This is a genomic window from uncultured Sphaerochaeta sp., from assembly GCF_963676625.2.
Classification (GTDB): domain Bacteria; phylum Spirochaetota; class Spirochaetia; order Sphaerochaetales; family Sphaerochaetaceae; genus Sphaerochaeta.
Genome location: NZ_CAXXYB010000005.1, coordinates 115,344 through 173,014, shown reverse-complemented (window position 1 = coordinate 173,014; position 57,671 = coordinate 115,344). Strand labels below are relative to the sequence as shown.

The 57,671-nt window shown below is 40.9% G+C and carries 41 protein-coding genes, 1 tRNA gene and 3 pseudogenes (2 of these 45 cut by a window edge); 29 read left to right on the top strand and 16 right to left on the bottom strand.

The window, feature by feature from the left end; translation table 11 throughout:
- From ACHZBG_RS10400 to ACHZBG_RS10390, 3 genes are all read left to right on the top strand, one after another.
- Positions 1-726 carry the 3' portion of a DeoR/GlpR family DNA-binding transcription regulator gene (locus ACHZBG_RS10400; protein ID WP_320129386.1) on the top strand. The gene continues 24 nt to the left of window position 1, outside the view, so the window shows 726 of its 750 coding nt (coding positions 25-750); the start codon falls outside the window, past its left edge; the stop codon is at positions 724-726.
- A 28-nt stretch (positions 727-754) separates the two neighbouring features.
- Complete coding sequence (gene mtnA, locus ACHZBG_RS10395; protein WP_320129385.1) at positions 755-1,816, top strand: S-methyl-5-thioribose-1-phosphate isomerase; 1,062 nt, start codon at positions 755-757, stop codon at positions 1,814-1,816.
- 251 nt (positions 1,817-2,067) lie between these two features.
- A complete protein-coding gene (locus ACHZBG_RS10390; RefSeq protein WP_320129384.1) occupies positions 2,068-2,544 on the top strand; it encodes a hypothetical protein in 477 nt (158 codons plus the stop codon).
- A gap of 132 nt (positions 2,545-2,676) precedes the next feature.
- Here the strand turns inward: ACHZBG_RS10390 and ACHZBG_RS10385 are convergent, their stop codons facing one another.
- Positions 2,677-11,334, bottom strand: coding sequence for a GH36-type glycosyl hydrolase domain-containing protein (locus tag ACHZBG_RS10385; RefSeq protein WP_320129383.1), 8,658 nt, complete (start codon positions 11,332-11,334; stop codon positions 2,677-2,679).
- A gap of 760 nt (positions 11,335-12,094) precedes the next feature.
- Here ACHZBG_RS10385 and ACHZBG_RS10380 point away from each other — a divergent pair.
- From ACHZBG_RS10380 to ACHZBG_RS10350, 7 genes are read left to right on the top strand one after another with little or no spacing between them, the layout of a single operon-like run.
- Positions 12,095-12,982, top strand: a complete 888-nt coding sequence (locus tag ACHZBG_RS10380) for a DUF6282 family protein (RefSeq protein ID WP_320129382.1) — start codon at positions 12,095-12,097, stop codon at positions 12,980-12,982.
- Between the two features lie 15 nt (positions 12,983-12,997).
- Complete coding sequence (locus ACHZBG_RS10375; RefSeq protein ID WP_320129381.1) at positions 12,998-14,011, top strand: TAXI family TRAP transporter solute-binding subunit; 1,014 nt, start codon at positions 12,998-13,000, stop codon at positions 14,009-14,011.
- A gap of 53 nt (positions 14,012-14,064) precedes the next feature.
- Positions 14,065-15,942, top strand: a complete 1,878-nt coding sequence (locus ACHZBG_RS10370; RefSeq protein WP_320129380.1) for a TRAP transporter fused permease subunit — start codon at positions 14,065-14,067, stop codon at positions 15,940-15,942.
- Between the two features lie 16 nt (positions 15,943-15,958).
- Entirely contained in the window at positions 15,959-16,696 is a 738-nt protein-coding gene (locus tag ACHZBG_RS10365) for a PIG-L deacetylase family protein (protein ID WP_320129379.1), read from the top strand.
- Positions 16,697-16,748: 52 nt separating this feature from the next.
- Positions 16,749-17,390, top strand: a complete 642-nt coding sequence (locus ACHZBG_RS10360) for a GntR family transcriptional regulator (protein ID WP_320129378.1) — start codon at positions 16,749-16,751, stop codon at positions 17,388-17,390.
- An 8-nt stretch (positions 17,391-17,398) separates the two neighbouring features.
- Positions 17,399-18,097: a hypothetical protein gene (locus tag ACHZBG_RS10355; RefSeq protein ID WP_320129377.1), complete on the top strand. Its 699-nt coding sequence runs from the start codon at positions 17,399-17,401 to the stop codon at positions 18,095-18,097.
- A 45-nt stretch (positions 18,098-18,142) separates the two neighbouring features.
- Positions 18,143-18,868, top strand: a complete 726-nt coding sequence (locus ACHZBG_RS10350) for a sulfite exporter TauE/SafE family protein (protein WP_320129376.1) — start codon at positions 18,143-18,145, stop codon at positions 18,866-18,868.
- 137 nt (positions 18,869-19,005) lie between these two features.
- Here ACHZBG_RS10350 and ACHZBG_RS10345 read toward each other — a convergent pair whose 3' ends face one another.
- A complete protein-coding gene (locus ACHZBG_RS10345; protein ID WP_320129375.1) occupies positions 19,006-20,607 on the bottom strand; it encodes an HD domain-containing phosphohydrolase in 1,602 nt (533 codons plus the stop codon).
- Positions 20,580-20,948 carry a PAS domain S-box protein gene (locus ACHZBG_RS10340; RefSeq protein ID WP_320129374.1) on the bottom strand — a complete coding sequence of 123 codons (369 nt, stop codon included), beginning with the start codon at positions 20,946-20,948 and terminating at the stop codon, positions 20,580-20,582. The genes ACHZBG_RS10345 and ACHZBG_RS10340 overlap by 28 nt, the downstream gene beginning before the upstream one ends.
- A gap of 640 nt (positions 20,949-21,588) precedes the next feature.
- Here ACHZBG_RS10340 and ACHZBG_RS10335 point away from each other — a divergent pair.
- The 6 genes from ACHZBG_RS10335 (at position 21,589) to ACHZBG_RS10310 (ending at position 30,453) form a co-directional block, all read left to right on the top strand.
- Entirely contained in the window at positions 21,589-23,025 is a 1,437-nt protein-coding gene (locus tag ACHZBG_RS10335) for a response regulator (RefSeq protein ID WP_320129373.1), read from the top strand.
- A 3-nt stretch (positions 23,026-23,028) separates the two neighbouring features.
- Positions 23,029-24,873 (top strand): histidine kinase, encoded by a 1,845-nt coding sequence (locus tag ACHZBG_RS10330; protein ID WP_320129372.1) that lies wholly within the window; start codon positions 23,029-23,031, stop codon positions 24,871-24,873.
- A gap of 119 nt (positions 24,874-24,992) precedes the next feature.
- Positions 24,993-26,300: a sugar ABC transporter substrate-binding protein gene (locus ACHZBG_RS10325; protein WP_320129371.1), complete on the top strand. Its 1,308-nt coding sequence runs from the start codon at positions 24,993-24,995 to the stop codon at positions 26,298-26,300.
- 73 nt (positions 26,301-26,373) lie between these two features.
- Complete coding sequence (locus ACHZBG_RS10320) at positions 26,374-27,279, top strand: sugar ABC transporter permease (RefSeq protein ID WP_320129370.1); 906 nt, start codon at positions 26,374-26,376, stop codon at positions 27,277-27,279.
- Between the two features lie 16 nt (positions 27,280-27,295).
- Positions 27,296-28,129 carry a carbohydrate ABC transporter permease gene (locus ACHZBG_RS10315; protein WP_320129369.1) on the top strand — a complete coding sequence of 278 codons (834 nt, stop codon included), beginning with the start codon at positions 27,296-27,298 and terminating at the stop codon, positions 28,127-28,129.
- Between the two features lie 5 nt (positions 28,130-28,134).
- Positions 28,135-30,453: a glycoside hydrolase family 3 C-terminal domain-containing protein gene (locus ACHZBG_RS10310; protein WP_320129368.1), complete on the top strand. Its 2,319-nt coding sequence runs from the start codon at positions 28,135-28,137 to the stop codon at positions 30,451-30,453.
- 230 nt (positions 30,454-30,683) lie between these two features.
- On the opposite strand, the gene ACHZBG_RS10305 is transcribed toward ACHZBG_RS10310, so the two are convergent.
- The 6 genes from ACHZBG_RS10305 to ACHZBG_RS10280 form a co-directional block, all read right to left on the bottom strand.
- Positions 30,684-30,953, bottom strand: a complete 270-nt coding sequence (locus tag ACHZBG_RS10305; protein WP_320129367.1) for a VF530 family protein — start codon at positions 30,951-30,953, stop codon at positions 30,684-30,686.
- Between the two features lie 347 nt (positions 30,954-31,300).
- Positions 31,301-32,239 carry an SAM-dependent methyltransferase gene (locus ACHZBG_RS10300; protein ID WP_320129366.1) on the bottom strand — a complete coding sequence of 313 codons (939 nt, stop codon included), beginning with the start codon at positions 32,237-32,239 and terminating at the stop codon, positions 31,301-31,303.
- Between the two features lie 89 nt (positions 32,240-32,328).
- On the bottom strand, positions 32,329-33,474 hold the full coding sequence (locus ACHZBG_RS10295; protein WP_320129365.1) for a DEAD/DEAH box helicase: 1,146 nt from the start codon (positions 33,472-33,474) through the stop codon (positions 32,329-32,331).
- 907 nt (positions 33,475-34,381) lie between these two features.
- The gene (locus ACHZBG_RS10290; protein WP_320129404.1) at positions 34,382-35,593 is read right to left on the bottom strand and encodes an IS256 family transposase; all 1,212 of its coding nucleotides are present in this window, start codon (positions 35,591-35,593) and stop codon (positions 34,382-34,384) included.
- A 242-nt stretch (positions 35,594-35,835) separates the two neighbouring features.
- On the bottom strand, positions 35,836-36,765 hold the full coding sequence (locus tag ACHZBG_RS10285) for a hypothetical protein (RefSeq protein WP_320129364.1): 930 nt from the start codon (positions 36,763-36,765) through the stop codon (positions 35,836-35,838).
- A complete protein-coding gene (locus ACHZBG_RS10280; protein WP_320129363.1) occupies positions 36,762-37,205 on the bottom strand; it encodes a DUF6932 family protein in 444 nt (147 codons plus the stop codon). Before ACHZBG_RS10280 ends, ACHZBG_RS10285 begins: the two co-directional genes overlap by 4 nt.
- Positions 37,206-37,817: 612 nt before the next feature.
- On the opposite strand from ACHZBG_RS10280, the gene ACHZBG_RS10275 reads away from it, so the two are divergent.
- From ACHZBG_RS10275 to ACHZBG_RS10255, 5 genes are all read left to right on the top strand, one after another.
- Positions 37,818-39,374, top strand: coding sequence for a class I SAM-dependent DNA methyltransferase (locus ACHZBG_RS10275; protein WP_320129362.1), 1,557 nt, complete (start codon positions 37,818-37,820; stop codon positions 39,372-39,374).
- The gene (locus ACHZBG_RS10270; protein WP_320129361.1) at positions 39,364-40,704 is read left to right on the top strand and encodes a restriction endonuclease subunit S; all 1,341 of its coding nucleotides are present in this window, start codon (positions 39,364-39,366) and stop codon (positions 40,702-40,704) included. The genes ACHZBG_RS10275 and ACHZBG_RS10270 overlap by 11 nt, the downstream gene beginning before the upstream one ends.
- A complete protein-coding gene (locus ACHZBG_RS10265; protein WP_320129360.1) occupies positions 40,701-43,832 on the top strand; it encodes a type I restriction endonuclease subunit R in 3,132 nt (1,043 codons plus the stop codon). The genes ACHZBG_RS10270 and ACHZBG_RS10265 overlap by 4 nt, the downstream gene beginning before the upstream one ends.
- A 250-nt stretch (positions 43,833-44,082) precedes the next feature.
- Positions 44,083-45,711, top strand: coding sequence for an RNA-binding domain-containing protein (locus tag ACHZBG_RS10260; protein ID WP_320129359.1), 1,629 nt, complete (start codon positions 44,083-44,085; stop codon positions 45,709-45,711).
- Between the two features lie 43 nt (positions 45,712-45,754).
- Positions 45,755-46,993 carry a DUF262 domain-containing protein gene (locus ACHZBG_RS10255; protein ID WP_320129358.1) on the top strand — a complete coding sequence of 413 codons (1,239 nt, stop codon included), beginning with the start codon at positions 45,755-45,757 and terminating at the stop codon, positions 46,991-46,993.
- Positions 46,994-47,516: 523 nt separating this feature from the next.
- On the opposite strand, the gene ACHZBG_RS10250 is transcribed toward ACHZBG_RS10255, so the two are convergent.
- On the bottom strand, positions 47,517-47,888 hold the full coding sequence (locus ACHZBG_RS10250) for an ATP-binding protein (RefSeq protein ID WP_320129403.1): 372 nt from the start codon (positions 47,886-47,888) through the stop codon (positions 47,517-47,519).
- Between ACHZBG_RS10250 and ACHZBG_RS10245 the strand changes: the two are divergent.
- Together ACHZBG_RS10245 and ACHZBG_RS10240 are read left to right on the top strand one after the other, a co-directional pair.
- Positions 47,797-48,327, top strand: a pseudogene (locus ACHZBG_RS10245) (ATP-binding protein). The gene ACHZBG_RS10250 and the pseudogene ACHZBG_RS10245 sit on opposite strands and share 92 nt — an antisense overlap.
- 51 nt (positions 48,328-48,378) lie before the next feature.
- Positions 48,379-48,930: pseudogene (locus ACHZBG_RS10240) on the top strand (IS3 family transposase); the annotation flags it as partial.
- Between the two features lie 161 nt (positions 48,931-49,091).
- Here the strand turns inward: ACHZBG_RS10240 and ACHZBG_RS10235 are convergent.
- The gene (locus ACHZBG_RS10235) at positions 49,092-49,325 is read right to left on the bottom strand and encodes a hypothetical protein (protein ID WP_320128382.1); all 234 of its coding nucleotides are present in this window, start codon (positions 49,323-49,325) and stop codon (positions 49,092-49,094) included.
- Between ACHZBG_RS10235 and ACHZBG_RS10230 the strand changes: the two genes are divergently transcribed.
- The 5 genes and pseudogenes from ACHZBG_RS10230 to ACHZBG_RS10210 form a co-directional block, all read left to right on the top strand.
- Entirely contained in the window at positions 49,230-49,649 is a 420-nt protein-coding gene (locus tag ACHZBG_RS10230) for a hypothetical protein (protein WP_394699377.1), read from the top strand. The two genes, ACHZBG_RS10235 and ACHZBG_RS10230, sit on opposite strands and share 96 nt — an antisense overlap.
- 34 nt (positions 49,650-49,683) lie before the next feature.
- Complete coding sequence (locus tag ACHZBG_RS10225) at positions 49,684-50,916, top strand: DDE-type integrase/transposase/recombinase (protein WP_320128380.1); 1,233 nt, start codon at positions 49,684-49,686, stop codon at positions 50,914-50,916.
- Positions 50,913-51,725 carry an AAA family ATPase gene (locus tag ACHZBG_RS10220; protein WP_320128379.1) on the top strand — a complete coding sequence of 271 codons (813 nt, stop codon included), beginning with the start codon at positions 50,913-50,915 and terminating at the stop codon, positions 51,723-51,725. Before ACHZBG_RS10225 ends, ACHZBG_RS10220 begins: the two co-directional genes overlap by 4 nt.
- A gap of 20 nt (positions 51,726-51,745) precedes the next feature.
- Positions 51,746-51,997: a hypothetical protein gene (locus ACHZBG_RS10215; protein WP_320128378.1), complete on the top strand. Its 252-nt coding sequence runs from the start codon at positions 51,746-51,748 to the stop codon at positions 51,995-51,997.
- A 128-nt stretch (positions 51,998-52,125) separates the two neighbouring features.
- Positions 52,126-53,142: pseudogene (locus ACHZBG_RS10210) on the top strand (IS3 family transposase); the annotation flags it as partial.
- Between the two features lie 20 nt (positions 53,143-53,162).
- On the opposite strand, the gene ACHZBG_RS10205 reads toward ACHZBG_RS10210, so the two are convergent.
- The 3 genes from ACHZBG_RS10205 to ACHZBG_RS10195 all read right to left on the bottom strand — a co-directional run bounded on the left by ACHZBG_RS10205 (position 53,163) and on the right by ACHZBG_RS10195 (position 54,406).
- Complete coding sequence (locus tag ACHZBG_RS10205; protein WP_320129357.1) at positions 53,163-53,357, bottom strand: hypothetical protein; 195 nt, start codon at positions 53,355-53,357, stop codon at positions 53,163-53,165.
- A gap of 324 nt (positions 53,358-53,681) precedes the next feature.
- Positions 53,682-54,137 (bottom strand): IS200/IS605 family transposase, encoded by a 456-nt coding sequence (gene tnpA, locus ACHZBG_RS10200; protein WP_320129356.1) that lies wholly within the window; start codon positions 54,135-54,137, stop codon positions 53,682-53,684.
- Positions 54,138-54,334: 197 nt separating this feature from the next.
- Positions 54,335-54,406, bottom strand: a tRNA-Val gene (locus ACHZBG_RS10195).
- 289 nt (positions 54,407-54,695) lie between these two features.
- On the opposite strand from ACHZBG_RS10195, the gene ACHZBG_RS10190 reads away from it, so the two are divergent.
- A complete protein-coding gene (locus ACHZBG_RS10190) occupies positions 54,696-56,480 on the top strand; it encodes a 5'-nucleotidase C-terminal domain-containing protein (protein ID WP_320129355.1) in 1,785 nt (594 codons plus the stop codon).
- Between the two features lie 87 nt (positions 56,481-56,567).
- Here ACHZBG_RS10190 and ACHZBG_RS10185 read toward each other — a convergent pair whose 3' ends face one another.
- The gene (locus ACHZBG_RS10185; RefSeq protein ID WP_320129354.1) at positions 56,568-56,762 is read right to left on the bottom strand and encodes an Arc family DNA-binding protein; all 195 of its coding nucleotides are present in this window, start codon (positions 56,760-56,762) and stop codon (positions 56,568-56,570) included.
- Positions 56,763-56,785: 23 nt separating this feature from the next.
- A protein-coding gene (locus tag ACHZBG_RS10180) for an SPFH domain-containing protein (RefSeq protein ID WP_320129353.1) crosses the window boundary here: on the bottom strand, positions 56,786-57,671 show its 3' portion. Its footprint extends 143 nt past the window's final position; 886 of the gene's 1,029 nt are visible here — the last part of the coding sequence; its start codon lies off the right edge, out of view; the stop codon is at positions 56,786-56,788.

Sequence of the window (57,671 nt, the reverse complement as noted above, 5' to 3'; positions counted from 1 at the left end):
AAAATGTATGATTTTATCAAGATTAGAAATATTGTATATCTCGATGAATTGGTAGAATTTACCAAGGTTTCAATGCCCACTGTCCGCCGTGATTTGAAAATTCTCCAGGATGAAGGAAAGATAATCTTACTCAATGGAGGGGGAGTAAAAGTCAGTGAGGTCGTGGACCATTCCGTTGTTGGCCGCTTAGAGGTGAATTCTGAAGAGAAATATATAATTTGTGCCAAAGCTGCACAATATGTAGAAAATAATGACTTTATTTATCTGGGACCAGGAACAACCGAGAATTACCTCATCAGCTTTCTTGCCGGAAAAAATATCACTGTTGTTACCAATGGAGTCTTCCATGTGAATAAACTTATAGAATATAACATCAAGACAATCCTTATCGGCGGCCAGATGGATAATAATCTGGGAATAACCTATGGCCCCGAAGTCTATGATAAAATCAATAAGATGAATTTCACGGTCTGTTTCATTGGGGCAAGCGCAGTTTCAGAAAAAAGCGTTTCTTCTTTTGATAACTATACTGCCTTGATAAATGAAAAGGTCATGGAGCAAGCAAAGAAGCGGATACTGATGGTTGACTCTACAAAAATAAACAATGTTTCACCGTATGTATTTGGAAAAATTCAAGATTTTGATTATATCATTACGAGCGACAAGGCAGATCTCGATTTCGAGAATACCGATAATTTTGTCATAGCTGATAAATTTGATATCTGACAGCCTGTATAAATCATTAGGAAAAAAAATGAACACAATTTTACCTGTTACTTTGAATGACGATGCATCGAAACTCATTTTGTTGGACCAAACTGAACTACCGGCAATTGAAAAATTTTTAGAAATAGATACCAGGGAAGACCTCTATGAGGCAATAAAGAAACTACGTGTACGAGGAGCCCCTGCCATTGGAGTAGCCGCTGCCTATGGACTCCTCGTTTGTATGAAAAAAGAGACGTATGCTTCCATTGCAGAAATGCAGAAGGATTTTTCAGCTTTGAAAAGCTATTTGGCTAGTTCGCGTCCTACCGCAGTGAATTTATTCTGGGCTTTGAATCGCATGGAAGTTCGATTTGTCTCGGAGTGTGAAAAAAAAGCTTCTTCACCTGAATCGATATTAAAAGGATTGTTGGAGGAAAGCCTCTCTATATTCACAGAGGACCAGGCGATGTCCATGGCGATCGGGAAACACGGTCTTGCACTCTTCGAAAAACATATGGGAATCATGACCCATTGCAACGCAGGTGGTCTTGCAACCACAGGATACGGAACGGCCTTGGCTCCCATCTATCTCGGATATGAACTAGGGTATGACTTCAAGGTATATTCCAACGAATCACGACCACTGCTGCAAGGTTCACGGTTGACTGCCTACGAACTGAATAAAGCGGGAATCGACGTTACGATATTGTGCGACAGCATGGCTTCTTTGGTCATGAAACAAGGAAAAATCGATGCGGTTATCGTTGGAGCTGACAGGATTGCTGCAAATGGAGACACAGCCAACAAGATTGGAACCTCAGGCGTAGCCATATTGGCAAAAGAATATGGTATTCCTTTCTATGTGGCGGCACCTACCTCGACCTTTGATCTAAAGACAGCTATTGGTGATGATATTGAAATCGAGGTACGTGATGGCGAGGAAGTGATAAATGGATTCGGGAGAAGAACTGGTCCTGAAGGCGTGAAGGTGTATAATCCGGCATTCGATGTGACCGCGAGCAAATATATTACCGCTATCATTACCGAACGAGGAATCATTTTCCATCCTGACAGAGAGTCAGTGTCAAACCATCTGAAAAACAAATAATTCTGCAAAAATGAATTGAAGTCAAGAAATTAAAATTTTCGGAAATGCGGGGTATGTGCTGTCTGACTGACTATAGTTCCTTTGTCGCAATGAGGAGGAACTGCAGTTACTGAGGCAGTCGTTCGGTATGTCTAAAATGTCTTTTCCTGAATTTTTTTACCTAAAGACCAAAGATACAATAAATACCTGAAAAGATGTTTTCAAATATGACCTGGTTGCATACTATAGGGTATCGAAAAACTGTATTTTTCATGAGGTTCTATATGGAATGGCTGAATGTACATGGAATGCTTATCATGATACTGCTTATGGTTCCGAATATACTCTATGCTCTTGATAAAAAGCATTCTGCTGAAGGGAATTATCATAATAAGGCTGTCGAAGTCATAGAGCAGATAGGGAGAATTGGATCCATGTTGCTGATGATTGTCAATCTGCCTCTTTTTACCTATGGTTATTGGTTTAACCATGATGAGATTAGCTATAAAGTATCGACAGGAATTTTGACGCTGCTTTATTGGGTGGTTTGGTTTTTTTACTTCAAGAAGCCCAGTTTTGGCAAAGCAATGGCCTTGGCTCTTATTCCAACCTTCCTTTTCTTGCTTAGCGGTATTTTGCTAGCAAATATACCCTTGGTTTTAATGGCTTTGACCTTTTGTGTCGGTCATTGCATGATTACCTACCATAACAATATCCAGAAAGGTTTCTCTGTGGCCTTGAGACGTTAAAAAGCCTATTATTTTTGCGTTTGTATTCCTTGGTTTTAAGGATAATGAAAAGAAATTTATCAAGACAAAGAGTTTTTGAAGCACTTGAATTGACTTTGCAGTCTTCAAATGCTTCACGAAACCCTTTTGTCTTTACTCTATTTTTTCTTCTTTCCTCGGATTTTGCCATTCAATGGTATGATCCTTATGGTCATCAAGAAGAATGACGGCATCCTCTTGTTGTCTTGTCCCATCTACAATCACCTGCTTGGTTTCCCCAACAGCTGTTTGTACTACCGTGATATGGTACATAGTCTCATGAAAACGGTAGTGTATCTTGAAATCCTTCCAATCAGATGGAAGCAGGGGAGTCAGATGCAAAGTATCTTTTACAAGGTTGAACCCGAGAAGAGACTCCAATATGAATCGATACATCCAACTTGCCGAACCAGTGTACCACGTCCAACCACCTCGGCCTGCATGTGGCTCGCATGAATAAATATCGGCAGCCATGACATAGGGATCTACCTGATAGGTATCTATCAATTCAGGTGAAGAAGCATGTTCGATCGGATTGATCATCTTGCATAGTTCCCAGGCTCTCTTTGTATCGCCCAAGCGGGCAAAGGCCATTGCTGTCCAAATTGCTGCATGGGTGTATTGCCCTCCATTTTCCCTGACACCAGGTACATACCCCTTGATATAGCCAGGCTCCATCGTGGAGGAATCGAAAGGCGGGTCAAGAAGCTTGATCAATCCATGCTCACGATCCACCAAGAATTCAGATACAGAATCCATTGCCTGAAGAGACCGATTCATTTCACCTGCTCCTGAAAGGACAGACCAACTCTGTGCCAGTGAATCAATCTTGCATTCGGTATTCTGTGAGGAACCAAGAGGCCAGCCATCGTCAAACCAAGCTCTATTATACCAGGAACCATCCCAGGCATTTTCCTTCAAATGTTGCTGCAGTTTATAGGCTTCCTTGCCACATAAAGCGGCGAACTTATGATCATCGCGCATTGTTGCCAACTCGCTGAATTGCATAAGTACGGTATAGAGGAAAAACCCGAGCCAGACGCTTTCTCCTTTTCCTTCTATCCCGACCAGATTCATTCCATCGTTCCAATCTCCACCACCCATAAGTGGCAAACCATGCACACCTCGGTGGGAACTATGCAAAAGAGAGCGAACGCAATGGTCATACAGACTGACAACTTCCTTGCTTTGATGTGGCTTGTCATACGAAGACTCTTCCTCTATCTTGAGCAAGGGCTCTTCGATAAAGTAAACCATTTCATCAAGAATACTTGTATCGCCAGTTATGGAGATGTATCGGCAGGTAGCGAGCGGAAGCCAAAGATAATCATCACAAATATGCGTTCTTACTCCTCTTCCCATAGGTGGATGCCACCAATGCTGAACATCGCCTTCCACAAATTGTTGTCCGGCACAAAGCAATATTTGTGCACGAGCAAGCGTAGGTTCGGCATACACAAGAGCCATGACATCCTGCAATTGATCGCGAAAGCCAAAAGCTCCCCCGGATTGATAGAAGCCACTGCGACCCCATAATCTGCTGGAAAGCATTTGATACACGAGCCAGCCATTGGACAAGGTATTGAGAGCAACATCCGGCGTCTCTATTTGTATGACCGATACCGTTCGCTGCCAATAGGAACAGACCTCTTTTAAAGCATCTTGCACCGAATCCAAGGTTTTGAAACGATTGATCAATACTTTGGCTTCCTCTCTGTTGCTTGCCGCACCCAACTTGAAAACGACCACAACTTCCTTTCCCTTTTCAAGGAGGAAAGGGACCTGAATTGCGGCACAGGGATCATAGGCAGGACCTGTGGAACCGGAAAGACGCTCTTTTGTCATTGCCTCAGGATTGGCAAGCGTTCCATTTCGCCCGATGAATTCAGTACGGTCACCTGTTATGGTGTGGTTGCTTCCCGTTGCATCAAGAAACACGGTAGTACCTGCAAAATCAGTGTTATACCAGTTTTGTGCGAATATTGCCCCGGTTTCACCTTGGAATTCAGTAACCACATGCATAGCCGATTTTTCTCGTAGACTGCCTAATACCAGTTCTGTATAGTTGGTTGCCGAAAGTTTACGGTTTCGATCAGAATCATTGCGTAGGGCGAGCATCATGAACTTGACAGAAGCATCATGGGCAACAAATACCGTAAGGTTTGAGTGAATACCGAACTCTGAATGCTCAAAGGTACTATATCCGAAGCCATGCTTACATATATACGGTTCATTACCTTGACTGGGAAGGGAGGTGGGAGACCAAAATTGACCGCTCTCTTCGTCCCTGATATAGAGTGCTTCTCCGCTTGTATCGCTTACCGGATCGTTATACCAAGGGGTCAACCGGAACTCATGTGCATTTCCCATCCAGGTATAGGAGGTTCCTGACTCAGTGAGGATTGTGCCGAAATTTGGATTCGCCAGCACATTGGCCCAAGGCGCCGGTGTTGTCCGATCTTTTTTGACAGTGATATCATATTCTTTTCCGTCACTGGAAAATCCTCCCAATCCGTTAAAGAATTGCAGCTTCTGGGGAGGATCCTGGATACTGGGCTTGTAGGTTTTTACGATACCACGCAAAGTTCTCAACTTTTGTATCGGTTTTTTCTTGCTACGCTGTCCTATAATCTGATTTTCAAGCGAACCTCGGCTGTCATCCAGGACAATCCTGGAAACGGCCTCGAGCAGGTGATGATCTTCAATTGATAGTTGTTCTAATGCCCGTATGAAGATACCTCCCGGTTGATCAACTATATTCTTCTCGCCAACGGTAGTGACCATGGTGAGGATTTGCTCCTGTAGCTCATGTCTATAGCCTTCGAAATCTTCATGCAGGATTACAAAATCAACTTCCAGTCCTTTTTGATGCCAGTAAGAATGAGCCTGCACCAATTGCTTTACCATGCCGATATTGCCAGAGTCGCGTATTGTAAATAACACAATAGGCAGGTCCCCTGATATGGAGTACCCCCACAACCCTGATTGTCCACGATGGTTTGCTATGATGGAAGAAGATTCAGAACGAAGAAAAGTATTGGCATAGAGGATTGAGCCAGCAATCTGATCATAGAAAAGCGCAGCTTTCGGTGTGCTGTTTATTTGCTTGAGAGCTAATTGGCAGTGCGTTTGAGATAATTCAAAGACACGGTTGGTAAACCACTTTCCCTGATATTTTTCGGCAAGTTGCAATGCTGCTTCCTTTGTTTCGCCTATGCCTGTGACTATGTCTATGGTTACGGATGTCTCACTTTCTATCTCTATTTGTTGTCGTATGGCCACGATAGGGTCCAATACTGAGCCTTGGGTCCCTGAAAGAGGTCCAAGGATTTGCATTGCATTCGGTGAGACTATTGTCTTGCCTCGACCGATAAACTTCATTCGGTCTGTCTCATAGGAAATGGCGGGGACTTTTGCCTCATGTACCATCATGAGATGAAACATGCAAGGATAGTGTTCTTCTGGCGAGCGGGGACGACGTGAGCAAAGGATTGTCTGCAACTTCTCTACTATTTCAGTCTGGATAAATAAGTTGCTGAAGCTTGGATGAGCAGCATCGGTATCAGCTTTGGTAAGTACTACCTCTGCATAACTTGTAACATCGATAATTTGTTTATCTGAGGACCGGTTGGTTATGGTAAGTCTACGTAATTCAATTGGATCCTCAGGTGAAACAGCTATTTCCGTATTTGTATCGAAATCATTGTCCCGTCTTTTATATTCTGCACGACCTTCGGAAAAAGTAACTTCATATTTTTCAGGGTTCTTTAACGTAGGTTGAAAAGTATTTGACCAATACTCTTTGGTCTTTTCGTTGCGTATATAGACAAAGGTTCCCCAGTTATCACGCGTAGCATCTTCATGCCAGCGAGTAAGGGCAAGTTTTTTCCAATGGCTGTAACCGCCTCCTGCATTTGTGACCATAACATGGTAGGTATCACTTGAAATCAAATGCACTTCTGGTATTGGTGTCTGGTAGGTACTGAAAAGGCGGGACTGTATCGTTGATGTTTTTTGGATGATCCGTTTCTCAGGAATGTTGATTGCCTGGGAATACAAGAACGTAGGTCTCGGACTTTTTTCCTCAAGCAACAAGTTTGTCGCTCGAATCATAGGGATCGATTCAAATCTCTTTTGCATCGGACTATCCAACAACTGTGATACAAATGAAAGGAAACTCATTCCTTGGTGGTGAGCCATGAAGGATTGTACGAGGACATACCTTTGTCCCTCCAGCAAACGAGACTTTGTATAATCAATTGCTTCATACATGCCATATGCACCTTCAAAACCGCTATTCGAAAGACGAAGAAGATTCTGACAGGCTTTTTTCGGTGCGACCAGCAGGGAAAGTGCCGTTGCATAAGGAGCAATGACAATGTCGTTATGCAGCTCGCGTTTCAGGCCTAACCCAGGAACACCAAATGCATGGTACCGATAATTATGGGAGGCATCATAAGCGCTGTAACCCGACTCCGAGATACCCCAGGGAATATCGAGCAGGTATCCATATTCAATCTGCCTACGTACTGCGGCATCACAAGTCTGGCCAAGAAGCGTTCTCTTGTAGGAGGGCATTATCAAAAGAGGCATAAGGTACTCAAACATTGAACCGCTCCAGGAAAAGAGCATCGTTTCACTACCTGACTTGGCAATCAAACGACCAAGGGAGAACCAATTTTCCTTGGGAACTTGCTCCTGTGCAATTGCAACGAAACTGGTGAGTCTTGCTTCTGAGGCAAGCAGATCGTAGTATCCGGAATCTTTGCGATGACTATCGACGGAATATCCTATAGCAAAAAGGTTGCGATGTTTATTATACAGAAACGTAAAATCCATATGGGTGAAATTCTCGATCTGGAGAGCGGTCTTGTTGATCAGCAGGAAACGCTTTTCAGCATGATCGTGTCCTTCAGTAAGTAGTTCAAAAAATTGGGGCAATCTTTTGCCAAGAGTCTTCAATAGCTCACTTTCAAGAACATACAGTTCGCGTTGACTTGAAAACTCACATACTTTCTGGAACTCAGGTTCATGCTCAAAAAGAGGGGCCTGCGGTAGCCAGGGTAACATAAATTCAAGTTCGTCCAGGAAATCGTGGCATTGTTGCAGAAGCATGTTGGACCACCATTTCACCATGGGATCTTTCCTTTCTTTGAGAGCCCTGCATATATTTTCAGCCGTTGCATGGAGATTTTGAAGTTCTTTCCATACGTCAGATAGATTTTCCGGTAAATTTTTCAGTACCGAAGCTAGCCCGTTCTGGAATGTAAGGACAACTGAGGGAACATCTTTTTCAAGAACACTTAGGAGATTCATGTTCGTGTCTTCAAGTCCTTTCCATATTCTTGTTTTTGAAAATTTTTCGTCGGAAAGGGTCAACAAACCTGAATGCAAGGTAAGAAGATGTCCGACAAGATTACCGCTATCAACAGTAGATACATACCGAGGTGAAAGAGGTTGCAAAGTAATCGTGTCATACCAGTTGTAAAAATGTTTTCTGTAGGTTTCCAAGGATTCCATCGATTGGATTGCAAGATTAGCCCGTTCGAGCAACAAACCATCGGAAATATAACCAAGATCACGAGCTCCCAAGTTCGAGAGAAGAGCGAGGCCCATGTTTGTAGGAGAGGTTCGATGGGCAATTTTTGCAACAGGAATTTCTTGAAAATTATCGGGAGGTAGCCAATTTTCTTCTGCAGTTACAAAGGTTTCGAAAAATGCCCAGGTCTTGCGGGATAGTCTATGAAGAAACGCATTTTGATCCTCTGTCAATATATCTTCCTGGCTTGAGGTTGGTTTGCTGATTTTCCAGGCGATCACTGGAGAACAAGCCCAGAGCAAGAGAAGGGGAGAGGCTACAAGCAAAGTAGTCGATTTTAAAAACAATAGTAAAAGAAAGGTGATCACGGATAAGGTTGGAGCTATCCACATGAAGCGAATGGAGGAAAAGAGAGTTTGATAGGTATCGTGTTTATTGTTTTCTGACGGATTCCATTGCAGAAGATGCCGATGGGAGAAAAGCATTCTCCAACAGGTTCTCACAATTGCACGAACACTAAAATAGGCATCATGTGGCAAACATGCCAAGTTCAAGAAGACTGAGGACAATTGCATGGATAGCGAGTGTATCGTAGATACAAGGTGGGAACCCAAGGGCATGTCATAGGGTTTTTGGAAGAAAGCAAAAAAAGAGATAAAAATTGGTGGAAATACAATTAATCCGGAAATCAATAGAGTCCATACCATAGGTTTTGTCAGTGTAATCCAACCGATGACAAGAAGAGTCATCAGAATTAGGGAAGTGATGCTTCTCCTAAGGTTATCCAGAATTTTCCATTTTGATAGAGAAGATAAGACGTTTTTTTGCATTTTTTTTTGTTTGGTCGGTACGAAAGGTAAAAGCCATCGAAAGGATTGCCAATCGCCTCGAATCCATCGTTGGTGACGGTCTACATCTGCACGATAGGTTATGGGGACATCCTCGAACAATTGGATGTCACTGACCAATCCCGAACGTGCATAACAGCCTTCCAGCAAATCATGGCTGAGGATGGAATTCTCGGGGAATCTTCCTTTCAGTACGGTTTCAAAGGCTTCTACATTGTAGATTCCCTTTCCTATGAAAGATCCTTGTGAAAAGAGATCCTGATATACATCTGAGACAGCGCAGGTATACGGATCAAGACCGGGATTGTTTCCAATGAGTCGTGAATAAGCAGATCGCGATACCCCTGAAAGGCTTGCTGTCACCCGTGGTTGCAAAAGAGCATGACCTGCAATGATACGATTTCGTTTCAAATTATATTGCGGACGATTGAGTGGATGGTCCATAGTCCCTGCTAGTTTCTTGGCCGAGTCTCTTGGTAGCGTGGTGTCTGTGTCCAGGGTAATGATATATTTTACGGATTTGAGTTGGGATAAGGAACCGATTATAAGCGTGAATGGTTCTTTTTTTCCTTCACGAATCAAGGCATTCAAGTCTGCCAATTTACCACGTTTCCTTTCATATCCAATCCATTTTTTTTCAGAGGCATTCCACTTTCGTCCTCTATGGAAAAGAAAGAAGGGATCTCTTTCGGGGATTCTGTACAAATCGTTGAGTTCTTGAATTTTCTGTTGGGCATAGGCGATAAGTTCGGTATCTGATATCAGAGTTTCCTCATTGGCATCCAAGAAATCAGTCAACAATCCAAAAAATAGGTTTTTATCATGATTTGCCAAGAAACGTACTTCCAAGGCTTCGACAAGAAGGTCAATGGTACGTTTGCTTGTGAGCATCGCAGGAACAACGACCAGTGTACGCGACCTGGATGGTATTCCATCGGAATAATCCATACGTGGTAAAGGATTGCTGGGAATGATCAACGTAACTATCCAGTTCACGAATATCGAGGAAAAGCTTCCTGCCCCGATGAAGGCCAAAATGGAGATGAGTATCAATTCCCAACCTGACAATCCACCTCTTTGTGCCATAATCAGAAATAACCATGCAATGCAAGCCGAAAGAATACCTATGGATCCCACATACATTATAAACTTGGCACGGTATCCGATAGTAAAGGATATTCCATATGCCTTGGATTCTTTATGTATTGTTTTTTTCAGTAATGGTAAGCCTTTGTCCAATAGGTAATACCCCACATGAGATAATCGTCTGTCATTTCCGATATCCTGCTTGTGTTCCTGGGCCAATTGAACGGCAAGAAGCGCAATATGTTGTTCTTCAAGACCGCTATGCTTCGCAAGTTTCTCAACTGCATGCCTATACGTATCACGGGTTGAAAAGTCCATCTTTGCATAATGGGTAGAAGGATCCTTGCGTAATACTTCTTCTACATAGCTGGTGCTCTCAACAAATTCTTTCCAGTCAATGGCATCGAGGGAACGCAGGCTGCCGATTGTGTTACTTATGGAGACCTGGTCAGCTGCCTGTTGTTGCATTTCTGATTGAACGAGAGATTCTATATTCAAACCTTTCTCTGCGAGTTGTTGTTCAATCCAAGTCAAGGGCAATGCAAATAATGCACCTTTTCCATAGAGCTTTTGGGATAGTTCCGCAACATAGGAACTATTGAGAACTGGTTTTGATCGAGCCATGTCTGCAACCAGGATAAACAGACTTTTGGGGTCTGTTTTTGCCAAGGTGACTATTCGTTCTGCCCAGGTGGTTGCCTGATTCTTTGCATACGTTGCTTTTGAAATCCTTATTGCAATTCTACGTAGATTTTCAATCAAGGCTAAGCGCAGCATGATGGGAACTGCCCAGAGTTCTCCTAGTTTCAACCTCGAAACTGACTGATACGCATTGATGAACTCTGGAAGAGTTTCGGCATCGACATGCCCATCTCCATGGGAAATTCGTTCAATGGCAATGGCATATACGCGGGGTAGGCCTACTGGGGTGCTACTCTGCAATCGGGGGAGTTCCCTGCTGTAGTTAACTGGGAGATCACGTCTGGTCGTACAAATGATATTTTCTATCAGATAGAAATTATCGAGCAACCAATCTCCTGCCGGCACTATTCTTCTGTCTTTGGTTACTGTCTCAGTCAGTAAATTCCTGACATCTTCCAGTACTGCTTCATTTTCTTCCAGTCGTTTTAAAAGTCTATCCTTATGCAACCAAGAATTACTTACTATATGTTCTTGGGCTAGAATTTTTCCATAGTTCTGCATCTGTTCCGGGCTGAACAATTCTGAATGCAAGGGATCTTCAGTTTCATATCTTTGGCGGAAAAAACGAAGTTTTCGTGTCTTGAATAATGGAAGCATTCCATTTAACAATCTATACGTTACTTTACTTTGCAATTATTACCTCAATTAATAGTTCAGAACAGTATCTATAGAACCTACAGCCAGCTCATTGCTTTCATTGACCGTAGACTAAAATATTGATAATTACAGTTTCTCAATCAAATGGAGAACTGAAAGAATTCATGGTAAAAAAGATAGTCCGAAAAAAACCGAATTTGACTTCAAATATAAATCATGCTCTATATATGGTTCCTGCTTGTTTTGCATACCATCGGGAAAATTCTACAATGGAACACTATTATTAAAAGCTGCCTAATTGTATTTGCCTGTCAGAATGAAAAGGATAGGGTGTCCTTGGTGCGTTCCAAAGTCATATAAAGACCTTGCAAAATGGATGCATCGGACCTGTTGCATGAAGAAAAGGAGTTGATTGTTCCTTTGGGTTTCAAATCTTTAATTTCTTCATACAAAAAGAATTTATCTTACCTTTATAATACTCGACTCCCCTAGTTACTGTCTATACGTTTAGTGGCTATGGCAGGAAATAGACATATGAAAGGGGAAGAACCTATCTTGATATCGTAAAGAGAAACTGTTTTTCTAAAAGGAACAATTTATAGTATAAACAAATTGTTGTTTTATATCAGAAACATAAATTGTAGTAAAAAAGATCAAGGCAATAATTTTCTAAAATAAATAAAAAAAAGTTTGACAGATGAAGAAACATATAGTACAACAATATTGTTCAACAATAATGTTGTACTATCAGGAGATTGTTATGAATAAGTTACTAGAAGGTTCCTATGATTTACATGTACATTCAGCACCTGACGTGCTTCCTCGTTTGATGGATGATATTGAAATGGGAAAACGCATCCCTGAAGCGGGAATGGCAGGATATGCTATAAAGTCTCATTATTTTTGTACGGCAGAAAGAGCGGAGCTCATCAGAAAACTATTTCCGAAATGCGAAGCTATCGGTACGATTACTTTAAACAGTGCGGTAGGCGGTTATAATCCTTCGGCAGTTGAGATGGCCGGTAGGGCAGGTGCTAAACTAGTTTGGTTTCCTACCTGTGACAATTCCCATGAACGTGCCTATGTATTCAATGGTGATCCGAACAAGAAGCTTCCCTATTGGGCCCAAATTCTCATCCAAATGGATAAAGAAGGAATATCGGCCCCAACTGTCGATGCTCTTGATGAACAAGGAAACCTGAAGAATGAAGTCATCACAGTTTTGGAAATCATAGCCAAGCATAATATGATTCTTGCAACCAGTCATATTTCCCATGAGGAATGCTTTGCTGTAGTAAAAGAAGCTCATGCACGTGGTGTGAAGAATATCGTCATTACGCATGTCGATTTTCCGACGACTTTTTATACTATTGAAGAACAGAAGGAACTTGCGAAGTACGGGGCTGTCATGGAACATTGCTACACGACATGGGCAACGAATAAAATTGATTTCTCGGTATCTCTTGAGCAGATTAAGGCACTTGGACCTAATAACGTGATCATCTCCACTGATCTTGGTCAGAAAACATCGATTTATCCAGATCAAGGAATGGAAAAATATGTTGAAAAGCTTTTGGAAGCAGGAATTTCTGAAGATGATGTGAGAAAAATGGTAGTAAGCAATCAGAGAAGATTGCTTGGAAAATAAAAAGGAGAATAGAGTATGAAAAAGACTGTGAAGGTTGCTTCCTTGGTATTGATTTCCGTATTTGTCCTAGTGAGTTTAATGGGATGTTCAAAAAAAGAGAATGCTTCGGTTTCAACAGAGACTACAACAAAAACTGCAAAGCCGACAAAAAAATATGATCTTATCATGGGGACAGCTGGTACGTCAGGGACGTATTATGTAGTTGGGGCAGCAATGGGAGCTTCTGTAAATAAAAATTCAGATAAGGTCAATGTCATTGTTCAACCGACCAAAGGTTCTATTGAAAATCTTAATCTAGCAAATACGGATGATATACAACTTGGATTTTCAAACTCAGATGGTGTGTATTGGGCTGCGACAGGCACCGGAAACTATGCTAAAACAGGTAAATTAAAGATTCAGGCTGTGATGAATCTATATCGCTCACAAGGACAGATGGTTGCCTTGAAGAACTCAGGAATCAAGACCTTTGGAGATCTCAAGGGAAAGAAAGTAAATCTGGGACCATCAGGGCAGACTGTCGTGGAAATTTCCAAGACTGTTTTAAGGGCTTACGGAATAGATCCAGAAAAAGATATCACTCCATTGTATCTTGCTGTTGATGAAGGTCTGAGCAAACTTAAGGATGGAGAGATTGATGCTTCTTTCTTTAGTGCTGCATATCCTGCTGCAGGTGTCGTAAATATTGCAAGCACTACTGATATCCGTCTTGTTGATATCGATGATGAGATCCTAAAAAAAATCTGCGCAGATAACCCATTCTATAGTTATGGCATAATTCCTGCCAATACTTATAATGGCCAAATAGAAGATTGCCGTGTAGTTGAGATGATCACAGAACTTTTTGCTTCTTCTGCAGCTCCTGAGGATGCAATCTATGAATTTGTGAAACAGGCTTTGGAAACTCAGCCCCAGTATGTGACGGCACACGTGAGTATCAAGGAGATCACTCCGCAATTTGCAAGTCAGTGTGTCACAGAACTTCATCCGGGTGCTCTTAAGTACTATAAGGAAAAAGGGCTTCGTTAAAAATATTCTTCGGGAGGCAGGGAAACCTGTCTTCCTTATAGGGGTTGTGCAACATGGGTGTTCCTAATTTCACCGGATCGAAAAAAAGAGGTTCGGCAGTAAAAAATTTACTATTATTGCTAATTTTTATTGCTATGCCACTTTTTCATATGTGGACAGCATCGTTTGGAGTGTATCCCTCGTATAAGATGAGTGCGGTGCATTGGGCTTTTGTCGGAAGTTTTATTTTACTGGTAAAACCCTCAAAATTTAAAGGTGGGTTTGTTCTTGACGCAGTATTGATGATCTTGAATATTTTTATCTGTGTATACGAGGTAAAGCTGCAGGATAGTTTTGTTAATAACGCAGGAGTTTATTCTCAAACTGATGTTTATATTTCTATGCTGGCGGTTATTCTGGCATTTATTATTGCAGGACGAATGGTTGGAAAGGTCTTGCCGATCATTGCGGCCATCTTTGTTGCTTATGCATATTTAGGCAGATACATCCCTGGTATGTTCAGGACGACAAAATTCTCCCTCCAGAGAATTGCTCCTTATCTCTATACAGCCTATGATGGTCTTTTTGGTCAGACTATAACGGTAAGTGCCCAGTTTATCTATCTATTTGTTTTGTTTGGAAGTCTTTTGGAACTCACAGGCGCGGGTGAATTCTTTGTAAATATCTCCTATGCACTGACAAAACGTATAAAAGGCGGACCTGCCCAAGCTGCGGTGTTCTCAAGCATGTTGATGGGCACAATTAATGGCAGCGGTGCGGCAAATGTTGTTACAACAGGAACCTTTACGATTCCCTTGATGAAAAAGGTAGGATTCAAGAGTTCTTTTGCAGGCGCTGTTGAAGCAGTATCTTCTTCAGGTGGTCAGATTATGCCTCCAGTAATGGGTGCAGTTGCTTTTCTGATGAGCGAAATGACCGGTATTGCCTATAGCAAGATTGCCCTTTCCGCTATTATTCCTGCTATCCTATACTATGCAACACTTTCTATTTCTGTTTATTTCATGGCAAAGAAAATTGATGTTCCAGAACCTGACCAGTCAAATCTTAAATCTGCATGGGTAATATTGAAATCTGGCTGGCCGTATCTACTTCCTATTGGAATGCTTATTGCAATGCTGATAATCGGATATAGTGCCCAACGTTCTGCGTTCTTCTCAATCCTCTGCACGATTGTCATTGGATTTGTAATGAACCGTAATAACATGACTGTTTCAAATTTTATAAAGGCATTGCAAAATTCGGTAAAAGGGATTGCCCCGATCGCCGCTGCCTGTTTTCTTGCTGGCATTGTGATGGGAATCATCAATCTTACTGGTTTGGGATTGAAGATTAGTGGAATTATAGAAACCATAGCGAACGGTAATCTCTTCATTGGTTTGTTCTTGGCCATGTTCACCAGTCTTTTGCTGGGAATGGGGCTTCCTACTTCTGCGGCCTATATGATTCTTGCCGTTCTTGTTGCTCCTGCTCTCATGAAGATGGGTGCGTCTATGATGGCTGCCCATTTGTTTATTTTGTATTTTGGGGCACTTTCCACTATCACGCCTCCTGTTGCCTTATCGACGTTCGCTGCAGCAGGTATTGCCGAGGCTAATGTTTGGTCGACAGGAAAAGATGCCATGAAGTTGGCTTGTACAGGTTTTGTAATACCCTTTGTCTTTGTATATAATTCCCAACTTTTATTAGGTGGTTCCTTCTTGGAAATTATTTTTGCATTTGTAACCGCATTTTTAGGATGTGCCATTATTGCAGCTTCCTTGATAGGGTGGTTGAAAGTCGATATTTCAATGGTTGGGAGAATATTGCTTTTTCCTGCTGGAATAATGCTTTTTATTGCTCATCCACTCTATTGGAATCTGGTTGGACTTATCTTGACTATGGTTGTGATTTTTATTGAAACAAAAAAATATAAAAGAATTATTTCTGCGTAATAGAGAGGATAGGAATATGGAAATTAATGAGAAATCAAATGTATTGGTTGTCAGTGGACATGCAGCTGATTATGTATGGCGTGCCGGTGGAACTATTGCGAAATATATCAAACATGGTGCACATGTAAAGGTTATTGTCCTAAGTTGTGGAGTCCGTGGAGAATCGAATGATCTTTGGAAGCAACCAGGACAGACTGCAGAGTCAGTCTTGAAAATGAGAAAATCGGAATCCATGGCTGCTGCGAAATGCTTGGGAATCACAGACTTGGAATTCTGGGATTATCAAGATTATTATATGCATCTTGATGATGATGATAAGATTGAAAGATTGGCTACGACAATCCGGAATTTCAAACCAATACATATCATTACTCATGGAGAGCTTGATTTGCTTAATCCTGACCATGATGAGGTCAATAAATTTGTATTCAAGGCAAGTGTGCTTGCCATCTCCAATGGTGTTAAGATTTCTGGAACTGAAGCTTCGACACAGACAAGAATTTTTGGATTTGAGCCTCATCAACCAGAGATTTGCAATTTTAAACCAGAAGTGATAATTGATATAACCGAGACAATGGAAATGAAAAAAGTTGCAATGAATTGCTTCATGGCACAATCTCATCTTATAGAATATTATGCGATGAGGGCTTTCGTTCGAGGTAATCATGCAAAAAGACTATCTGGAAATCAGTCTTACAAATTCGCGGAAGCTTTTACAAGAAGATTCCCCTATGTTGGTGATTGGTTGGTATAATACTGAGTTGTATAGGTTTTGACGCTAAAGTCGACAGGGGAGATGGTATTGTATGGCAAGAGCCAATGAAATTGCATATGACTATATAAAATCTAGGATTATCGATGGGACTTATCGTCCTGCACAACATCTTATTGAAGCCCAGCTGGCAACTGAGATTTGTGTAAGTCGTAATACTGTCAAGAAGGTACTCCTTCAATTGGAGCAGGACAAATTGGTCACCATACAAGATAACAAAGGTGCCATGGTCCAATCTTTTACGGTTGAGGAAATACAGGAATATTACGAAGTCCGCAAAGTTCTTGAAGAAATTGTCGTGAAATCTGCGATTGAATTCATTTCCAATGAAGATATTCAGAAAATGCAGAATATCTATTCCGAAATGTGTGAAATGAAGATTCAAAAGGATTTTGAATCATATAGTAAATGTAATAAAAAACTTCATGAAATTATTTATCAAGCTTCCCATAAACCGATAGCAGTGAATATGATTAGGGGAATAAAGCAACAACTTATCCGTTTTCAGTTTCGTACAATGATAGTTCCTGGCCGTGCCGAGGAATCTCTTGAGGAACATAAGTTGCTGGTGAATGCCTTTGTTGCAAAGGATATGGACGCCGCCGTAGTTGCAATAAAGAAGCATTTGGACAATGTTTCTGCAACTATCGCAACCTATAAAGCGTTGTTTTTTTAGAGGTAAAAATGAATAAAAATTATAATGAGTTACCGCCGCTTATTGAAGAGGCATTGATTGAGCGCGCAAAAAAGTTCGGCTCAGCGGAACTTTGTGATGGTATGAAAGGAATGGGTATTGAGCGAGATGGATGCATGGATGCCGATATCATGCCTATTGATGGTGATTTGAAAATGGTTGGAACGGCGAGTACCGTGGAGACATCCGACGGGGATAATTTTCCTATCCATGTTGCAATTTATCAAAGTAAACCTGGTTATGTTCTTTGTATTGATGGAAAAGCATGCAAGGAAAGAACCTATCTTGGGGATCTGATGGGAGGAGCTGCAAAAGCTATAGGTATCCAGGGGTTGGTTGTGGATGGCTATGTCCGTGACAAGGTTGGTTTGAAGGGAATGGAACTTCCTGTGTATGCCCGAGGGTTTATGCAACGAACTCCGGCAAAAAAAGGACCAGGAAAAATCAACATCACCGTTTGTTGTGGCGGAGTGATTGTCAATCCGGGTGATCTCGTTGTCGGCGATTATGATGGTGTGACTGTAGTTCCAAGAGATAAAATCGAAGCTGTGCTTAATGCCGCCGAAGAGAAAACACAATATGAAGAAAAACGCCGAGAGGCAATTGGTGAATATGCGAAATGCAGGGCTGAAGGAAAACCGCTTCCGAATTTAGCACCTAAATGGGTTCTTGATATGTTGAATAATTAATGATAGAGGAGCTGTGAGAGGGAATTCTCCCTCTCACGAATATATATGGATTTTCTCGCATTGGCGATAATATGCATAGTCGGAGCGATGCTTCAGGCTCTGATTGGTTTCGGTTTTCCAATATTTGCAATGATTTTTTTGGTACGACTGTTTCCGTTTTCTGCTGCAGTCACCATCAGTCAATTTGCTGGCTTAATCGGTGTAGGGTTTTTCTTTTTCAAGTATTTCAAAGAGGTGAGATGGAATATTCTCTTTCCTTTTCTATTCCCTGCGTTGATCATAGGGATTTTTCTGACTTGGTATTCGGCTAAACTACCAATTTCAGGATTGAAAATATGTCTTGGTTTTGTTTTGATTCTCATAGCTCTCTATATGTTTTTCTATTCGGGACGTTTTTCAGTACGCCCAACGAGACTGCTTGGGTGTTCTATGGGTGCTGTTTCAGGTGTCTTGAATGGAGTATTTGCTATGGGAGGACCTCCCGTTGCGTTGTATTTGCTTCCAGTAACAGAAAACAAGATTGCTTATTTAGCAAGTGCCAATGCCTATTTCTTTATATTCAAGATCTTTTCCTTACCAATAAGATTCTTGAATGGAGCAGTATCGATAGAGCAATCCAGCTATCTAGTAGTGAGTCTTATGGGCATGACGGTTGGAACGGTTATTGGTGATAAGATCATGCATAGGATCAATGAAGCAATGCTAAAAAAAATGGTGTACCTCTTCATAGGTATTTCTGGCATAGTAATTGTCTTAGAGGAACTATTTTGATAGTTTTGCAGGATTATTTGGTTCAGCTAAAAACAGGTATTTGTTCTTAGATAGGAAACAAGTAATTCGTTAGTAATTAGAAAATTATAAATAATACTAAATAATAAGCAACAAACTTCCTAAACATGTATTTATATTTAGCTGACTTGTTCCCATTTTTGTCCCAAAACATTTTCAATGAACACCCTGGATACTTTTGGATCAAACTGGGTACCTGAATTTATCTTGATTTCTTCTATGGCCTTTTCCTTTGTCATTGCCAACCGATAGGCTCTATCGTTGGTCATGGCATCAAACGCATCGACAATAGAGACTATGCGAGATAGAAGAGGTATTTTCTCTCCTCTCAAGCCGTGAGGATATCCCCGGCCATCCCATCTTTCGTGATGATACAGAATAAAATCGGCAATAGGTACAAGCTCAGGAGTAGCTTGTGCAATTCTGAAACCAACTTCAGGATGTTTTCTTATTTCAACCCACTCTTTATCGCTAAGTTTGCCCGGTTTTGAAAGGATTTCAGCGCTTACCCCCATTTTCCCAATATCATGCAAGGTAGATAATAGCTCAAGTTCATTCAGTTGCTTCTCAGAAAGGGACATAGCCATTCCTATTGATTTCGATAATTGCACCATTCTTTCTGCATGTTCTTCGGTTTCTTGGCTTTTCTCGAACATTATTGCTTTTATTGATGCTATTATTGAACTATGAATACTTTTCCTTTCCAATAACTTGTGTCTGGCCATATTTTCTTCAGCGGTCATGAAAATGCTATCCAACGTCTCCGATCTCATATTCTTTGTTGCATGTCCTAAAGAAATACTAGGACAAATGGAGCTTCCTTTTAACGCGTATTTATTACAAGTGTCAGATATGCGATTACATACCAGTTGTGCAGAGGAAGTGTCCGTTTGAGGGAGTATAATTCCAAACTCATCTCCACCGATTCTCGAAATAATATCTTCCTTTCTGCAACAACTTTTCAGTATTCTGGATATTTCGACAAGTAATTCATCACCTTTGGAATGCCCAAAACCATCATTTACTAATTTTAGACCGTTAATATCTCCCATAATTATTGAAATGGGCAATTGATCTGAGGCCTCCAATCGTTTTTTCTCTTGCTCAAAGTAAATTCTGTTAAAGAGTCCTGTCAAGAAATCGTGGTAGCTAATATATGAAATCTCTTCATTTTGAAAAACAAGTTCTTTATTGGCAATGATCAGTTCTGCAGCTCTTTTATCTTTTTCTTCATTTTGAAAAGCAAGTTCCTTGTTGGCAATCACCAATTCTGCTGCACGGTCTGCCTTTTCTTCGTTTTGGAAGGCTAGTTCTTTATCGGCAATCATCAGTTCGGCTGCCCGATCTGCTTTTTCAGCAGTCTGGAAGAGGAGTTCTTTATTTGCCAGGACTAGCTCAGCAGCCCTTTTATCTTTTTCTTCATTTTGAAAGAGAAGTTCATTATTTGCGATAATCAATTCATTTGCACGCTTTTCTTTCTCTTCATTTTGGAAAAGAAGTTCTTTATTGGCAATAATCAATTCTGCCGCTCGTTTGTCTTTTTCTTCATTTCGAAAAGCAAGTTCCTTGTTGGCTATGATCAGTTCCGCTGTTTTTTGTTGAACATTTAATTCAAGGTTGTTTTCAAAATCAATACGCTCTTTTTCACGTTTTTTTATTGCAGAAATATCCCTTCCAATAATGAGTGCCCCGATTACTTTGCCCTCATTATCTTTGTACACAGATGCATTATATGAGATAGGCTATGTTTGAGACGGAGTTCATAATCAACAACCTTGCCAATTGCAAAAACTTGAGCATATCCGATTCGAGCTTTATCAGGTTCAGTAACGTATTGTGAAAAGTCTGTTCCGATTATTTTTTCCCTAGGAAGTCCTGTGGCCTTTTCAGCAGCTGAATTGACATCCGTTATTAAACCGTCCAGTCCTATTGTTACGAGGGCGTCAAGGCTTGTTTCAATCAAGTTGCGGTTATATTCCCACTCATTATTTGTTTTTTTGTCATGAATTTCTTTTATAAATAATTTTCCATTTCGTTTTTCTTTCCTATCGTTTTTCCCCATGTTCATATCTCCAATCAAACAGAGTCAATAAAAATAAGATACTCAAAATGCTTTCCAGGAAATACTTGCTATATACTTTGTATCCATTCTCGGACACCCGATTGGTTTCTATCGGATTGATTGTCTGTATCAGTCTTTCTGCTAGTCCGGTAACATCGTTTCAATTGTCTTGATACTGCCAATAATTTTCTGGAAATGGTTAAAAATAAAATGCAAGGTGGTAACAGAGTTCAAAGTTCCTAAATAAATCTTTGACAAGAAATAGTTTATCAGCAATTTTTCAGCCAGTTGATTTTTCTGGTTTCGTTAAATAATTTATTCCTACCAAACAAATAACTTATTCATGCTCATTAATTGTACTGGGCAATGTAGTTACTATCATTTTTATATACTATAGGTTCTTTGTCAATCTAAATTGAACAGACTGCCGATCAAGTAATTTCTCCTCAACTGACGGTCATTATAATCTTTTTCAAGATAAGCAGTTGATTTCAATGATGGAATTGATTGTTTCATATTTTCTGAATTATTCAACAAATATGATAATTGACAATTGTTCGGAAAAACTTCTTTTACATTTTCCATTTAAACAGTTAATCTAATCTGTAAGGGGAAATGTGCAATGTATTCTATGATTATCGTGGACGATGATGAATTAATCAGAAAAGGAATTGAAAAAGTAATACCCTGGGATACCCTTGGCTTTACCGTGGTTGAAACATTCTCTTCCGCAATAGAAGCATTGAATTTCCTGAAAACAAAGGACGTTGATGTTATTCTGACCGATGTAAAAATGCCAATTATGTCAGGCCTTGATCTCATTCAAGAAGCGAAACGTCTCAACCCAAAATGCAGGGCCGTAATTATATCAGGTTTTGGTGAATTTGAGTTAGTAAAAAGTGCACTTACTCTCAAAGCTGAAGATTATCTTCTAAAACCGCTATCGCAGAATGATATAGAAACAGTATTCAGAAAAGTTGCCAAAACGCTTGAATCGGATAGCCAATCTCAAATCTCGGATAACAGCATCAACAACTGCTACGAATTGGTAAAGAAACTGTCTGGGGAATTTGCATTATGGGATGAATATATTTCAGGGGATACTGTCGACAGCAAATATAAACTTTGTCTGATACAGTACGAAACCTTGGTGAATATCAACAATGACTTGGAAAAGGCTTTGAATGGCATGCACTATGCCTTAAAAAACGATTTTGTGACTTTTTTAGCTACAGAAAACGAATTTAATTTGCGTTTGGAAATAGTAAAAAAGCTTTTTGAAGCAACTTCCAAGAGCACCTATAAAATTATGATTGGAAGCGAGGTGTTTTGGGTAGACGACATAATTCCTTCTTTCTGGAGTGCCTTTGACCTATTATCAGAAACCAAGGAAAATGGTATTTCCTACTATAGTGATATGCATAATGAAGAACCGTTGAAAATAATTCAGTATGTACGTAAGACTTTGATTGAAAAGATTGAAGCCGGGAATAAAGCTGACCTCGATGACGCATTGCATGAACTTATAAAGATGATAAAGACATTGAAGCTAAAAGAACAAGGCTATGTATATTGTGCAATAATAATAAAAGTAGTGCGGTATTTCTCGCTTGAAGATAGCTCGAATGGATTCCAATCTCCTCGCCTGAGTATTCGTAATGCTGATAGTCAGGAGCTGGAAGAAAGATTCATCAATGATATAGAATTCTTGACAAAGACCTTGAATTCCAAGAGTGATAGTCACAACAAACTGCTTATTCTGAAAACACAACACATTATAAGACAACGATTCAATGATCTGGAATTAAGTCTCTCTCAAATCGCAGATGAACTAGGGATCAGCTATGGTTATCTTTCAACAATATTTACTAAAATTGTCGGTAGGAGTTTCAAAACTTATCTTGTTGATATAAGGATGGAAGAAGCAAGGACCTTGCTGTTGTCCAGAAAATACAGAATCTACGAAATCTCTGAAAAAGTAGGATATACCAACCCGAAATATTTCACAGAGGCATTCCATAAGTATTATGGCAGTGCTCCTGGTGAATACTTGCAAAACTTGCATACACAGGAATAGAAAGTGAAAAATCGCACATTTTCAATTAGAACTGGATATATAACACTTTTTATCATAATCATCGTAATTACTGCATCAATTGCTGGTATTACTTTTTATAGAGTAATGGATATGCGTGCATTCTCACGAGTGCAGAGAGATGATTCATGGCTTGTTTCTCAGTTATGCAAAAGCGCCACCTATCTTTCACAACAGGCAGGCAATGTATCTTCTGCTCTGGCCTTTGATAGTGATATACAGTCAATTCTCATTAGCTATGAATATAATTCTGGAGCAAAACCAGACATAGCGGAAATACAGACAAAGATAAATAATAGCTTGGTAGACAAAGGACGCTTTAACAAAGCAATCTACGATTGCAGAAACATCATATTATTTTCAAATAATGGAACGGTGCTTGGTAGCAAGGAAACCTTTGATATGAATATCAATCTCTATTCTTATCCTTGGGTCGAACAGGTTGTCAAATCGACAGGAAAAGAAATCTGGCTTCCTTTATCGTTGGATGAAAATAGTTCAGCAACAAAGAATATTCTCTCGATTCCTGTTGTAAGAAAAGTATTTTCCACACAATCTTCCGCTACCAATACTCTGGAGGAGAATCTTACTGTAGGCAAATCACTAGGCTACTTGCTGGTTTACTTTGATAATTCAATGTTTTCAGATATTGTAAGCCAGTATTCAAGAACGACCAAAAGATTCTATCTAATTGATAGCAATGACATTATTATCAGTGCACCTGAAACCACGGATATAGGGACAAAATTCTTGTTCGATCCTCTTGCCTCTGGGTATGTTCAGTTCAATGGCGAAGAATACCTTATGACAAAGATGCAAATCGAAGGTAGGGGATGGAGTTATATTTGTTTGACGTATCGTACCGAAGTTGAACGTGACGGCTCTTTGATACTGAGTGTATGCCTTTTCCTTTCGGTTTTTCTAATAGCTGCTTTCACCCTTCTGGGAATGATCTTGAGCCGATACACTACAAAACCAATTTATTTTTTAATTTCTTGCTTTAAAGAAGCTGAATCCGGCAAAGTAAAAATCGAAGATCATTCGAATATAAAGGAATTCAATGATCTGTACGATTCATTCAACTATACTATGGATCGGATACACGATCTTGCAAATGAAGTGTATCTTTCTAAATTGGAAAAACAGGAACTTGCCATCAGTATCAAGGAAAGTAGGATACAATCCTTGCAAAATCAAATTAATCCTCATTTTTTGTATAACACCCTCGATAGCATCAATTGGCGCGCCCAGATGGACAATAACAAAGAAGTTTCGGAAATGATATGCAAACTCGGTAAGTTTTTCCGTTCCAATATCAGTATATCAGGAAATGAAATTCCGTTATGGAAAGAAATTGAAAACACAAAACTGTACGTTGCACTTTCCCAATATCATTTTGGAAATAATCTACAGTATGAAGTCATTAGTGACGTAGATCCAAAAAAAGTATTGATTCTTCGCCTTTTGTTGCAACCCTTGATTGAAAACAGCATAAAACATGGAATTGAGCAGACAGGGCAAAAGGAACATATTTCCATTCATATAACACAAGAAAACAAATTTCTCCAAATCGCGGTAAAGGATGATGGTCCAGGGATGGATACTGATACGCTTTGCTATCTCAGACAATTATGGAAGAAAGCTGGCCTGGAATATCAAAAAGAAACAAGAAGCATTGGATTATATAATGTATTTAGACGACTTTCCCTTACGTATTATGGGAATGCCACCTTATCCATTGTAAGCGAAATAAACCTAGGTACTGAATTTGTTATTTCGATTCCCCTGAATATTTCGGAGGAAATATTAACTAATCCGACTACCGTATGAAATTTTCAGATTAATTATCAATATTTACTGCCTATCCAATCATTTATTCCCTCCATAATAATAAGTTCAGGGCTTAATACACTTAGCCAATTTATACTAACAGAACCAAGGAGAAAAAAATGAAGAAAACATTACTTTTCTTTCTCGCATTTCTTATGGCGTTTTTCCCTGTATTTGCCAATGGACAGAAAGAAGAAGCGTCATCAAAGCCAGTGAAAAAGACACTTATTCACTTCTATGATTGGGCTCCGACTGATCAATCGATTATTGACGATTTCAACAGAGAGAATCCTGATATCGAAGTCCAGTTTCACTCAATTCCTGATAATGGTGGGGAAAAACTTGTACAGCTGGATATTCTGGCAATGGGTGGTGGCGATATAGATGTAATGCCAGGTTCTGATGGTGAACAGATGGTACGCATGAAAAATGGAATATATGCTCCTCTCGATGAATTCATCAAACGTGATGGAATCGATATGAAAGCTTCTTTTGGCAGTATCCTGAATTATGCCACCTATAACAATGTTACCTATGGATATCCCTTCCGTTCAACCGTTGAAGGTATCTGGTATAACAAAGATATGTTTGATGCAATGGGCATTCCATACCCAGATGGCACCTGGACCTGGGATGAATACAAGGAAATTGCTGGAAAGCTGACACATGGAGAAGGTGCTAATAAAGTATATGGAACGTATACTCATACCTTCAATGGACAGTGGGCTCCTGTAGGTAATGAAAAAGAATCCTGGTATGCTGAGAATGGCCTTTCCAATATAAATAGTGCATCCTTCAAGACACAGCTAGAAAGACGAAATACCCTTGATACGCTTGGATACCAACTTTCTTTCAATCAGATCAAGGCAACAAAGGCAACCCAGGCCTCATACTTTCTTGGTGGCAAATGTGCTATGGTCCAGGCAGGTTCCTGGCTTGTCCAGAACATAAAGGACCAAGGAAACTATCCTCATTCATTCAGGATTGGTATTGCACCACTCCCACGTTTCGATGAATCCATTGAAAGTTCGAATAATTTCTCCGTTGCTGCTTCCATCCTTGCAATCCCTGCAAACAGCGAACACAAAGAAGAAGCTTGGAGATTCATTCGTTATATGGTAGAAAAGGGAGCTTTGAGAATTGCCGGTACAGGGAATTACCCCTGCTATATTCCAGCCTATGATGATGAACTTATTTCAACCTTCATCAAGGGATCTGGACTTGAGATCAATGACATTAGGCCTCTCTTCGGAGAAATGAGTGCTGTTAGCCAGAAACCTACTGGTGCTGCTGCCGCGGAATATCAACAATCCATGCAAGAACAGACTCCTCTTTTCTTCAATGGTGAAAAAAGCGCTGAAGCTGTATTGCAACAAATCCAGACTATCACTGATGCAGCAATAGCAAAAGAAAAGTCAGGAAAGTAATCCTAGTAAATCTTACAGTAGCATCCTTCTGAAATTAAACAGGAGGATGCTCATATCCTGATCAGAGGGCAGAATGAAAACAAGAAAGCCATATTTTAACAACAGACAACGCAATGAAGAGATAGCAGGGTATTTATTTGTTCTTCCAAACATACTCGGCATAGTGGTTTTTGTAGCTCTGCCCATTCTATTGTCTCTTATTCTTGGTTATACAAAGTGGAATCCCATGCAAGGACTACGTGCAGTGAAATTTGTTGGCCTTGATAATTTCAAGGCAATGTTTTCCGATGCGCGTCTTATTGCTGCCTTAAAAAACAATTTCGTCTATACCTTTGCTTATGTACCGATTTCCATATTCTTGGCTTTGCTGGTAGCCTTGGCCTTGAATAAGAAAGTGTTTTGCAAAGTGCCTTTGAGACTTATGTTTTTCATGCCATATATTTCTGCAATGGTATCAGTTTCGTATGTGTGGCTCATTTTGCTTAATCCAGAAGGTGGGCCTGTCAATAATTTCCTTTCCATGCTGGGAGTGAAGGATCTTCCCGGATGGTTTTCCAGGAGCAATTCATCACTGGCAGGTATAATCATAGTCTCTGTCTGGCATGATGTCGGATACTATATGATCATATTCTTGTCAGCACTTCAATCTTTACCTAAACAAGTATATGAATCAGCTAAAATTGATGGATGCGGGTCGTTCAGGACCTTTCATTCGATCACTCTCCCCCTGATGGCAAGTAATATCCTCTTTGTTTCAATTTTAGCCACCATGAACTCCTTCAAGGTATTTGACCAGATAAACATCTTAACGGAAGGCGGTCCAGGGTATTCAACGAATGTACTTGTATATTGCATATACCATTATGCCTTCAGGGAACTTAATATCGGGTATGCGTCTTCGATAGCTGTTTTGCTTTTTGTCATTATTCTGGTTATCAGTGGCATCGAAACAAAACTAAAAGATCGATTTACTTATTAATAAGGCATGAAATCGTATGAATAATAGTACACAAGAAAAATCAAGAAAAATAATACTCACGCTTGTCCTCGCCATCTTTGCCGTACTGTGCCTCTTTCCTTTCCTCTGGATGGTATCTTCTTCATTCAAGAACGAAATCGATGTCATGGAGTTTCCGATCAGACTGATACCAAAAAACATAAATAATACGAATTACTTGACTGTCTGGACGAAAAGTAACTTTCCCAATTATTATAAAAACAGCATATTCGTAACAGGAATCACTCTTTTTGGATCATTGATTTTATCTACTATCGCTGCCTATGGGTTTGCAAGACTGCGCTTCAGAGGAAAGAAAATATTATTTGCAATCTATCTTGCAACTTTGATGGTACCTGTCCAAGTTACCCTTCTTCCCAAATACATATATTTTGGGCAATTACATCTGAACAACACTTTTTGGGCACTCATATTCCCGGGAATATTCTCGGCTTATAATGTGTATCTTATGAGGCAGTATTTCGAACCCATTCCCAAGGAACTGACGGAAGCTGCTGAAATTGATGGGGCAGGGCACTTCAGGACTTTTTTGCAAATCTGTTTCCCTCTGGTAAAAGCTGGTTTTGTAACAATGCTTCTATTCCAATTTACCTGGACTTGGAACGATTATATCAATCCCCTTATTTACTGCAATAAAGAAAGTTTGTTGACTTTGACCGTCGGGTTGCAAAGATTCCAGCAATCACAGAGTACGCATTATGCCTTGATTATGGCAGGGTGTACCCTTGCGCTCGCCCCACTGATAATCGTTTTTCTCTTTACACAGAAATATTATATCGATAGTTTTGCCACTTCAGGCGTAAAAGGATGATAAAAATGAAGAACTATGAAATCGAGAAAATTGTGAAGTCCCTTACATTGGAAGAAAAAACCTCACTTCTGTCTGGTGTTGGTCTGTGGCAGACAAAAGGTATTCCAGAGAAGGGAATACCGACAATATGGATGGCTGATGGATCAAATGGTGTAAGAATCATGAAACCCGTCGAAGGAAAAAGAGCACAAAAGACCTCTGATTTTCTGAAAGTAACGGATTTGACGCAGGATTCCCCTACAATCTGTGGGCAATACCCGGCAGTTTGCTATCCTTCAGGTTCATCCCTTGCTGCAACGTGGAATCAAGAATTAATAGAGCAAATGGCTCAAACCCTTGGTGATGAATGTCGATATTATAAAGTCAATATTTTACTTGCACCTGCTATCAATATTAAGCGTAGCCCTTTAGGCGGGCGTGGCTATGAATATTATTCAGAAGATCCTTATCTGACCGGTAAAATTGCAGAAAGTTTTATCAAGGGAGTACAATCGACGGGGGTCGGTACAAGCATCAAGCATTTCGCTGCAAACAATAGTGAAACCCTGCGCATAAATATGTCTTCTGATGTAGATGAAAGAGCTTTGCGCGAAATTTATCTATTGCCGTTTGAAATTGCGATAAAGAATGCTAAACCTTGGACTGTCATGTCCAGCTACAACCTTGTAAATGGTGTGCAAATGGCAGAGAACAAAAAAATGCTCACCGATATTCTCAGGAAGGAATGGGGATTCGAAGGCATTGTAGTATCTGATTGGGGTGGCGTCAAAGATCGAATACAAGCATTTTTTGCAGGAAATGACCTGGATATGCCTGAAAACAGACAAAACAACAAGTCAATAATGGAAGCAGTCCAGAGTGGAAGAATTCAAGAGGAAGAGCTGGATATAGTCGTATCGCGTCTTGTTGAATTTGCAATTATGGCAAAGAAAGAGGAAAGATTCACTGATGAGATTGATTTTGAGGCTCATAGGGAAATAAGCAATAAGGTTGCCGAAGAGTCTATTGTGCTTCTGAAAAATGAAGACAAGGTGCTTCCTGTAACCTCAGATAAGTATAAAAAAATAGCTATATCCGGTGCCTTTGCCAAAGAACCAAGGTATCAGGGTGGTGGTTGCACCTTGGTAAACCCGATAAAGATCACAAGCCCTCTTGAGGAAATTACCAAGGATGCCGAGGAAAAAGGTATTGAAGTCTTGTATTCTGAAGGTTACTCGCTTCGGAGCAAGAGTACTGATGAAATGATTGAAAAAGCTGTTGAGGATGCAAAGGTATCAGATGCTGCAATTATCTTTGTAGGTTTATGGACTGCCTATGATAGAGAAGGATTTGACAGGAAAAATCTTAAAATTGATGATAGTCATGTTAAACTCATCGAAAAAATTTCTGAAGTCCAAAAGAATGTAATCGTTGTCCTTAGTACCGGTGATGCTGTCGAGATGCCCTGGCTTGATAAGGTCAAAGCTGTCATTGAACAATTCTTGCCCGGGGAAACTATAGGAAAGGCAATTGCAAATATACTTTTTGGCAATACCAATCCGTCTGGAAAGCTACCTGTTACGTTCCCCAAAAGGTTGGAAGATACTCCTTCCTATCTGTTTTTCCCTGGGGAAGCAAGGCACCATATGTACGGTGAAGGTATCTTTGTGGGATATAGATATTATGAGAAGAAAAAAATTGAACCCCTTTTCCCTTTTGGATTTGGCCTTAGCTATACTGATTTCAGGTATTCTGATCTTTCCACCGATAAAAAGGCATACAAGGATGGTGAGCAAATTACTGTTTCCATGAATTTGACTAATATTGGTCAAATGGAAGGAAAGGAAATTGTTGAATTCTATGTTTCCGATGAAAAATCAACATTGGTACGTCCTGAAAGAGAACTCAAGGCCTTCTCTAAAGTCAATCTAAAATGCGGTGAGACACAAACGATAACAGTTACCTTGAATGAAAGGGATTTGTCATATTTTGATCCTGAAGTAGGTGATTGGGTTGCTGAAAGTGGGATATTTGGAATCTATGCAGCCTCGAGTGCCTCTGATATCAAGGAAAGCATCTATATTGAGTTTGAGCAAACTCATCCAAAGTATAAGAAATTATATTTGGATAGCCAGCATGTAACAGTCTTTGAAAATCCGAAGGCCAAGAAACTCTATCTTGATTTTCTTGTAAGAGAAGGTGTTATTGCTGAAAACCAGATTGAAACCATGGTACCTTTGCTGAAAGGCAATTATATGGGTATTTATAACGTCATTACTTCCTTATTGGGTGGTAATGTAACGCAAGCAGCGCTACAGAAGGTACTGGACCAAGCAAATGAATGATAGCAAAGCTTATCTAACACTGCTAAGCTAACAAGAAAAGAAAAGGGCGGCATTTCCCTCTTTGTTGGAGTGTGGTACACCTCCAACGCAAAGGAAAGGTCGTCCTTTTTCATGAATCCTTTATATTCATTCATGGTATTATATCTGGTTCATTCTTATAAAGACTCCAAAAGCCGAATCCGGCAAGAACCGAACCCTATATCTCTTGGGGGAAGGGCGTTTATGAACTTTTAAAAGTCAGTTTCATTCTCGCTTGATTCTTTCTCCTCTTCTAGTAAATCAAGGTAGATTTCTTCTACCTTTGCACGAGCCCAAGGAGTTTGCCGTAAGAATTTCAAACTTGATTTTATTCCAGGGTCGTTATAGAAACATCGAATTTCCAAGATATAATATAATTCTCTCCAACCATAATACATCACAAGATGCCGTAGCATTTGCTCAAGCGTCACTCCATGAAGTGGGTTGTTTGGTTGTTCCTGCAAATCAGATTTGGTGCGCATCGAATACATTCCTTTATTGAGAAAGTCACTAGCTTGTAAGTAATATTTTACTATCCATACTGTTGTATCTCAGAAACTATAAGGTTATTGACAATAGCTTTAAATCATAACTTTCCATACAAATTCCTGGCAATACTACCATTATCAACTTGGAGAAAAAGCATGCTATCTCCTGTTTTTTTAACATTTTCCAGGAGATCCTTCAGTATGTGAGTATCATAACCTTTTCACAGAAAATTTTCCAGAACAATAAAAACTACAAATATAATTAGGAGAATCTTCAAAACCAGAGGGCTATAATTTGGGCATCACTTTATAGGGTAATACGTGATAGAAACTTTACATACTTAATAACATATCCGTACAAAACGGACAAATGATCCTTTGTTGACCGTACACCGATCTACTATGGTAAAGCCTGCAGAAATTATATCCTTGTCCATATCCATGCCTGTAATCATTACTAATTTTTGGGTGATGCGCCTAGAAGAATTTATTATATCCATCTGTTGTTTATGGGTGACAGGGGTAAACAAACCATAGGGTAGATCAATTATTGCCACATCATACCTTTCGGTTATCTTTTGCATATCACCATTTACTATACAACTATCATATCCAAAGTATGAAATGTTTTGCTCAGCTTGTTTTGCAATGATCCAGTTAATCTCATAACCAATCACGGGAATTGCCAAGGAAAGAGCTTCAAGCACTACCGTTCCTACGCCGCAACAGGGATCTACTAATCTGGTTTGTCCCTGCTGGCCAACTGCGATATTGACAATAGCTCGAGCTGTACGTGTTTCCAAGGAATTACTATTAGTGTATGGTTTCAAGTTGTGCTTTTCCCAAGGATTCTCATTCTTTTCGTAGATGCCAAAAATCCAAAGGCCATCAATCAGGGTAGTACCAAACTGGATAGTAGGGTTCTTCATATCCACTTCACCCTGAATGACTTTGCCTAGCTCTGTAACGCTTTGTATCCAGGTTGCATAATCGAGTTTCCCTTCCTCAATTCTGAATCTTGCAAATTTGAAATTATTGACGGTAATTTTTTCATTACTTAGGATCTGCACTAACTCTTGTAAAGAAGAAGCAGTATAAAGAAGGGAAATTCTTAATTTAATGAAAGGACTTCGCGAAGGATCAATGTTTCTAGAAGAAAAAAAGTATTTCTTGGTTAGATCCTTATTAAAAAGGCTTTTCATCTCTAAAAGACATAACTCTCTTTCTTGTTCGGGATAATTAATAACGTAAAAATAGTTTTGCTCAAAAGTATTGCCCAATAGTATGCCTTTTTCCCTTACGATAACTTCTGCTCCATTCTATGCCTAAGCGCCCTAGGATAGGTATACAGCAACAAACTTGCCCATTCTTACGATAGGTTTGATATATCAAAACTCTTATTGGCTATTCTTGGAACTCTTTTCTTCATTTTCTTTTCTATAACTTTGAAATGGGCTTCTTCTGAAGGTTTGACAAACGTAATGGCTTCACCAAAATTCTCGGCTCGGCCTGTCCTTCCTATCCTATGGATAAAATCCTTGGGAGAACGTGGTAGTTCATAGTTTATTACAAAGGGAAGAAACTCAATGTCAATTCCACGGGAAAGAAGATCGGTTGCAACCAACACCCTTAAATTTCCTTGCTTAAAGGCGCTTAGTAGGTCTGTTCTCGCTCCCTGAGTCTTTTTACTATGAATTGATCTGGCCTCAATACCGTTCTTTTGCAATTTTTCGGCAACCCTGTCAGCCCTTGCCACCGAAGAGGTGAAAACCAGTACTTTTTTCATGTTCCTACTTGTAATTAGGTATCGCAAGAGAGGGCCTTTTTTATCTTCTGCAATAAAATAGGCACTCTGGGTTATGTGCTCAATGGAATCTGATTCCTCATCTATCCTAAGTACCAAAGGATCATGCAAGAGAACTTTTTCCAGGGAATTGATCCTCTCACTCAAGGTTGCCGAAAAAAGCAGATTCTGGCGTTGCTTGGGAAGTAGGGCAAATATCTGGTCCATTTCCTCCTCAAAACCGGCAGTTAACATTTTATCTGCTTCATCAAGAACTACTATTTCCAAATCAGATAAAAAAACAGACTTCACAGAGACGAGCTCCAACAATCGGCCAGGGGTAGCAACGAGAATGTTTACATTTCTCATAGCCATCATCTGTGGATTGATCGAAGCTCCACCAAAGACAGCCAAGGCTTTTAGATCCAATGCCGACTCCTGGATATACTTGGAAAACACGGAATGGACTTGAGCAGCGAGCTCTCTTGTAGGAACCATGACCAGCACCTGGATATACCTATTTTTCAGAACTTCTTTTTTTTGCAACTGCATAAGAATGGGCAATACATAGCTAAGGGTTTTTCCTGATCCTGTTTTTGCAATGCCAAGAATATCCTTATTATCCAAAATTGCTGGAATTACTTCTGTTTGAATAGGATAGGGTGTTGTTATGTTTTCCCGCTCCAAAGCAGCTAAAAGAGATTCTGAGATTCCCAAAGAAATAAATGACATATGCGTTAGATCCTTTTACACTACTTAGTTTGCTTAATTGGCTAGGGTAGTCTATCCTTTGGGAATCATACGCTATTGCCTCTTGAGAGTACAGATGCACAAAAGAGAAGCATGGCATCCCAAAAGATATGAAAGCTCCGTACAATTGATGATATCGGTGTAGAGGAAATCCAGAGGTATGCAAAGACCATCAAGAGGCACATCAATACTAAGTCCTTGATCTCGTGAGGAAAACAGGAAGGGGCGAACAACCTGATCAAGACGGCTTCCTATGGTTTCTGCGACACCCAGTACTTCTTCTGGAAGATCATGGAGGCAAGCAGGAGAACCTACCTATGATACAAATCCCACAGAATTCTGAGTTGAGCTAAAAAAAAAGCAACCAATTTGCTATTAACAAATCAGTTGCCTTTATGGGCGCGATTGGGTTTGAACCAACGACTTCTACCGTGTGAATCTATACACAGCTTACAATTAATTACTATTTATTACCGTATCTTACTATGAATATTAGACTTAGTAAAGCAACTTTTACCATTTGCTGATGAAGGCTAATAAGGGCTGAGACGGGTAAGACTTGCGTGAAAACTTGCGTGTCAGAAAATCATTTTCTTAATAGTAATATAAGAAAAAATGATTTACCCTAGATTGAACGATATTGAATTTTTGAAAAAGTTTTCAGCAAAATCAGGAAGTAAGCAAATGGAATTCAAACTTAGATTTCCCGAAACAGAAATAGTTAAGTATGCTAAGAGCTATAGCTATACTCGAAATATTCAGGATGTTTTAAAAAATATTGATCCGATTCAATCAAAATTATTTTTGAAGAAGCAAGATTTAATTTATCTTGCAGGTTGGAAAGCACCGAGAATTGGAGTCTGTAAATTTTCCTGTGTAACTGGCTTTCTTACGCATGGGAAAATCTATCCCCATATTCTACCAAAAGTCTATTTATGACCGGTCCCCAGTCACAGACCGGCATGGTCCACCGTTTCGAGGCCTGCTGGATGGCCAGGTACACGATCTTGATCGCCGAGGTGTCATTGGGAAAGATCCTGCGATTCCTGGTCCACTTCCGGATGACGCTGTTCAGTGATTCGATGGCATTCGTGGTGTAGATCACCTTCCGTATCTCGTCAGGATACTCGAACATGGTAATCAGATTCTCCCAATTCCGTTCCCACATCTTGCTGATCGATCCGTACTTGGCATCCCATTTCTCCGAGAATGCCGCCAGCTCCGTTTCGGCTTCTTCCACGGTAAGGGAAGCATAGATCCTTTTCAGGTCCCGTGCAACTTCTTTCCTGTCCTTGTAGGAAACGTACTTCAGCGAGTTCCTCACCATATGGACCGTGCACAGCTGTATCTTTGTCCGGGGGAATACGGCATTGATCGCCTCAGGGAAGCCGGTAAGGCCATCCACACAGGCTATGAAGATATCCCGCACCCCTCTCTGCTGCATCTCGGTGAGTACCGACATCCAGAACTTCGAGCCTTCGTTCTCGCTGATCCAGAGGCCCAACAGTTCCTTCCTGCCGTCCGTATTGATTCCCAGTGCAAGGCAGATCGATTTCGTGGTGACTCTCTTGTCCTGGTGGATCTTCACCACAATGCAATCCAGATACACGATCGGATATACGCTGTCCAGGGGTCGGGCCTGCCATTCGCGCACCTCATCCACCACGGCTTCCGTGACCTGTGAGATCAGGGTATGGGATACTTCCACCCCATACAATTCCTGCAATGATTCGGCGATATCCCGTGTGGATTGTCCCTTCGCATATAACAGGAGTATCTTGTCGTCCAGCCCGGTGAAACGCCGTTGCCCCTTCTGCACAATCTGGGGAGCGAAGCTGCTTTCCCTGTCCCGAGGGGTCTCCAGATCGAATTCACCGGATTCTGTCTTCAGCTTCTTTCTGCTGTACCCGTTGCGACTGTTCTGCTTGTTCCTGCCCGATGGTTCATGCTTCCCATAGCCGAGATGTACATCCATTTCCGCTTCGAGGGCCTTCTCAAGGGTCTTTTTCATCAACTCTGAGAATGAGGCACTCAGATCCTTTTCGGAGGTGACTCCCTTGGCCAACTCTTCGGCCATCTGATCAAGTTTGTCTCTTTCCATGATACTGCTCATTCTATACTCCTCCGCCCTTACCGGGCTACCTAGAATTTGCAGTTACACAGTTTTATTTACAGAGTCTTTATATCTTGTATATATATTTTTCAAAATATTAATCTGCCATAACAATTATCTAAACTGTCAAGAATTTAAGGTATAAAGATGAAAACAAAAAGCCCTTGTTATTAATATGTTTCCAAGGGTTACTGTAATTATTATAAAGTATTATTCAGTAGTAATGTATGTTATTGATTGTTTTCAATATTTACTAACTCATAATATTGAATAGATTCATTAGTAAGAGGATTTTCAGTTTGGGTAATGTTGCAGAGTAAAAACACTTTTTGATTTAAATGCAGGGATTCAACTTCTTCTAGGAGCTTAATAGGAAATAGTATACGAATCAAATTTCCTTTATCAGTACGTAAATGTATTCGTTCACGTTTACTCAACAGTTCTATAGTTCCATGAACCAAATTTTCCGTTTCCTTTTTTATCTTAGTTGATCCTAACGCAGATGTTATCCGAGAAACCTGTTCAGGAGATGCTATCCAATTCCGAATAGTATGCCCTTCATGTTTCCAATTAATTTCTAAAGCACCTGAAAGTGAGTTGATAGTGTTGAACAAATCCTTTAGATTTTTTGCACTTGATGGACCCAAGTCCATTATAGCTTCAAGAAACTTATCACCTTCACCATATGTCTCCAAAACATTAATAAATCGCTCGATTGTATTTTTAGCCAACCCCTCATCAAATAAATCTCTATTGGAAATTGCCGAAATAAGAAGTCTCGTAGATCCAGGTAAAATGCCCATTAACCGTAAATTCAAGTTTTTATATATTGAATTTGGGACTTTCTTTTTCTCAGCACCTACCTGTACAAGACGGTGCGCAGCATGTCCAAACATTTTGCGAAACTCATCTGCAATCTTTGCTACAATATCGAGGGGAACAGAACCTGGTTGAAATGAATCGACTATCATTCTAAAATCAAGTAACTCATAGCCTCTACCTATATTTTCAATTCTAACTTTATTTTCTAACTCGTCTATATGAGAACGTAAAGAACAAGATTGCAATTCATAAGCTAAATCGCCTTCTTTAGCTTTTAAATCCGATTCAATGAGTAATTTCTTTGCTTCTTCAAGAAATTCATTTGTGCTCTTGTTCATATATTCACCCTAATACGTGCAATACCCTTTGGTTCATCTCTTCTGTCAAAACCAAACCATCCTCTCCAATAACTTTTTAACTTTTCATTCTCTAATACGCAAAAATATACATCACAGCCGAATGATTGCTTTGCCAAATAATTATCTAGCAACTTAACCAATGCTCTCTGATCAGAGGAAGATAAAGAATTGTAATCTGAACTGGAAAATAATACTAGGAGATCAATATCTCCAGGATCCATCTTATTTGTTACAAAAGAACCATCGATCCATATTTCATATGTAAATAAATAATTTTTTAAAGCTGAAATATATATTTTTAATCCCTCAATTAATTGACTTCTAGTTTTCGATCCAGGGAATCCGTTCAAAAAATATTTTTCAAGAGATTTATCTTCAATATCATTAAAGCCTGGAGAGAACAAAGGTGAAAAACTCATTGCAAACCTTCTTCGCAATATTGCTAAAATTTTCAATATAAACAAAGAATATTAATTCTTTATTATTAGTTATATTAGGCTAGTGATTATTCTACGTCAAGAAAAACAAATTTATTGTCTTTTGTCTTTGGCACAGAAAGTTTTGAAGTCATCTATTTGTTGAATTTAGATGAGTCAATTTGGAATAATGAAAATTAATATCCTAAGTAATTAAAAAATATATTAAATATAAGGTCTTATTATAGCAATAATAAATAGCATTATTAAATTTCGATCTCAAATCCTCTCAATATTTGATAATCAATAAAGAATTTATTAGGTGAAAATAATAAACTTAAATCAATATCCTATTGTGCTTTAATCATAATTATTATTACAAATAGTTCTTTGTAAAAAAATATGGTAATACCTATTAGAAGTGGCAGAAATCTATTATTACGATTAAAATCTGAATTTAAACTTGCCCTTATTGTTTAGCACTCCATTTTTCATCCTTTTAATGTAATTTTGTTCAATCAGCTATATTTTCATGCTATAGTAAACGCAAATTTACTTTGGGTTTTGTACCGTCAAATGGTTATTTGTTGTACAGATTCCCTTTTTTGAGGAAATATGGCTAAAACAAAGAAACAAACCAATGGGGCTTCATTAGGGTTTGAAGCTACCCTATGGGCTGCTGCTGATAAATTACGAAGCAATATGGATGCTGCAGAATACAAACATGTTGTATTGGGGCTCATCTTCTTGAAATACATCTCCGATTCATTCGAGGAATTGCATAAAGAACTTAGAGAAGAACTTGAAGCAGATCCTGAAGATGTAGATGAATATATTGCAAAGAATGTGTTTTGGGTTCAAAAGCAGGCCAGATGGTCATTTATTCAGGCAAACGCAAAACTTCCAAATATTGGAAGTCTGATTGATGATGCAATGGATTCAATTGAGAAAGATAACAAGTCACTTAAAGGGGTACTTCCAAAAAACTATTCAAGGTATCAGCATGAGCTGAGTGACAAGCTTGGAGAATTGATCGATCTTATAGGAACTATCGGACTTGGTGACAAAGAAAACAGATCAAAAGATATCCTTGGTCGAGTGTATGAATATTTTCTCACTATGTTTGCTTCTGCCGAAGGAAAGAATGGCGGTCAATTCTTTACTCCAAGATGTATAGTTGCGTTGATTGTTGAAATGCTTTCTCCTTTCAAGAATTCCCGTGTATTTGACCCTGCCTGTGGTTCCGGTGGTTTCTTTGTCCAATCTGAAAGATTCATTGAAAGCCATGCAGGACAAGTAGGGGATATCTCGGTGTTTGGACAGGAATCAAATGCCACTACCTGGAGACTGGCAAAGATGAACCTGGCTATCAGGGGAATAGGTGCAAACCTTGGACCTAGAGACGGAGATTCTTTTCTTAATGATCTTCACCCGACATTAAAGGCCGATTTTGTTATGGCAAACCCTCCATTTAATATGAAGGACTGGGGACAACCACAACTTCAAAATGATGTTCGCTGGAAATACGGTCTTCCTCCTGCTAATAATGCTAACTTTGCCTGGGTTCAGCATTTTCTTGCTCACCTTGCACCACATGGATTGGCTGGTTTTGTCTTGGCAAATGGTTCTATGTCTTCCAATACTTCAGGTGAGGGAGAAATCCGAAAAGCAATGGTCAATGACGATTTGGTTGATTGCATGATTTCTCTACCTGGACAGCTTTTTTATTCCACTCAAATTCCTGTATGCCTTTGGTTCCTTGCAAGAAATAAGGCAGATTCTAAATTCAGGGCTCGTACCGGGGAAACTTTATTTATTGATGCAAGAAAATTGGGTTCTATGGTTGATAGAACACATAAAGAATTCAGTGATGAAGATATTGCATTAATAAAGGATACCTATCATGCCTGGAGAGGAGATGAGGGTGTTGAGAAAACATATGAAGACATTAAAGGCTTTTGTTTCTCCGCTAAAAGGGAGGAGATTGAAAACCAAAATTATATCCTAACTCCAGGTCGATATGTAGGGGCGGAAGACATTGAGGAAGATGACGAAGACTTTGATGACAAGATGAAGCGGTTAACTGCAAAACTCAAGGAACAAGTTGCTCAATCAGAAGAGCTTTCCAAAGAGATTTTTAAGAATCTAAAGGTACTGGGATATGGAAATTGATTATCTGAAAAATTTTCAATTATATACTCCATATTTTCCTTCAAAGTGGACTCAAATCCCTTTGTATGAACTTGCTACATGGGTTAATGGATTAGCATTCCGTGAAATAAATTTCTCAAAAATTGGTCGACCAATTATTAAGATATCAGAAATTAAAAATGGAATATCTGTTCAAACAAAATTTACGGATTCTTCTTATAATAATTCTATATTTATTCAAAAAGGTGACATGCTTTTTTGTTGGTCTGGTCAACCAGAAACTTCAATTGATATTCATTATTGGAGAGAAATGGAAGGCTGGTTGAATCAGCATATATATAAAATTATTGTAAAAAAAATATGTGAACCTGACTTTTTTTATTACATCATGAAATATATAAAGCCAAATTTGATTAGTATTGCACGAAACAAGCAAACCACAGGGTTGGGGCATGTAACAAAAAAAGACTTACAATCAATAATTGTTAGTTATCCTGAAATTAAATTGCAAAAAGCAATTTCTAAAATTCTTGTGCCTTTGGATGCCCAGATTGACCTTCTTAATAAAATGAACGAAACCCTAGAATCAATGGCCCGAGCCCTCTTCAAAAGCTGGTTTGTTGATTTTGATCCTGTTCGTAAGAAAGTAGCAGGGGAACCGACTGGGCTTTCTCCAGAGATTGATGCTTTGTTTCCTGATTCTTTTGAAGAATCAGAACTTGGAGATATACCTAAAGGCTGGCAAATTAAAGATATTGGGGAGGTAGTTGATATTGTTGGAGGATCCACGCCCAGTACAAAAAAAACATCTTTCTGGAATGGTGATTTCTCTTTTGCAACACCTAAAGATTTATCAAATGCTGATAGTCCAATTTTAATAAATACTGAACGCAAGATTACAGAACAAGGAGTTAGTCAAATTTCCTCACAGTTACTACCAAAAGGCACTTTGTTGCTATCGTCACGGGCTCCTATAGGATATTTATCTTTGACTGATATTCCTGTTTCGATTAATCAAGGATTTATCGCAGTAAAAAAGGAAAGTAAATTACCTCCTAACTATATGTATTTCTGGTTAAAAGAAAATATGGAACTTATAAAAGGAAACGCTAATGGCACTACATTTCAAGAAATAAGTAAAAGTAATTTTCGAATGATTAAAACTATTTTCCCAAATAATGAGATTATTGATAACTTTAAAAATTACATCACTATAATTATCAAACAAATAACCAACAATACTTATGAATCAAAAAATTTGAAAAATCTCCGTGACAATCTCCTTCCCAAACTCATCTCTGGTGAGCTTGAGATTCCTGATATCGATGCTATTTTGGAGAAAGCAAAATGAATACTGGATTGAATGAAGCTGATGTTGAGAATATAGCTATCTCGCTGTTCAAGGAGCTTGGCTATTCATATCTCTCCGGGCCTAATATTGCCCCTGATACGCTTTATGCTGAACGGGTATCCTATAACGATAGTTACCTTCCTCAGCGGTTGCTTTCCGCTCTAGTTTCACTCAATCCTGGTATTCCGACTCTTGCTTTGGAAGATGCAGCAAAACGAATCACAAGAACTATTTCCCCCTCTTTGTTAGAACAGAACCATGCTTTTCACAGGATGTTGGTTGATGGCGTTCCTGTTTCCTATAGGAAAGGGGACAGGTTAATAGAAAAGAAAGCCCATGTAGTTGATTTCTTTGATCCCTCAAAGAATGATTGGCTTGTAGTCAACCAGTTTACGATTATCGAGAACAAGATCAATCGTAGACCAGATTTATTGGTCTTTCTCAATGGGCTTCCCATTGCCATATTTGAATTAAAAAATCCTTCCAATGAAAAAACAACTATATGGAATGCCTTTGACCAGATTCAAACCTATAAATATCAGCTTCCTTCTTTATTCAACTTCAATTGCTTGATTGCTATATCCGATGGCTTGGAAGCACGTTTGGGTTCACTTACTTCAGATAAGGAACGATTCAGTGTATGGAAGACAATTGAAGGAGAAAACCTTGCTCCATCAACAATGAGCCAAATGGAAGTTCTCATTAAAGGCGTCTTCGAAAAGAAACGGTTACTTGCCTTTATAAAGTATTTCATAGTGTTTGAATCAGATAGCAAGGGTAGCTGGATTAAGAAAATCTCAGCATACCATCAATACCATGCAGTCAATACAGCCGTGGAAGAAACGTTAAGGGCTTCTACTGAGTCCTACGCAAGTGAAGCAGCAGATAATCCACCTTTTGGAAGTAAGGCCTTCAGGAGAAAGGGAGATAAGCGTATAGGCGTTGTTTGGCATACTACAGGATCTGGGAAAAGTCTTTCAATGGTTTTCTATGCTGGGAAAATTATCCAACATCCTCAAATGGAAAATCCGACAATCGTTGTTATAACTGACCGCAATGATTTGGATAACCAATTGTTCCAGACATTCAGTGATTGCTCTGAGATGCTAAGGCAAACACCTGTACAGGCTGATAGTCGAGAAAAGCTAAAGGAACTGCTCAGGGTAGCCTCTGGCGGTGTGGTATTCTCTACTATCCAGAAGTTCATGCCAGAGGAGAAGGGAGCCCAATATCCAGTGCTCTCTAACCGTTGGAACATCGTCGTAATTGCAGATGAAGCACATAGAAGCCAATATGACTTCATTGATGGGTATGCCAGGAATTTGCACGAGGCACTTCCCAATGCTTCGTTCATCGGCTTTACAGGAACGCCTATAGAATTGGCTGATAAGAATACAAAGGCAGTTTTTGGCGATTATATCTCCATTTACGATATTCAAAGAGCTGTGGAAGATCATGCAACAGTTCCCATTTATTATGAATCAAGGTTAGCAAAACTAATATTGAAAGAAAGCGAAAAGCCCCATATCGATTCGGAATTTGAAGAAATCACCGAATCTGAAGAAGTCGATACCAGACAGAAACTCAAATCAAAATGGGCAGCCTTGGAATCCTTGGTCGGTTCAGAACAAAGGCTTAATCAGATTGCAAAAGATCTGGTAAGCCATTGGGAAAGTCGTTTAGAGTCCTTGAATGGTAAGGCTATGATTGTCTGTATGTCTCGACGTATTTGTGTTGAGATGTATAACAAATTAACAGCTCTTCGTCCTGAATGGGCTTCAGAGGATGATGATTCGGGAGTCGTGAAAGTTGTAATGACTGGTTCAGCATCTGATGAATTATCATGGCAGCAACATATACGAAACGGAGCTAGGAGGAAAGATCTAGCCCATAAGTTCAAGGACTCTAAAAGTTCTTTCAAGATTGTTATTGTCAGGGATATGTGGCTGACTGGTTTTGATGTGCCTGAACTTACAACGATGTATATCGACAAACCAATGGCAGGGCATGGTTTGATGCAAGCAATCTCAAGGGTAAACAGGGTATTCAAGGATAAACCGGGAGGACTTGTTGTCGACTACATTGGTATAGCAGACAGTCTGAAACTTGCTTTGAATACCTATGCTGCATCAGGGGGGAAAGGAAACACCGCTATCGACAAGGAAACCGCCGTTGCAATTATGATGGAGAAATATGAGATTGTTTGTGATTTATTACATGGTTTCGACTGGGCTGATTGGTTTTCCTCCCAGCCTAGCAAGAGATTGGGAGTTAGTCTCAATGTAAAGGAATTTATCCTTGCTAAGAAAGATGGAAAGAAAGATTTTCTCAAATATGTTACTGAATTATCTCAAGCTTTTGCTCTGTCAGTTCCTCATGAGAAAACAACCGAAATACGTGACGATGTCGCATTCTTTCAGGCTGTGCGTTCTGCGCTAGCAAAAGAGACAGTAGACGGGAAGAGAGGTCCTGAAGATATCGAATTTGCAATCAAGCAATTGGTTTCCGATGCTGTGTCAGCAGATGGTGTAGTAGATGTCTTTACTGCTGCCGGTTTGAATAAACCTAACATTTCGATTCTTACTGACGAGTTTTTGGCAGAAGTTAAGGGAATGCCACAGAAAAACTTGGCAGTTGAGCTTCTAACTAAGTTGTTAAAGCAGGAAATTAAAGATCCGAAGACTAGCAGGAATGTAACCCAGGCTAAAGCTTTCTCTGAAATGCTGGAGGCTTCCTTGAAAAAATATGAGAGCAGGGCAATAGAAACAGCACAGGTAATAGAAGAATTAATTGCATTGGGCAAAGACATGAGAGAAGCCAGAAAAAGGGGTGCATCACTTGGCCTCAATGATGACGAGATTGCTTTCTACGACTCATTGGGATTGAACGAGTCGGCAGTTCGTGAACTTGGGGACGATACGCTCAAAGCCATTGCCCGGGAACTTGTGAAAAGTTTGAAGGCAAACCTAAAGATAGATTGGGCTCAAAGAGAGTCTGTACGCGCTCAGATCAGAATAGCTATCAAGAGGATACTCAAACGCTACAAGTACCCACCAGACAAGCAGGAGAGGGCAATCAAGACGGTTATTGACCAAGCTGAAGAGCTGTACGGAGATTGGATAGCATAACAATAAGGGGGGGGTAATGAGAGGAAAAGTAAATAGATAATATTTATCGCTAGACTTTGATTTAACCCTCTTTATTTATGTTGTCATAAATAGTTGAGTTTCAGTCATCAGGATAATATGTTTTTCTTTTATATTTTAAAAGAAATTAGTTTTTTGAAATTTATATCTGCCACAATCAAAGAATACGACACTTTGAATATTTTTATTGTCTGTAATGTCTATTAAATATAGGTAAACTTATGGAGAGTTTATGGATAAACAATTAACTGACCTATTGGTATGCTTTCTGAAAGAATTTATAAAACAATTCGAACCAGAAAAAATCCTATTATTTAAAAAATCATATTTTATGCTCTTTAGAGTATATCCAGAAATAAGATTAGATTTTATCGAATACCCTGCTGAGATACCAGACAAGAAAAAATACAATCTGATTATAGGGGATTTGCCTTTTGGGATGCCAAAAAGAGAGTATCCAAAAGGATTGCTTAAAAAAAGCTATAGAGAAAATTTTATTGATATAATTGAATTATCGAGTAAACTTGAAAAAGAAGGTATAGCTATAATTACAGCTGAACCTAGTGGTTATTCTACAAATGATGGCAAAGCTTTTGAAAAAGAACTAAACAGTCATGGATTTTTTATAAATGCTTATATTCGAGCTCCCGAGGGGATTTTAGATCCATATACCAAAGTTACTCCAATTCTCGCAATTATTTCTAGAAATAACACTGGGAAATTATTTTTAGCCGAAATTTTAGAGATAGATCAAATCCAGGAAATTGTACAAAACTATAAATCGAAGAAAAACGGTCTGGAAATTACAAGCGGAAAATTCGTAGAGAAAGAAAGTTTTTGGGGATTTGGCAATTTGCATATTTTACCTCAAATAGAAAGACTAAAATTGCAATTCAGTGAGTTTGAAGAATATCAACTTTCTGATTTAGCGGAAAGTATAAAAACCATTCAATCCGGCGCAAAGTTTGAAGATTTTGGAAATGCCATATATGTACCACGTATTGGCAATTCTTCTGTAGTCAGGAAGATTGAAGAATTTAAATTAAAGCATCACAATTATTTTCAAATAGTACTTAAGAATTCTGTATCAAATGAATATCTTACTCTTTTCTTTCAAACAACTCTTGGCAGACTTATTCTTAACTCATTATTTTCTGAATCATATATCAATCATTTGACAAAAGCTCGGCTAGAAAAATCGATGGTTGTGCTTCCTCCTTTAAATATTCAAGATCAAATTATCAAAGCGAATAGAAAACTAAATAAATTGAAAATTTCTGTTGATAGCATAACAAGTGAAATGGCAATTAACCCTTTGGGCACTGATCTTTTATTGAAACGAATTGATAAACTTGCTGATGCTCTAGATCTTCTGTCTGATGCTGATAGAGTTCGGTCTAAAATCAGAGAAGGAGAATCTAAAAATATTGAGTTTAAAGAAACGCTGAGTATCGATGTAGCAAAAGAAACTAAAGAGAAATATATAGAAACATCCTCTTTGAAAACAATAGTAGCTTTTCTCAATACTGACGGAGGAACTCTTTTAATCGGTGTTAGTGACTATGGAGAGATCCGTGGGTTGGATCACGAGATTGATACTTTTCATAAGAATAAGGATAAATTTCTCCTCCATTGGAAAAACCTTCTAAAAGAAAGGATAGGTCAAAACTACTATACTTACATAAATTGGCAGATAGTTGTAATAGATGATAAAATGGTTTTAGAAGTAATATGCAAAGCTTCTGATATTGCTTGTTACCTTGATAATAATGAATTTTATGTAAGGACTAATCCTGCCACCGATAAATTAGAAGGTCCCAGATTGGTTGAATATGTCAATCAACGATTTTCAAAACATTAATAGTTAAAAGTTATCATTAATTTAAATACTAGGAGAAATATGTATGGACATGAACAAAAAACCGTGGCCTATTACCACCACTTATGGTTGGAGAGAAAAGATTGATACTAATCCAGATTATCAAAGACCTGCTGTTTGGACAGTTGCTCAGAAACAATTGCTTATGGATACTATCATCCGGGGCTATGATATTCCTAAATTGTATTTAAGACAGATTAGTAAATCACCACAAAAATATGAAGTTGTTGATGGGCAACAACGTTTACGTGCTATCTGGTCATTTATCAACGGTGAATATAACCTATTGAAAGAATGTGATTCTGTTTTAGGTGAAGTAGTAAAAAACCTTTCTTATAATGAATTACCTTTATCCATACGAAGTGATTTCGATGTTTATTCTTTAGATATGATTGTCATTACTGACGCGGAAGAGGATGAAGTTCGCGAAATGTTTTTAAGACTGCAAAATGGTACAACATTAAAAGCTCAGGAAAAGAGAAATGCTATGCCTGGGAAAATGCGGAATTTTATCAAAAGCTTGACCTTTCATAAAGTATTTACCGATTCCATCAAATTCAATAATTCAAGGTATACACATGATCATGTAGCAGCACAAATCACCTTGATTGAATTAAATGGAGAGCCATCTAATATTAAAGATCATGATTTAAATAAAATGTATAAAGATAATATGAATTTCGATTCTTCGAGTCCAAAAGCAAGAAAAATAAAAAGGGTATTAGATTTCTTATATAATATGTTCCCTGAAAAAACACCTGAATTAGAACGGTATGGTTTTATTTCATTATATATCTTGATATCCTATCTTCTTGAAAGATTTGATATTACTAATCGAGGTCAGGCAATAGCAGCTTGGTTTATTCAGTTTGAGCAATATCGAAAAGAAAATATTTTACTCCCAGAAGATCAAGCAGATTCTGAAGTAATAACCTATCATGAGAAAATTAGTCATAGTACAGATGCTATTGACTCTTTACAGTGGAGAAATGACTACCTTTGTAGAAAATTATTTGAAGCCATTCCTGATATTGAACCAAAAGACAATCAAAGGATGTTTACTCAAGAACAAAGACTTGCTATTTATCGAAGAGATAATGGAATGTGTCAGTTGAAAATACACTGTGATGGTAAAAAATGCGAATGGGATAACTGGCAAGCTGACCATATAATTCCTTGGAGTAGAGGGGGTAAAACAACTGTTCAAAATGGACAAGTTGCTTGTTCCGAATGTAATGCTTCCAAAAGTAATAATATTGTCTAAATATCCTTTTTCGAAATAGCCTTGGATTCTTGAGAAGAATATGATTCTTTCAAGGACCTAGGTTATTTAATCATCTATTTATAAACCTCCTAAATTCTTGGACAAATATCAAAGGTTTAAAACCTGTATTTTCATTACTGTTTTTCTCAATGATTAACCATATTTTTAGAGAAGGATAGATGTATGTGAACTCTGCAAGAAAGTTACACTCAAAAGCCAGTTAGGCATCTGAGCTATCATTTCTCATCGATGTTCAGAGAGTTCATAATTTCCTTGTAGTTCTTGCCACTCTTGATGAACGCGTCCATGTATTAAATTAGATTACAGTTCTGGCAGAGAATCTTTCATTGGAATCAATTTTTTGTCATTTTGATTTCTGTTTTCTCAATTGTGCGAGTCTTTGGTAGCTTGTGCATTCTCCGGCTGAAACGGACCAGCAGTCTGCCATTAACGGGACAGATTTCGTTAGTGCGGGACAGACCCTGTGCCAGACATTACCTCAGGCAGGGCTGTTTTATCAGAGTTATTTACCGTTTGGGCCTGCTGCGATATAAAGCAAATAGCCGTTGTCAACTATTCGTCTGGTAATCGCATCTCCTAAAGCGCTTGAGCCAAGTTGGTCTTTCCATCCCTCTGGGAAGAACTGGGAACAGACAATTGTTGTTCTCTGGCCCTCCCGTTCCTTGATAAGGTTGAAGAGGATCCCCAGTTGGGTATCATTTGGTACCTTCATCAAGAGGAAGTCGTCCAGGATTAAAACCTGAAGGCGAGTATAGTAAGAAAACTTTCCTTTAAACTTCTTTGTGTCTGAAGCTTTCAACAGCTCCAAATCCTCAAGGAAACCTTGGGTGTCCTCAAGATACTTGGTCCTGTATTGTTGTCTGCATGCCTCAATTCCCAGTGCCTGGGCAAAAAAGGATTTGCCGTTATGGAATATCTTTCATAACGGCAAATCCTTCCTTTCCCGGGCATTGGCTCGCAATGCCTGTGAATCCGGCTACAGGACGAAAGTGGTGGCATTCTCGGCTCTCATGAGGGAACTTGCCCGGCTGGACAAGGCTGATACGGACAAATACGAGAAGCGTCTGGCCTATTACAGCAGGTTCCCGGTGTTGCTGATTGATGAATGGCTTTGCCAGTAACCTGACAAGCAATGGGTGGCCATTCTCCTGGAATTGATGGAAAACCGGTATGATGCTACTTCAACAATCATCTGCACCCAGCTTCCACCGGAGAACTGGCCGACTGTCATTGGCAATGTTGCCTTGGGACAAGCCATTCTAGGGCGTGTTCAGGCAGCATCATTCACTCTGTTTGCTTTTGATATTCTATAACTCCCCAAGTGGGGGTGAAGACATTTTCTTGGACTTTCGAAGGAGCAGGGAATGTATTCATATGAAGAACGAAAGAAAGCGGTATTCTTGTACATGAAGTATGGCAAAAGCATCAGTGCAGTAATACGTGAATTAGGATATCCGGACAGGAAGTCGCTTACTAAATGGTATCAGGAATTCAAAGTGTATGGAGATTTACCAAAAGCAAGCAAACAACGATATACCGAGAAGCAGAAAAATGCTGCTGTTACCTATTACAAGGAATATGGGAGAAGCCTCGCCAGGACCGTGAGGATGCTGGGCTATCCAAGTCGCGCAATCCTGGGGGAATGGGTGCATGAGTATCTTCCTGTCTCTTGCCATCCTGTGAAAAGGGGAAAGTCTGTTGTACAGTATACAGACGAGCAGAAGATAGACGCGGTAATCTCGGTTGCCTCAGGGGAGAAAACTGCAAGAGAACTGGAAACGGAGATCGGAGTGACCAGGAGTGCCGTTTCACAATGGAAGCGTCAGTTGTTCGCAAAAGGAGAGAGGGCAACGATGGGCAAGACAAAACCAGGGGAACCAGACAAGGATAAACCTGGACGAGATGCTGAACTCAGGTGTTAGGCGGCAAATTATTTTATCAGGAAGACGGCCGAAAGTTGCAAAATGCTTTGGTAAGTGTAGCTTGAGCATGGTACATTAGTTGCACATTCTCCTATAAAGGAAAAGGAGAGGGCTTCCCGACCAAAGTTGTCCCTCTCCAGTTTGCAATAATGCTCTTAGAGATTGCCATTGAATTGGCGGAATTGCAAGTGGTCGAGGGCCAAGGACCTCCCAGCTCCCACTCTTTGGGTGTTTTCTTCTGCACTTTCTGTCGCACCAGGTTGCACGGCCACGGATGGAGAAAGCGCTATTTCATCACCGACAGTCTTGCCAGTCTCCAGCTGTGGATCCACCGCAAGCTTTGTCCTTGCTGCAGGAAGACCTATACCCTGCTGCCCCTGTGGGTCCATGCCTTCAAGTTATTCAGCCTGGAAACCATTTGTCGCATTCTTGCCTGCAGGATCGAGAAAGGACACTTCAGCACCATTATCGGCATATCCGGCTACCTGCAGCGCAGATGGTGGAAGGGATATTCGGACAGGAGCCGCTGCGAAAGCGACTTCCCGGATCATGATCAGCTGTTTCCCCACTTCAAGGCTGCCCTCAAGGGTTGTCTGACGGCCCCTCCTTCAGTAAGGATCGTGCAAGACCGGAGTATCTCCTTGATGGGTTTGCGGCTGCTCAACCCTTCCCACCAACGTTTGTATCTATATGTGCCGAGGTGCATCCCCTAGGCTTTCGGTATCTATTTCAGGAGGTACCTTACCTATGGACTCGCAAAAGAAGGAACAGATAGGCCTGTTCCGCTTCGGACTCATTTTCCCTCTGCTCGATGACCGTTCGCAGTATGGGGACATCACGCGCAGGATGAAGCAAATCTGCTCCAAGCTGTACGACATTCCCTATTCTGACAAGCGGACGGTGAGCATGCCCACCCTCTACAACTGGCTCAACGCTTACCGCAGGAACCGCAACATCGAGGATCTCTATCCCCGCGACCGCTCTGACAAGGGGTCACGCAGAAAGCTCAGCAGCGAAACAGAGCAGGCGCTTATACTGTTCCGCCGCCAGCATCCGGACATCAAAATCACGACCTTGGTGAGGATGGCCGAGAAGCAAGGCATCTTCCTGCCCTCGGAGGTTGTGGACATGACGCTCATCTACCGGGTGTTCCGCAACCAGGACACAAAAGGCAGGAATCCCAACGACAGGGACATGCGCCGGCTGGAGATGGAATACGTGAACCAGGTCTGGTATCTGGATGCGATGGTCGGGCCGAAGGTGCATGTCGGTCAGGGAAAGGAATGCAAGATCGTGACGGCCAAGCTTTTCGCCCTCATCGACGACAAGTCCCGTCTGGTGACCTACGCCCGTTTCTACCGGGATGAGACCAGCGACAGCTTGCTTGACTGCCTCTGGGGCGGCTTCAATGCCCGGGGACTGCCCCGCCAATGTCATACCGATAATGGGGCCGCCATGCGGGACGAGCGCATAAAACTTGGTTGTGCTTCCCTTGAGGTGAATTTTACACACTCAAGGCCATACACCCCCACAGGAAAGGCGAAGGTGGAACGACTGTTCTCGACGGTGAGGATGCAGTTCCTGCCCACCCTGGGCGACGAGCCGCTGGAACTGTACGAGTTGAACAAGCGGTGGATGGCCTATCTTGAGGAGTACAACGGCAGGTATCACTCCGGCATCGGGATGTCTCCCCTGCAATGCTACCTCTCCGAGGTCCAGGCTGTCAGGCCGGCCCCGCCGGACCTGCCCAGGCTGTTCAGGAAGCGCGAAATTCGGACGGTGGGCAAGGCCAGGACCGTAAGCCTCGACTCGGTGCTGCTCGAGGTCCCGCTGGGATATTCGGGCAGGAAGATCGAGCTTAGGTACAACACCACCAGCGATGTGGAAGCTTTTCATGAGGGGGTGAGCATCGGAATGCTCAAGCCGGTGGACTACCAGGCCAACTCACGGGCCCACAGGATGCAGGGGGTGCAGCTGTGAACACGGACATCCGCACCTTCTACGGGTTCAAGCAGATACCCTTCTCTCCGGAACTGAAGCCCCAGCAGATGTACCTGCTCTCCTCGATGGTGGAGATAAGCAACAAGATACAGTTCGCCATCCAGAACAGCATGTACTTCACCCTCATCGGTGATGTGGGGGCGGGAAAGTCGACGACGTTGCGTTACGTACTCTCCCAGCTGCCTGCCAAGAGCTACCAGGTCATCGACCTGGTAGGAGGGCAGTGGAGCTTCGTCGAGGTGCTCAGGCAGCTCATGGCATCGCTGGGGCTTTTCACCAGGACCAACCAGCCCTCCACCATGCTCAGGCAGATTCATGAGGCGCTGGACCTCATCTACAACGACGGGAAGCGGCCCGTCCTGGTCATCGATGAGTGCCATCACTTCACCGGTGATTTCTATGCCCAGCTCCACCTCATAAGCCAGCAGAACCTCGCCAAGGCAAATGTGATACCGATCGTCATGTGCGGGCAGGAAGGCCTGTTCGAGAAGCTGCGCAACCCGCAGGCACGCCCCCTGATGAGCAGGATCCTCGACGGATACAACCTTCGGAGCCTCACCCAGGATGAGTGCTTCGGATACATCGAGCACCACCTGAAGACCATCGGCGGCCGCGGTTCCGAGATATTCGACAAGCCTGCGCTGATAGCCGTCAGCCAGGTGTCGGCGGGTATCCCCAGGAACATCAATTCCGTATGTCTGTTGGCATTGCAGCACGGCATGGAACAGGGCCTGTTGACCATCCCGGCAGAGGTGATCAGGAAAGTGACCAGGAACTGGTGGGAATGAGAGCATAAGGAAAAACGACCATGGATCCAAATACACAAATCAAGGAAGAGAGACCGGTACCACTGGTTGTGCTCCACCACGAATTCACCGAAAGCTATTACCTGCATGTCATCAATCTATACAGAAGTCGAGTGGATGACGAAGCAATGCACCGCAGCATCTGTGAAAAAGCCAACGGCATAATGAGAAGGCAGGCTGTGTTCAGGGAGGACCTGGAGTACTGTTACGAGAACTGCATGATTGACGTTTTCGCAGATCCTGCACCTTTCTAGAATAGGTTTACGATTGTATTCAAGGACTGGCCTCTTCGGAGGCCTTTCGTTGCATAAGGAGCTCTAACCAAGCGTGCAACTTTCTTCTCAGCTGACCGTGCAAATACCGCTATAAAATAATATGCCACATAACACTCAGGGAAGAATGTGAGATCCTGAGAGAAGAGCGGGACAGGCTGCAAAGACAAGTTTGCCAACTCCAGATGGAAAAAGACATTCTGGAGAAAGCTGCATCCTTGCTAAAAAAAAGGAAGGGCATCGACATTGAAAACCTGTCGAACAGAGAAAAGGCCGTGTTGGTCGATGCCCTTGCCAGAAGATACCGCCTAAAGCATCTACTGGCTTCTGTACACATGGCAAAGAGCAGTTTCTTCTATCAAAGAAACGCCATGCAAAAAGATAAGTATGCCTCGGTAAGGGAACGCTTGAGGACTGTATTTGAGCAAGCCAGGAGTTGCTATGGCTATCGTCGCCTACACGTAATTCTGACAGCGGGCGGACAGGTCCTCTCCGAAAAGGTTGTCTTGCGTCTGATGCATGAGGAGCGATTGGACGCAGGCGTTTCAAAGAGGAAGAAATACAGTTCGTACATGGGCGAGATAGATGCCGGGGTCACGAATCTGCTCCAACGTGATTTCCATGCCGAGAATCCCAACGAGAAATGGCTGAGCGACATCACGGAATTCAGCATTCCCGCTGGGAAAGTATATCTCTCTCCTATCGTTGACTGCTTCGACGGCTACGTCACCTCCTGGACCCGGGGACCGAGCCCCAATGCGGAGATGGTGAACTCGATGCTGGATAAGGCCGTGGGTACATTGAAAGACGGTGAGTGCCCACTGGTACATACCGATCGGGGATGTCACTACCGTTGGCCCGGCTGGATCGAGAGAATGGATAATGCCGGATTGGTACGGTCGATGTCGAAGAAAGGCTGCTCTCCAGACAATTCGGCGTGCGAAGGTTTCTTCGGAAGACTGAAGAATGAGATGTTCTATATCCGTTCATGGTTTGAGGTATCGATTGAGGAATTCTGTACACAGCTTGATGATTATATCTGTTGGTACAATGAAGAGAGAATTAAAATGTCGTTGGGTGGCAGAAGCCCTATGGAATATCGTAGGAATCTTGGGTTAATATCGTAGAAAAGTCCAACTTTTTGTCCTCACCCCCAATTGGGGAATTCTACTTGATTAAAAGCAATCGGGCCACCGCAGTGTGGACAAACCCTTGGTGGTTCTCCACTGACAACCCCGCGGGTAAGGGTCAGTCTTTCACCAGTGCTGGAAAGTACGAGGGCGGGATCGATGGTAACATCGAAGCTTGCCAGGCCATGGGCGAATGTGATAGTGTCATGCATGGGGATGGCTTTTTCCTCTTTGTTTGAGTGTGGTAACTACAACATAACGGAATGCCGTCCCTTTTTCCAATCCAACACCTTTCCAGATTTCAGTCTTTTCTCAGCATCCCACAAGAAAATGAATTGAGCCTTTTACTTGACCTGCTCGCTTTTTGAAGCTTTTAGCCAAATAAATCAGCACCACCCTTCCAAAGGGTGGTTTGCTCTACGGCTATAAGCCGTGGTTCACCGACCAGCGCCTAAAGACGCTGGCTTCACTTATATCGTTCAGCCCAAATGCCTTTGCCTCTTTGGCTGCCCCCAAGAGGGCAACCGTATTACCTGCTACCCCTTGAAGGGGTCCTCGTATTCCTTCACGCTCAACTTGTCCAGCATGATGTCATGCTGTTCCTGTTCGCGTATGTACTTTGCAATGGTTGCCTCGTTCAGGCCCACCGTGCTCACGTAGTATCCTTCCGCCCAAAAATGCCTGTTGCCAAACTTGTACTTCAGGTTCGCGTGCTTGTCGAACAACATCAATGCACTCTTGCCCTTCAGATACCCCATGAAGCTCGATACGCTCATCTTCGGCGGTATACTCACCAGCATGTGCACATGATCGCTCATCAGGTGTCCCTCTATCAATTCGACACCCTTGTATCCGCACAGCGAGCGCAGGATCTGGCCCACACTCTGCCTGTATTGATTGTAAATTATCTTTCTCCTATACTTTGGCGTGAACACGATATGGTATTTGCACAACCACTTCGTGTGGGCCAACGAATTTTCTTTACTCGCCATCTTTCACTCACCTTTTCCTGTATGATTTTTGGGCTGAACTCCAAAATCCTACCATAAAGGTGAGTGTTTTTGTGTAACAAATCGTTTCCGCACCCGCATAGCGGGTGGTTTATTGTTTCGCACGCATCGCGTGCTCAACTGTCTAAAAACATAGAAAAAAAAGCAACCAATTTGCTATTAACAAATCAATTGCCTAATGGGCGCGATTGGGTTTGAACCAACGACTTCTACCGTGTGAAGGTAGCACTCTCCCACTGAGTTACGCGCCCGCTACAGGGAATTATCATACGGAAATAAAGAGGGCTTGTCCAGTCCTATTTTTCTTTCATCTTTTCTCGGATTCTCTTTGAATTCTACTTATCCTTTTTTATCCTGTTGATTGGTTCTTTGTATTGGGGGAGGCTCTACCACATATTTGTAGTATGGCTATCAAAACTTTTTTACGGATGATGGGAACATTTAAAGATTTACTCACAATTATAACCCAATAATTGCTATAGTATGGGAACACTGTAACATGGAATCAGAAAATCGATTCCTTTGAATCCAGGAGGATTTATGATGAAAAAGAACGGCTTGAAAGTATTTTTAGTCGCGCTGATGCTTCTGTCTCTAGGCTTTGGTACCCTCGGTGCCCAGGCAGCCTATGAAAAAGCTCAGCCACAGACCATTACCATTCTCGGTACAACTGACATACATGGAAATGTGTGGGGGTTCAGTTATGAGAATGACAAAGAGACTACCAACACGGGAATGGCAAGGATTGCCACCTATGTGGATCAAGTAAGAAGTGAACAACCCAACGTTGTCCTGGTCGATAATGGCGATACCCTGCAAGGGAACATCATGACCGACGACCTGTACAATAAAAGGGCAGGGGATCATCCGGTAATCACTGCCATGAACATGATGGGCTATGACAGCATGACGCTGGGAAACCATGAGTTCAACTTTGGTGAACAACTCATTCCCCGTATCCAGACTCTTGCCAATTTCCCGATCCTTGCTGCCAATATGGCTAGGGTTGACGGAACCATGGCTGCCTTGCCGTATACCATCATTGAGCGTGCAGGAGTAAAAATCGGAATCATCGGCCTCACCAACCCCAATGCACCTCGCTGGGATGGTGAAAAAGTTGATTCCTTTGTATACAGCGCCGTGGGACCAGCCTGCAGAAAGACCATCGACATCATCAAGAACAAAGTAGATCTCATTGTCGTTACCGCCCACGTAGGCCTCTATCCAGAATATGACGAGGAATTCGGAAGCGACGGGGCGAACAAGATTCTGGAACTCTGTCCAGAAATTGATGCCCTGCTTGTTGGCCATGCCCATGTGACAGTCAACGAAACAGTTGGCAATACACTTGTAGGCGGAGCCAGGAACCTGGGAAGGGAAGTAGTTCGTTTCGACATAACCCTCGATACTGACAGAAAAGTAACCGCTCATTCAGTAAGTATCGTTGATATGGCAAACTATGAACCAAGCCAGGCCTTGAGAAGCGAACCATTCATCGCCAAGGCACACCAGGAAACCAGGGACTTTATCAGTGGGGGAGCTCCTACCGCTGACGGAAAGACCTCTGGTGGTATTTTTGGACAGGCTGCCGTGGATTTCCAACCTGCAAATGAAATCAAGGGAATTCCTGAGGGAAAAGTCCGTGACACCGCTGTAATGGACCTGATCAACTCCGTCCAGCTTGCCAATTCCGGCGCTGACGTATCTGCTGCTGCCCTGTTCTCCGACACCAGTAACATCCCAGCGGGAAACATCAACTATGGTACTATCTTCGGAATCTATAAATATGATAATACCCTCTACCGCGTACAGGTTACCGGCTCTGAATTGAAAGCCTACATGGAATGGTCAGCTTCCTGCTATAATCAGGCAATGCCTGGTGATATCTCAGTAAGTTTCAATCCTGAAAAGCCCGGTTATCTCTATGATATGTTTGCCGGTGTGGATTATGATATTGACCTTTCAAAACCCGTTGGCAAGAGAATCGTCAATGTCATGTATAAAGGCAAACCTCTTGCCGATACACAGAAATTGACCCTTGCCGTAAACAACTACCGATATTCCTCAGCCCTCAAGGCACAGAAATTGGTAGCAGCTACCAAGGAATGGGAATCCCCGAATTCAATCAGGGATATGCTGGTACAGTACATTCAGGAAAACAAGGTAATCGAACCAAAGATTGACAACAACTGGAAGATCATAGGTGTAGATTTTGCTTCTCCTGACAGATCAAAGGCAATTGCCCTGGTCAATGACGGGAAAATTGAAGTACCGTATGCAAAATCCTTGAACGTAAACGACTTGAAACAGGCTGGACTACTCTAGGATAAGAGTTTTCCTTGAAAAAAAGCTTCCCGGGAGAATTTAATCCTGGGAAGCTTTTTGTAACTGGGAAATATGTTGATCTTGTCCTTATTCAGAAGAATCTGAAGGATCTTCCAAAAAGCTATCTTTCTTACGCTTTCGTACATTTTCAGTAAGAAGGAATTCGATCTGACCATTTATTGAACGAAAATCATCTTCTGCCCACTGCGCCAATTCTTTCCATAATGAAGGTGAGAGACGGAGAAGGAGCTGTTTTTTTCCTTTTTCCTTATTTTCTTCCATATACCACCTTCCTTTTCAAAAGCCTAATAAATCGAACCGCTATTGATAATGGGTTGTGCATCCTTGTTTCCGCAGAGTACTACCAAGAGATTACTTACCATAGCAGCTTTGCGTTCGTCATCAAGTTCGACAATCTTATGTTCGCTTAACTGATTGAGAGCCATTTCTACCATACCCACAGCCCCTTCAACGATCATCTGCCTTGCAGCAATAATCGCAGATGCTTGCTGTCTTTGCAACATGGCGGCTGCAATCTCCGGAGCATAGGAAAGGTGAGTGATCCTGGCTTCCACTATTTCAATACCGGCAATATCTACCTTACCTTGTAGTTCTACCTTCAAATCCTCTGCAACATTCTTGCTGCTTCCCCTCAAGGACTTTTCTCCAAGTTCATCAGATGCATCATATGGAAATAAACGAACCACATTTCTCAAGGCAGAGTCACATTGGATGGAAAGGAACTCTATGTAATTATCTACATTGAAGACAGCTTTTGCAGAATCAACAACCTTCCAGATCACTACAATCCCGATGATTATCGGATTTCCCAAAGAATCGTTTACCTTCTGCTTCTCATTGTTAAGGGTCATTGCCTTCAAGGAAATTTTCTTGCTTGCTAATTGTATGGATCCATTCGATGCTCCCTTGGAAACTTCAATGGAAGACTTGGCCTTGGGATTGCCGGTAGTAGGGTCTGTATTGGCCGCCGGGTTCACTGCAGTGACAAACGGATTCACAAAATAAAAACCTTCCCTGTTCAGCGTACCGTAATAACGACCGAAAAGAGTCAATACCAAAGCTTCCTTAGGTTTGATAACCTTGAGCCCTGCATACAGGATAGGGCCAATGATAAATCCATAGCAGGAGAAAACTGTTATCAAGCTTGCTTTAAGCAGAATGCCCATAGGC

What these genes read in the sequence shown, in the direction of transcription:
- ACHZBG_RS10310 (WP_320129368.1), top strand. Translation starts at nt 28,135, where the DNA reads ATGAAGAACTATGAAATCGAGAAAATTGTGAAGTCCCTTACATTGGAA.
- ACHZBG_RS10270 (WP_320129361.1), top strand. Translation starts at nt 39,364, where the DNA reads ATGGAAATTGATTATCTGAAAAATTTTCAATTATATACTCCATATTTT.
- ACHZBG_RS10390 (WP_320129384.1), top strand. Translation starts at nt 2,068, where the DNA reads ATGAGGTTCTATATGGAATGGCTGAATGTACATGGAATGCTTATCATG.
- ACHZBG_RS10190 (WP_320129355.1), top strand. Translation starts at nt 54,696, where the DNA reads ATGATGAAAAAGAACGGCTTGAAAGTATTTTTAGTCGCGCTGATGCTT.
- ACHZBG_RS10320 (WP_320129370.1), top strand. Translation starts at nt 26,374, where the DNA reads ATGAAAACAAGAAAGCCATATTTTAACAACAGACAACGCAATGAAGAG.
- ACHZBG_RS10375 (WP_320129381.1), top strand. Translation starts at nt 12,998, where the DNA reads ATGAAAAAGACTGTGAAGGTTGCTTCCTTGGTATTGATTTCCGTATTT.
- ACHZBG_RS10280 (WP_320129363.1), bottom strand. Translation starts at nt 37,205, where the DNA reads ATGAGTTTTTCACCTTTGTTCTCTCCAGGCTTTAATGATATTGAAGAT.
- ACHZBG_RS10340 (WP_320129374.1), bottom strand. Translation starts at nt 20,948, where the DNA reads ATGGGGAAAAACGATAGGAAAGAAAAACGAAATGGAAAATTATTTATA.
- ACHZBG_RS10285 (WP_320129364.1), bottom strand. Translation starts at nt 36,765, where the DNA reads ATGAACAAGAGCACAAATGAATTTCTTGAAGAAGCAAAGAAATTACTC.
- ACHZBG_RS10215 (WP_320128378.1), top strand. Translation starts at nt 51,746, where the DNA reads ATGGATCCAAATACACAAATCAAGGAAGAGAGACCGGTACCACTGGTT.
- ACHZBG_RS10385 (WP_320129383.1), bottom strand. Translation starts at nt 11,334, where the DNA reads ATGCTTCCATTATTCAAGACACGAAAACTTCGTTTTTTCCGCCAAAGA.
- ACHZBG_RS10275 (WP_320129362.1), top strand. Translation starts at nt 37,818, where the DNA reads ATGGCTAAAACAAAGAAACAAACCAATGGGGCTTCATTAGGGTTTGAA.
- ACHZBG_RS10360 (WP_320129378.1), top strand. Translation starts at nt 16,749, where the DNA reads ATGGCAAGAGCCAATGAAATTGCATATGACTATATAAAATCTAGGATT.
- ACHZBG_RS10265 (WP_320129360.1), top strand. Translation starts at nt 40,701, where the DNA reads ATGAATACTGGATTGAATGAAGCTGATGTTGAGAATATAGCTATCTCG.
- ACHZBG_RS10225 (WP_320128380.1), top strand. Translation starts at nt 49,684, where the DNA reads ATGGACTCGCAAAAGAAGGAACAGATAGGCCTGTTCCGCTTCGGACTC.
- ACHZBG_RS10305 (WP_320129367.1), bottom strand. Translation starts at nt 30,953, where the DNA reads ATGCGCACCAAATCTGATTTGCAGGAACAACCAAACAACCCACTTCAT.
- ACHZBG_RS10290 (WP_320129404.1), bottom strand. Translation starts at nt 35,593, where the DNA reads ATGGAAAGAGACAAACTTGATCAGATGGCCGAAGAGTTGGCCAAGGGA.
- ACHZBG_RS10350 (WP_320129376.1), top strand. Translation starts at nt 18,143, where the DNA reads ATGGATTTTCTCGCATTGGCGATAATATGCATAGTCGGAGCGATGCTT.
- ACHZBG_RS10365 (WP_320129379.1), top strand. Translation starts at nt 15,959, where the DNA reads ATGGAAATTAATGAGAAATCAAATGTATTGGTTGTCAGTGGACATGCA.
- ACHZBG_RS10380 (WP_320129382.1), top strand. Translation starts at nt 12,095, where the DNA reads ATGAATAAGTTACTAGAAGGTTCCTATGATTTACATGTACATTCAGCA.
- tnpA (WP_320129356.1), bottom strand. Translation starts at nt 54,137, where the DNA reads ATGGCGAGTAAAGAAAATTCGTTGGCCCACACGAAGTGGTTGTGCAAA.
- ACHZBG_RS10205 (WP_320129357.1), bottom strand. Translation starts at nt 53,357, where the DNA reads ATGCATGACACTATCACATTCGCCCATGGCCTGGCAAGCTTCGATGTT.
- ACHZBG_RS10255 (WP_320129358.1), top strand. Translation starts at nt 45,755, where the DNA reads ATGGACATGAACAAAAAACCGTGGCCTATTACCACCACTTATGGTTGG.
- mtnA (WP_320129385.1), top strand. Translation starts at nt 755, where the DNA reads ATGAACACAATTTTACCTGTTACTTTGAATGACGATGCATCGAAACTC.
- ACHZBG_RS10315 (WP_320129369.1), top strand. Translation starts at nt 27,296, where the DNA reads ATGAATAATAGTACACAAGAAAAATCAAGAAAAATAATACTCACGCTT.
- ACHZBG_RS10260 (WP_320129359.1), top strand. Translation starts at nt 44,083, where the DNA reads ATGGATAAACAATTAACTGACCTATTGGTATGCTTTCTGAAAGAATTT.
- ACHZBG_RS10370 (WP_320129380.1), top strand. Translation starts at nt 14,065, where the DNA reads ATGGGTGTTCCTAATTTCACCGGATCGAAAAAAAGAGGTTCGGCAGTA.
- ACHZBG_RS10295 (WP_320129365.1), bottom strand. Translation starts at nt 33,474, where the DNA reads ATGTCATTTATTTCTTTGGGAATCTCAGAATCTCTTTTAGCTGCTTTG.
- ACHZBG_RS10325 (WP_320129371.1), top strand. Translation starts at nt 24,993, where the DNA reads ATGAAGAAAACATTACTTTTCTTTCTCGCATTTCTTATGGCGTTTTTC.
- ACHZBG_RS10235 (WP_320128382.1), bottom strand. Translation starts at nt 49,325, where the DNA reads ATGGACCCACAGGGGCAGCAGGGTATAGGTCTTCCTGCAGCAAGGACA.
- ACHZBG_RS10355 (WP_320129377.1), top strand. Translation starts at nt 17,399, where the DNA reads ATGAATAAAAATTATAATGAGTTACCGCCGCTTATTGAAGAGGCATTG.
- ACHZBG_RS10185 (WP_320129354.1), bottom strand. Translation starts at nt 56,762, where the DNA reads ATGGAAGAAAATAAGGAAAAAGGAAAAAAACAGCTCCTTCTCCGTCTC.